The 57,671-nt window shown below is 49.5% G+C and carries 54 protein-coding genes and 1 riboswitch (1 of these 55 running past the window's edge); of the genes, 15 read left to right on the top strand and 39 right to left on the bottom strand.

From position 1 onward, the window contains the following. From gap to ACFSB2_RS05720, 6 genes are all read right to left on the bottom strand, one after another. Positions 1 to 34: the start of a type I glyceraldehyde-3-phosphate dehydrogenase gene (gene gap, locus ACFSB2_RS05745; RefSeq protein ID WP_377942079.1), read on the bottom strand. 971 nt of this gene lie to the left of the window's left edge; only the first 34 of its 1,005 coding nucleotides appear in the window; it begins with the start codon at positions 32 to 34; its stop codon lies off the left edge, out of view. 12 nt (positions 35 to 46) lie between these two features. Next, a complete protein-coding gene (locus ACFSB2_RS05740; protein WP_377942076.1) occupies positions 47 to 1,081 on the bottom strand; it encodes a sugar-binding transcriptional regulator in 1,035 nt (344 codons plus the stop codon). Between the two features lie 112 nt (positions 1,082 to 1,193). Further along, on the bottom strand, positions 1,194 to 2,159 hold the full coding sequence (coaA, locus tag ACFSB2_RS05735; protein ID WP_377942073.1) for a type I pantothenate kinase: 966 nt from the start codon (positions 2,157 to 2,159) through the stop codon (positions 1,194 to 1,196). A gap of 123 nt (positions 2,160 to 2,282) precedes the next feature. Further along, positions 2,283 to 4,085 carry an ABC transporter ATP-binding protein gene (locus tag ACFSB2_RS05730; protein WP_377942069.1) on the bottom strand — a complete coding sequence of 601 codons (1,803 nt, stop codon included), beginning with the start codon at positions 4,083 to 4,085 and terminating at the stop codon, positions 2,283 to 2,285. 19 nt (positions 4,086 to 4,104) lie between these two features. Continuing rightward, complete coding sequence (locus ACFSB2_RS05725) at positions 4,105 to 5,880, bottom strand: ABC transporter ATP-binding protein (protein ID WP_377942065.1); 1,776 nt, start codon at positions 5,878 to 5,880, stop codon at positions 4,105 to 4,107. A gap of 151 nt (positions 5,881 to 6,031) precedes the next feature. Beyond that, complete coding sequence (locus ACFSB2_RS05720; protein WP_377942062.1) at positions 6,032 to 6,853, bottom strand: helix-turn-helix transcriptional regulator; 822 nt, start codon at positions 6,851 to 6,853, stop codon at positions 6,032 to 6,034. 303 nt (positions 6,854 to 7,156) lie between these two features. On the opposite strand from ACFSB2_RS05720, the gene ACFSB2_RS05715 reads away from it, so the two are divergent. After that, complete coding sequence (locus tag ACFSB2_RS05715) at positions 7,157 to 7,630, top strand: DUF1641 domain-containing protein (RefSeq protein ID WP_377942060.1); 474 nt, start codon at positions 7,157 to 7,159, stop codon at positions 7,628 to 7,630. A 255-nt stretch (positions 7,631 to 7,885) separates the two neighbouring features. Here ACFSB2_RS05715 and ACFSB2_RS05710 read toward each other — a convergent pair whose 3' ends face one another. The 8 genes from ACFSB2_RS05710 to ACFSB2_RS05675 form a co-directional block, all read right to left on the bottom strand. Next, positions 7,886 to 8,704 (bottom strand): hypothetical protein, encoded by an 819-nt coding sequence (locus ACFSB2_RS05710; RefSeq protein WP_377942058.1) that lies wholly within the window; start codon positions 8,702 to 8,704, stop codon positions 7,886 to 7,888. Between the two features lie 416 nt (positions 8,705 to 9,120). Beyond that, positions 9,121 to 9,654 carry an Hsp20/alpha crystallin family protein gene (locus tag ACFSB2_RS05705; protein ID WP_377942056.1) on the bottom strand — a complete coding sequence of 178 codons (534 nt, stop codon included), beginning with the start codon at positions 9,652 to 9,654 and terminating at the stop codon, positions 9,121 to 9,123. A 133-nt stretch (positions 9,655 to 9,787) separates the two neighbouring features. Continuing rightward, on the bottom strand, positions 9,788 to 10,126 hold the full coding sequence (locus ACFSB2_RS05700; RefSeq protein WP_377942054.1) for a hypothetical protein: 339 nt from the start codon (positions 10,124 to 10,126) through the stop codon (positions 9,788 to 9,790). 40 nt (positions 10,127 to 10,166) lie between these two features. Further along, on the bottom strand, positions 10,167 to 10,574 hold the full coding sequence (locus ACFSB2_RS05695) for a hypothetical protein (RefSeq protein WP_377942052.1): 408 nt from the start codon (positions 10,572 to 10,574) through the stop codon (positions 10,167 to 10,169). A gap of 263 nt (positions 10,575 to 10,837) precedes the next feature. Beyond that, positions 10,838 to 11,500 carry a bifunctional 4-hydroxy-2-oxoglutarate aldolase/2-dehydro-3-deoxy-phosphogluconate aldolase gene (locus ACFSB2_RS05690; protein WP_377942050.1) on the bottom strand — a complete coding sequence of 221 codons (663 nt, stop codon included), beginning with the start codon at positions 11,498 to 11,500 and terminating at the stop codon, positions 10,838 to 10,840. Positions 11,501 to 11,531: 31 nt separating this feature from the next. Then, positions 11,532 to 12,404, bottom strand: a complete 873-nt coding sequence (locus tag ACFSB2_RS05685; protein ID WP_377942048.1) for an MBL fold metallo-hydrolase — start codon at positions 12,402 to 12,404, stop codon at positions 11,532 to 11,534. Between the two features lie 17 nt (positions 12,405 to 12,421). Next, the gene (gene dgoD / locus ACFSB2_RS05680; RefSeq protein WP_377942046.1) at positions 12,422 to 13,570 is read right to left on the bottom strand and encodes a galactonate dehydratase; all 1,149 of its coding nucleotides are present in this window, start codon (positions 13,568 to 13,570) and stop codon (positions 12,422 to 12,424) included. A 19-nt stretch (positions 13,571 to 13,589) separates the two neighbouring features. Beyond that, positions 13,590 to 14,528, bottom strand: coding sequence for a sugar kinase (locus ACFSB2_RS05675; RefSeq protein WP_377942186.1), 939 nt, complete (start codon positions 14,526 to 14,528; stop codon positions 13,590 to 13,592). A gap of 233 nt (positions 14,529 to 14,761) precedes the next feature. On the opposite strand from ACFSB2_RS05675, the gene ACFSB2_RS05670 reads away from it, so the two are divergent. After that, positions 14,762 to 15,529 carry an IclR family transcriptional regulator gene (locus ACFSB2_RS05670; RefSeq protein ID WP_377942044.1) on the top strand — a complete coding sequence of 256 codons (768 nt, stop codon included), beginning with the start codon at positions 14,762 to 14,764 and terminating at the stop codon, positions 15,527 to 15,529. Between the two features lie 28 nt (positions 15,530 to 15,557). Here the strand turns inward: ACFSB2_RS05670 and ACFSB2_RS05665 are convergent, their stop codons facing one another. Then, positions 15,558 to 15,950: a VanZ family protein gene (locus ACFSB2_RS05665; RefSeq protein WP_377942043.1), complete on the bottom strand. Its 393-nt coding sequence runs from the start codon at positions 15,948 to 15,950 to the stop codon at positions 15,558 to 15,560. 162 nt (positions 15,951 to 16,112) lie between these two features. Then, positions 16,113 to 16,199, top strand: a riboswitch (cyclic di-GMP riboswitch). A 416-nt stretch (positions 16,200 to 16,615) separates the two neighbouring features. On the opposite strand from ACFSB2_RS05665, the gene ACFSB2_RS05660 reads away from it, so the two are divergent. From ACFSB2_RS05660 to ACFSB2_RS05650, 3 genes are all read left to right on the top strand, one after another. Beyond that, the gene (locus tag ACFSB2_RS05660; protein ID WP_377942041.1) at positions 16,616 to 17,308 is read left to right on the top strand and encodes a CpsD/CapB family tyrosine-protein kinase; all 693 of its coding nucleotides are present in this window, start codon (positions 16,616 to 16,618) and stop codon (positions 17,306 to 17,308) included. Between the two features lie 26 nt (positions 17,309 to 17,334). After that, complete coding sequence (locus ACFSB2_RS05655) at positions 17,335 to 18,018, top strand: YveK family protein (RefSeq protein WP_377942040.1); 684 nt, start codon at positions 17,335 to 17,337, stop codon at positions 18,016 to 18,018. 572 nt (positions 18,019 to 18,590) lie between these two features. Next, the gene (locus ACFSB2_RS05650; RefSeq protein ID WP_377942038.1) at positions 18,591 to 19,376 is read left to right on the top strand and encodes a tyrosine-protein phosphatase; all 786 of its coding nucleotides are present in this window, start codon (positions 18,591 to 18,593) and stop codon (positions 19,374 to 19,376) included. A gap of 142 nt (positions 19,377 to 19,518) precedes the next feature. On the opposite strand, the gene ACFSB2_RS05645 is transcribed toward ACFSB2_RS05650, so the two are convergent. Together ACFSB2_RS05645 and ACFSB2_RS05640 are read right to left on the bottom strand one after the other, a co-directional pair. Further along, entirely contained in the window at positions 19,519 to 20,106 is a 588-nt protein-coding gene (locus ACFSB2_RS05645; protein ID WP_377942036.1) for a hypothetical protein, read from the bottom strand. A 275-nt stretch (positions 20,107 to 20,381) separates the two neighbouring features. Beyond that, positions 20,382 to 21,155, bottom strand: coding sequence for a sugar phosphate isomerase/epimerase family protein (locus tag ACFSB2_RS05640; protein WP_377942035.1), 774 nt, complete (start codon positions 21,153 to 21,155; stop codon positions 20,382 to 20,384). Between the two features lie 344 nt (positions 21,156 to 21,499). Between ACFSB2_RS05640 and ACFSB2_RS05635 the strand changes: the two genes are divergently transcribed. Next, positions 21,500 to 21,994, top strand: coding sequence for a hypothetical protein (locus tag ACFSB2_RS05635; RefSeq protein WP_377942033.1), 495 nt, complete (start codon positions 21,500 to 21,502; stop codon positions 21,992 to 21,994). A 105-nt stretch (positions 21,995 to 22,099) separates the two neighbouring features. Here the strand turns inward: ACFSB2_RS05635 and ACFSB2_RS05630 are convergent, their stop codons facing one another. The 6 genes from ACFSB2_RS05630 to sdaAA form a co-directional block, all read right to left on the bottom strand. Then, positions 22,100 to 23,047 (bottom strand): AEC family transporter, encoded by a 948-nt coding sequence (locus ACFSB2_RS05630; protein ID WP_377942031.1) that lies wholly within the window; start codon positions 23,045 to 23,047, stop codon positions 22,100 to 22,102. A gap of 158 nt (positions 23,048 to 23,205) precedes the next feature. Continuing rightward, entirely contained in the window at positions 23,206 to 24,411 is a 1,206-nt protein-coding gene (locus ACFSB2_RS05625; RefSeq protein WP_377942028.1) for a Ger(x)C family spore germination protein, read from the bottom strand. Next, positions 24,408 to 25,895 carry a spore germination protein gene (locus ACFSB2_RS05620; protein ID WP_377942026.1) on the bottom strand — a complete coding sequence of 496 codons (1,488 nt, stop codon included), beginning with the start codon at positions 25,893 to 25,895 and terminating at the stop codon, positions 24,408 to 24,410. The genes ACFSB2_RS05625 and ACFSB2_RS05620 overlap by 4 nt, the downstream gene beginning before the upstream one ends. A gap of 5 nt (positions 25,896 to 25,900) precedes the next feature. After that, positions 25,901 to 26,986 (bottom strand): GerAB/ArcD/ProY family transporter, encoded by a 1,086-nt coding sequence (locus ACFSB2_RS05615; RefSeq protein ID WP_377942023.1) that lies wholly within the window; start codon positions 26,984 to 26,986, stop codon positions 25,901 to 25,903. Positions 26,987 to 27,393: 407 nt separating this feature from the next. Beyond that, positions 27,394 to 28,062, bottom strand: coding sequence for an L-serine ammonia-lyase, iron-sulfur-dependent subunit beta (gene sdaAB / locus ACFSB2_RS05610; protein WP_377942022.1), 669 nt, complete (start codon positions 28,060 to 28,062; stop codon positions 27,394 to 27,396). Between the two features lie 5 nt (positions 28,063 to 28,067). Further along, positions 28,068 to 28,958, bottom strand: a complete 891-nt coding sequence (gene sdaAA / locus ACFSB2_RS05605) for an L-serine ammonia-lyase, iron-sulfur-dependent, subunit alpha (protein WP_377942019.1) — start codon at positions 28,956 to 28,958, stop codon at positions 28,068 to 28,070. A gap of 182 nt (positions 28,959 to 29,140) precedes the next feature. Between sdaAA and ACFSB2_RS05600 the strand changes: the two genes are divergently transcribed. After that, the gene (locus tag ACFSB2_RS05600; RefSeq protein WP_377942016.1) at positions 29,141 to 30,031 is read left to right on the top strand and encodes a LysR family transcriptional regulator; all 891 of its coding nucleotides are present in this window, start codon (positions 29,141 to 29,143) and stop codon (positions 30,029 to 30,031) included. Between the two features lie 170 nt (positions 30,032 to 30,201). Beyond that, complete coding sequence (locus ACFSB2_RS05595) at positions 30,202 to 31,593, top strand: sugar transferase (RefSeq protein WP_377942013.1); 1,392 nt, start codon at positions 30,202 to 30,204, stop codon at positions 31,591 to 31,593. 80 nt (positions 31,594 to 31,673) lie between these two features. Here the strand turns inward: ACFSB2_RS05595 and ACFSB2_RS05590 are convergent, their stop codons facing one another. The 4 genes from ACFSB2_RS05590 to ACFSB2_RS05575 form a co-directional block, all read right to left on the bottom strand. After that, on the bottom strand, positions 31,674 to 32,552 hold the full coding sequence (locus ACFSB2_RS05590; RefSeq protein WP_377942010.1) for a carbohydrate ABC transporter permease: 879 nt from the start codon (positions 32,550 to 32,552) through the stop codon (positions 31,674 to 31,676). A 12-nt stretch (positions 32,553 to 32,564) separates the two neighbouring features. After that, positions 32,565 to 33,527 (bottom strand): carbohydrate ABC transporter permease, encoded by a 963-nt coding sequence (locus ACFSB2_RS05585; RefSeq protein ID WP_377942008.1) that lies wholly within the window; start codon positions 33,525 to 33,527, stop codon positions 32,565 to 32,567. A gap of 158 nt (positions 33,528 to 33,685) precedes the next feature. Beyond that, the gene (locus ACFSB2_RS05580; RefSeq protein WP_377942006.1) at positions 33,686 to 34,963 is read right to left on the bottom strand and encodes an ABC transporter substrate-binding protein; all 1,278 of its coding nucleotides are present in this window, start codon (positions 34,961 to 34,963) and stop codon (positions 33,686 to 33,688) included. A gap of 18 nt (positions 34,964 to 34,981) precedes the next feature. Continuing rightward, positions 34,982 to 36,007 carry a LacI family DNA-binding transcriptional regulator gene (locus ACFSB2_RS05575; protein ID WP_377942004.1) on the bottom strand — a complete coding sequence of 342 codons (1,026 nt, stop codon included), beginning with the start codon at positions 36,005 to 36,007 and terminating at the stop codon, positions 34,982 to 34,984. A gap of 123 nt (positions 36,008 to 36,130) precedes the next feature. Between ACFSB2_RS05575 and ACFSB2_RS05570 the strand changes: the two genes are divergently transcribed. The 6 genes from ACFSB2_RS05570 (at position 36,131) to ACFSB2_RS05545 (ending at position 44,559) form a co-directional block, all read left to right on the top strand. Then, positions 36,131 to 37,708 carry an FAD-dependent oxidoreductase gene (locus ACFSB2_RS05570; RefSeq protein WP_377942185.1) on the top strand — a complete coding sequence of 526 codons (1,578 nt, stop codon included), beginning with the start codon at positions 36,131 to 36,133 and terminating at the stop codon, positions 37,706 to 37,708. A 104-nt stretch (positions 37,709 to 37,812) separates the two neighbouring features. After that, positions 37,813 to 39,942 (top strand): GMC family oxidoreductase, encoded by a 2,130-nt coding sequence (locus tag ACFSB2_RS05565; protein WP_377942002.1) that lies wholly within the window; start codon positions 37,813 to 37,815, stop codon positions 39,940 to 39,942. Between the two features lie 354 nt (positions 39,943 to 40,296). After that, a complete protein-coding gene (locus ACFSB2_RS05560) occupies positions 40,297 to 41,850 on the top strand; it encodes an MAC/perforin domain-containing protein (protein WP_377942001.1) in 1,554 nt (517 codons plus the stop codon). Positions 41,851 to 41,858: 8 nt separating this feature from the next. After that, positions 41,859 to 43,163, top strand: a complete 1,305-nt coding sequence (locus ACFSB2_RS05555) for a glycosyltransferase (RefSeq protein WP_377941998.1) — start codon at positions 41,859 to 41,861, stop codon at positions 43,161 to 43,163. Then, entirely contained in the window at positions 43,151 to 43,924 is a 774-nt protein-coding gene (locus ACFSB2_RS05550; RefSeq protein ID WP_377941996.1) for a hypothetical protein, read from the top strand. Before ACFSB2_RS05555 ends, ACFSB2_RS05550 begins: the two co-directional genes overlap by 13 nt. Before the next feature lie 20 nt (positions 43,925 to 43,944). Then, a complete protein-coding gene (locus ACFSB2_RS05545) occupies positions 43,945 to 44,559 on the top strand; it encodes a hypothetical protein (protein WP_377941993.1) in 615 nt (204 codons plus the stop codon). Positions 44,560 to 44,743: 184 nt separating this feature from the next. Here the strand turns inward: ACFSB2_RS05545 and ACFSB2_RS05540 are convergent, their stop codons facing one another. The 12 genes from ACFSB2_RS05540 to ACFSB2_RS05485 all read right to left on the bottom strand — a co-directional run bounded on the left by ACFSB2_RS05540 (position 44,744) and on the right by ACFSB2_RS05485 (position 57,037). Next, entirely contained in the window at positions 44,744 to 44,977 is a 234-nt protein-coding gene (locus tag ACFSB2_RS05540; protein ID WP_377941991.1) for an RpnC/YadD family protein, read from the bottom strand. Between the two features lie 46 nt (positions 44,978 to 45,023). Further along, positions 45,024 to 45,932 (bottom strand): Rpn family recombination-promoting nuclease/putative transposase, encoded by a 909-nt coding sequence (locus ACFSB2_RS05535; RefSeq protein WP_377941988.1) that lies wholly within the window; start codon positions 45,930 to 45,932, stop codon positions 45,024 to 45,026. Positions 45,933 to 46,306: 374 nt separating this feature from the next. Next, on the bottom strand, positions 46,307 to 47,146 hold the full coding sequence (locus ACFSB2_RS05530; protein ID WP_377941986.1) for an alpha/beta hydrolase family protein: 840 nt from the start codon (positions 47,144 to 47,146) through the stop codon (positions 46,307 to 46,309). Positions 47,147 to 47,478: 332 nt separating this feature from the next. Next, positions 47,479 to 48,780, bottom strand: coding sequence for an ABC transporter substrate-binding protein (locus tag ACFSB2_RS05525; RefSeq protein ID WP_377941983.1), 1,302 nt, complete (start codon positions 48,778 to 48,780; stop codon positions 47,479 to 47,481). Positions 48,781 to 48,853: 73 nt separating this feature from the next. After that, positions 48,854 to 49,675 (bottom strand): carbohydrate ABC transporter permease, encoded by an 822-nt coding sequence (locus ACFSB2_RS05520; protein WP_377941980.1) that lies wholly within the window; start codon positions 49,673 to 49,675, stop codon positions 48,854 to 48,856. A gap of 56 nt (positions 49,676 to 49,731) precedes the next feature. After that, a complete protein-coding gene (locus ACFSB2_RS05515) occupies positions 49,732 to 50,688 on the bottom strand; it encodes a carbohydrate ABC transporter permease (RefSeq protein WP_377941978.1) in 957 nt (318 codons plus the stop codon). A 373-nt stretch (positions 50,689 to 51,061) separates the two neighbouring features. After that, positions 51,062 to 51,964, bottom strand: a complete 903-nt coding sequence (locus ACFSB2_RS05510; RefSeq protein WP_377941974.1) for a sulfotransferase family protein — start codon at positions 51,962 to 51,964, stop codon at positions 51,062 to 51,064. 83 nt (positions 51,965 to 52,047) lie between these two features. Further along, complete coding sequence (locus ACFSB2_RS05505; RefSeq protein ID WP_377941973.1) at positions 52,048 to 52,965, bottom strand: sulfotransferase family protein; 918 nt, start codon at positions 52,963 to 52,965, stop codon at positions 52,048 to 52,050. A gap of 60 nt (positions 52,966 to 53,025) precedes the next feature. Then, positions 53,026 to 54,195 carry a UDP-galactopyranose mutase gene (gene glf / locus ACFSB2_RS05500; protein ID WP_377941969.1) on the bottom strand — a complete coding sequence of 390 codons (1,170 nt, stop codon included), beginning with the start codon at positions 54,193 to 54,195 and terminating at the stop codon, positions 53,026 to 53,028. Between the two features lie 67 nt (positions 54,196 to 54,262). After that, positions 54,263 to 55,216: a glycosyltransferase family 2 protein gene (locus tag ACFSB2_RS05495; RefSeq protein ID WP_377941966.1), complete on the bottom strand. Its 954-nt coding sequence runs from the start codon at positions 55,214 to 55,216 to the stop codon at positions 54,263 to 54,265. Positions 55,217 to 55,320: 104 nt separating this feature from the next. Further along, on the bottom strand, positions 55,321 to 56,208 hold the full coding sequence (locus ACFSB2_RS05490) for a sulfotransferase family protein (RefSeq protein ID WP_377941964.1): 888 nt from the start codon (positions 56,206 to 56,208) through the stop codon (positions 55,321 to 55,323). A 490-nt stretch (positions 56,209 to 56,698) separates the two neighbouring features. Continuing rightward, positions 56,699 to 57,037 (bottom strand): helix-turn-helix domain-containing protein, encoded by a 339-nt coding sequence (locus ACFSB2_RS05485; RefSeq protein WP_377941963.1) that lies wholly within the window; start codon positions 57,035 to 57,037, stop codon positions 56,699 to 56,701. Between the two features lie 186 nt (positions 57,038 to 57,223). Here ACFSB2_RS05485 and ACFSB2_RS05480 point away from each other — a divergent pair, with 186 nt between their 5' ends. After that, positions 57,224 to 57,490 (top strand): hypothetical protein, encoded by a 267-nt coding sequence (locus ACFSB2_RS05480; RefSeq protein WP_377942193.1) that lies wholly within the window; start codon positions 57,224 to 57,226, stop codon positions 57,488 to 57,490. Positions 57,491 to 57,671 lie beyond the last annotated feature (181 nt).

Here is a 57,671-nt window from a genome sequence, read left to right as displayed (position 1 = left end):
GACCAAATCCATTAATGCCTACTTTTACAGCCATGTTTTTCGCTCCTCACGCATGAGAATATTGTTGAACCAGGCGATTTGCCGCGCCTTCATCTGTCACAAGCGCATCAATGCGGTACGCCTTTGCTGCCGAAACAATCGCTGTCGCTTTCGCTTTCCCACCAGCGACCGCCAAAACAAAGCGCACATGACTGATATCAGACAATCTCAGACCAAGGGTCTTCATCGAATAGACAACTTGCCCGTGTTCGTCAAAGTAATAGCCGAACGCCTCTGCCACGGCTTTATCGCGCTCGAGCTGTGCCATTTCTTCGGCACTTGCCTGCCGCCTTCGCGCCATCTTCAGCGCATCACCAATCCCATGCACGACCACCGTCGAACTGCGGATGATGGGCAAGCGCTGTTGGATATAGGGATCTTCCAACAGTTGTTCGAACGCCCCTGGCGAAAGTCTATCCGGAACATGCAACATCAGCGATGTGCCACCCAGTCTATCTGCCAACATCGCTGCAATGGTGTTGGCCTGGTAAGCGACCGTTTCACCGACACCACCACGTGCAGGTACGACGCGCAGGCCGTGCCGCGCATTGCTCTCAGGCATGTTGCGCGCAAGTGCAGCGACAGTCGTTCCCCCTGTCACCGCAATGACATCATGGTCTTCTACGGCATTTTGCAGGTACTGTGCAGCCTGTAATCCCAACTGCTCTTTGACCCACGGCTCGGTATCGCTATCCCCTTCAATAATCAGCACATTCGGAATCTCGAGAATCTGGGACAACGTACGCGCCAGATCCGCGCGTCCAGCCGCTGCTGCAGCCACCGCTTCAAGTTCCGCCAACAATGCGCTACCTTCTTCAGAAAGGGACACGCCGGCCGCTGAGCTGATGAGTAAGCCCTGCTGCCGTAAGACATCCAGTTCCGCGCGCAAAGTGCGCTCAGACTGATGCATCGCCTGCGCCAGCGCCCGCCGACCAATGGGCCCCAACAAATGCACACGTTGCAAGACGCGTAAACGTCGCTGTAACACATCCATCAGTTCGGGTACGACCCTGCGGACAGCTGTCCAATGTAAGTTTTCCATGCAGGTCCCCCATTGCCAGGGACCATCGGGACATCAGACGTCCCTGGGATACTCAGATACGTCCCGTTAGACATAGTTTACCGTACAGCGCGTTGCTGTGCAACGTACAAATCTACAGCCTGCGCAGTTGAACCTGCTCGACCATGTGTTGGTCACCCTTTTTCAAAATCAATTGCGCCCGCGCTTTTGTCGGCAAGATATTTTCCTTTAAATTCTTCGCATTGATCTCTTCCCATATGCGTTCCCCCATTTCTGACGCCTCTGCAACCGTCAGTCGAGAGAAGCGGTGGAAGTAGGATTTCGCATCGCGAAACGCCGTTTCGCGCAAAGTGAGAAAGCGTTCGATATACCACTCGCGGATGAAGCGCTCTTCGGCGTCCACGTAAATCGAAAAATCGAAAAAGTCGGATACGAAGACGTTTTGCACTCTGCGCGATCCGCCCCCCGAACGAGGCGTCTGCAGTACGTTTACACCTTCAAGAATGACGATGTCCGGCTGCCGAACCACAATCTGCTCCTCTGGCACAATGTCATAGGTCAAATGCGAATAAACCGGGGCGATGACCTCCGGTTTACCAGATTTCACATCGGCGAGGAAATGGATCAATCTACGCGTGTCATAACTTTCTGGAAAGCCTTTGCGATGCATGATGCCGCGCCGTTCCAACTCGCTGTTCGGGAGAAGGAAGCCATCGGTTGTGACCAAATCCACTTTTGGATGGTTGGGCCAGCGTGACAACAACGCCTGGATAATCCGCGCCGTCGTACTTTTACCGACGGCCACGCTGCCGGCGATGCCAATGATGTAGGGCACTTTCGCCCCCAAATGGCCAAGGAATGCATGTGTGACTTTCGACAGATTCTGCGTCGCGCCGACGTATAAATTGAGCAACCTGGACAAAGGCAGGTAAATATCTTCAACTTCGGACAGTGAGAAACGTTCATTCAAACCATGGAGTTGAATCAATTCCGTTTCCGTGAGAGGCAATGGCGTGGCGGCGCGTAAATTGCGCCATTCTTCGCGCGAGAAGGTGATATAAGGAGAAAAAGACCGATTGGTATTTACTTTTTGGTGCATTGTCATTTGCCTCCAAACACGCACATAAAATCAGCCCGGATAAACCACCGGGCTGATCTGCATTATAGCACTTTTGAACCATGACACAGAAAGCAAAACATAAGACACATCCCACAAACGTGCTCAAGCCAAGAATCGGTATTGCGCTTCAACCAGACTGTAATAATATCCACCGTCTGCCATCAAGCTTTCATGCGTGCCAGCCTCGACAATTTGACCGTTGTCAAACACGAGAATCTGATCCGCGTCGCGGATGGTTGACAAGCGGTGAGCCACGACGAAAGCGGTTCGTCCCTTGAGCAACACCTGCAACCCTTTTTGAATCAGGTGCTCGGTGTACGTATCAATGCTGGCCGTCGCTTCGTCCAGGATGAGCACACGGGGATCCGCAAGGATGGCTCGTGCGAACGAAATCAACTGCCGCTCACCTTGCGACAAGCGGCTCCCCCGCTCACGCACCTCTGTTTCATAGCCGTTCTCCAACCCCTGGATAAACTCATCCGCGTAAATGGCTTTCGCAGCTGCCTTGACTTCCTCGTCCGTCGCAGCCGGATTGCCATAGCGGATGTTATCCATAATGGTGCCGGAGAAAATAAATGTTTCCTGTAGCACCATTCCCACTTGCGAACGTAAGCTGTCTAAATCGACATCGCGGATATCGTGTCCATCGATGCGAATGTGACCGCTGACGGGATCGTAAAACCGGGACAACAAATTGATCACTGTGCTCTTGCCTGCGCCAGTGTGGCCGACCAATGCGATGGTTTGCCCTGGCTGAACAGTGAAACTGACATCATTCAGCGCCCGCCGCCCTGTCTCATACTCGAAGACCACGTTTTCAAACTGCACCGTTCCCTGAATCTTCGGCAGCGGTTTGGATTGTGCCGAATCCTTGATCATCGCTTTGGTGTCAAGGTATTGGAAAATCCGTTCAGAAGACGCCATGGCGACCAGCAGTTGGTTGTAAACCTGCCCCAATTGGCCAATCGGCGTCCAGAAATTGCCGATGTAATTGGCAAATGACACAAGCAAACCGACAGTGACCAGATCTGCGCGCAACAGGTGTACACCGTAAAAGAACAGGAGTGCGCTGCCAAGGGCGCTGGTCAAATTGACCAGCGGTCCAAAAGGAATGCTCCAGCGCTGGGCAATCATGAAGCGATTCATGTAATCCTTGTTCATGCCCTCAAAAAACTGCTGGTTCTCCTCTTGACGAGTGTATGATTCCGTGACGCGCATCCCCTGAATGCCTTCGGCCAAATGCGCGTTGATTCGGCTTAAGCGCAACCGAACCTGCTGCCATGATCGGCGAATTTGCACCGTCAGACGCAGCGAGAGCAGGAACATGAACGGCACAATCACCAAGGTGATGACGGAAAGACGCCAATTGAGTGTAAACATGATAATGATGATACCAATGAGTGTAAACATGTTTGTGATGCTATTGACTACACCGTTGGTGAACAAATCTTGCAGTGAATTGACGTCGTTCATAATCCGCACCAGGATGGAACCAGCTGGCCGACTGTCAAAGAAGTCGTTCGACAATGTCTGAACGTGGCTGAACAATTCACGCCGCAACCCCTGAATGACACTTTGCCCAAGCCGATTGGTCATGTAAATGCGGAATTTAGACGCAAAAAAGTTGATGATGTACAGCACGAGCAAAATGACGCCATCCAAGAAGAGCAACCGCGGCTGATGATGGCTGATGGCCGTATCGATGGTGTGCCCCACCAGATATGGCGCTAACAACGTCACCAAGATGTTGCCGCACGTCGCGCCCAACGCGCCGAAGATGATGCCGGGATACGGTCTCATATATGCAAACAGACGACGCATCTGTCCAAGCTGGAACTTCTTTTCCAACGCTTCGTCATCCCGGTAAATAAAAGGCGCACGCAGCATTTCTTGACTTTCTTTCATCCTTTTACGCCTCCTTCCCTCAACCGCGCCATGAACCGTCTGTACCCGTCGCAACAGGAACCTTGTTCATCGACGCGAAATCTTGGAATTGCATATCGAAAATCTGACGGTACAAACCTTCACGCTGCAACAACTCATCATGTGTGCCCACATCGACGATGCGTCCACCGTCGAGCACCAGAATCTTATCGGCCCGTTTGAGCGAAGAAACGCGGTGCGCAATGATGAATGTCGTACGCCCAGCCATCACTTTTTGTAAGGACTGCTGAATTTCGTACTCGGTCTCCATATCCACAGCACTGGTCGCATCGTCCAGAATCAGGATGGACGGGTTGAGCACAATGGCGCGTGCCAAAGCCACACGCTGTTTTTGTCCACCAGACAGCCCCATACCCCGTTCGCCGACGAGTGTGTAGTACCCTTCCGGCAAGTTGTCGATAAACTCTTTCGCATCGGCAATCCCCGCTGCCTTTTCGACATCGTGTTCTGTCGCATCCGGACGTCCATAGGCAATGTTGGAGAAGATGGTGGTCGAGAACAAAAACGGTTCTTGGAACACCACGCCGATTTGCCGCCGCAATGTTTCCCTATCCCAGTCTTTTACGTTGACACCGTCAATCAAGACTTCCCCTTCGCCCGCATCGTAAAAGCGCGAAATCAGAGAAACCAGGCTCGTTTTGCCTGACCCGGTCAGTCCCAAGAGCGCGACCGTCTCACCCGGTTCAGCGACAAAGCTGACATTTTTCAGCACTTCGATCTCGCCGTACCGAATGGTGACATCCTTAAATTCGACTCTCCCTGTCAGTTTGCCTTGATACCCTTGCTTTTCTGCAGCCAATTCGTCCGGTGACTCGATAATTTCCAACAAGCGCTCACCAGCTGCGGTCGCCTGCGTCCAGTTGTTCAAAAAGAAGCCCAACTGCGACATTGGCCCGATGATATACCAGACGACACTCAAAAACGCGACCAAATCACCCAGATTCATCTGCTTGGTCATGACCAACCAGCCGCCAACCATGAGAATCAACACGACACCGATATTCCCGGTCAACTCAATCAACGGGAAGAACTTGCGCCACAATTTGGTCGCATCCATGTTGGCTGCAAAATAAAGATCATTGCGCTGGTTGAACTTGTCAATTTCAAAGCCTTCTTTTGCAAACGACTTGACCGTTCGCATCCCCATGACATTTTCCTGCACCCCAGAATTGAGTGTGCCCAATGTCCGCCTGATGCGTTGGAATGTCGGGTGAATTTGCTTGTCAAAACGAAGTGCTGTCGCGGCGAGAAAAGGCACTAAACAAGTGATGACCAATGCCAAAATCCAGTTCATCGTGAGCATCAAACCGATGCCCATCCCCACCGTGAGCACGAGACTGACCAGGTTGTTGATGCCAGATGCCAAAAACATCCGAAATGCATCTAAGTCCGCTGTCATACGAGACATCAAGTCTCCTGAGTGAACATTGTCATAATAGCGAAACGGTTGATGATTCAGCTTTTTGTAAAGCGAATTGCGTAGGTCAAAAGCCGTTTTAGCGCCAAACAGTTGACCTAGATACTGTTGGCCAAAGTTGAAGAATCCTTGGATAAAAGCCGCCAGCAGAATCGCGCCTGTCAGCCACCAAAGTTCTCCATACTGGTGTTGGAGGATCACTTGGTTCACAATCGTCTTCAAAAAGTACGGATACGCTAAACCAAGTGCCGTGGTCACCACCAGAAGCCCTAGACTCACAAATAACAAGGGCAGAAACGGGCGATAAAACTTGCCCAGACGTCGGTAGACTCCGTTCACCAGAAGTCCTCCTTTCAAATTTTGCAACACCAAGACAGCGTAAGAGTGATTTAACCATAAAGCATTCCCTAAAAGAATGACCTATATGGTTAACTATTGACGGATTTGGCTGAAACCAAAAAAAGGGCAAAAATAACGTGCACAGCCATCCTCACTGTGCACGTTCGCGAAAGGCGCGAGGGGAAATTCCATAGCGGGATCGAAAGACGCGGTAGAAGTAGGAATAACTCCGAAAGCCGCACAAATCTGCAATCTGTTCAAGGTTGAAGGTGCTAAAGCGCATCCGGTCGCATGCCATCTGCAATCGCACATTGAGCAGATACTGCACAATGGTCTCTTGATACGTATCTTTAAAAATGTGCACCGCACGCGAAACACTGATGCCCGCCGCTTCCGCGACCTCGCGGAGCGTGATGTCCTCCGGCGCATGCCGCTCGATAAACCAACGCATTCGCTCGGCGGCGAGTGGAATCGGCGCTGCCACCGCAGCATCTTGCGCCACGCGGTCGATGGTCAGACACAACGCCCGCAGCAGGTAGTCGGACAACTCACCGTCTGCGCCGCCTGGGCGACGATGTTCCTCAATCAACTGGCGCCACAAGTGTACGCACTGTTCCTGCAGGGATAACTTTACATGGGTGGAACGACTGCGCGAGTGCCACCAATTGTCCAACCAGTGTCCATCGCAAAATAGGTATAAGTCCGTGGAATAAACTGTTTGCATCTGTGGATCACGATCGACATCAATGTGCAACTCATACGACTGTCCAGGCGCAAACATCAACAAATCACCAGCTTCGGCGCAAAACACGCGGTTATCCACCACGACACGGGCAGCCCCGTCTGTCTGTAACCGAAACAAGTAGCAGTCCAAACCGGCCCCATCTACAAAATGATACGGACGTTCATGCTCTGCATACCCGGCGCCAAGCACGTTTGTTCCAAATTTCTTACAACAATGACTTGCGTCCATCACCAATCACTCCAGTGTGTGGAGATTGCGCACACTAAATCTTATCAAACTAGATCGGCAACGTATACACAAATTTTCATGGAAAAAGTGACTAACTTTTGTTCGAATTTTTGCATCAATATATTAGACAAACGTATCATGTGTCCACTATACTGTGGAGTGGAATTGTTAACACCGCACTGACCAGATAGGAGACCATCCTGGTCGTCACGGTGAATTGAATTTTATGTGTCCCGCAAGTGGAAGAAAGTACCTAGTACATGCTACTCAAAGGTGTGCAGACCGCAAGGAGGAATCGTGAACGTGGCAGAGGCAACCAACCAGACAGTAGATGTTTCTGACATCCTACTAGATCCAAATGTGCAATTGTCGCTTAACACCGTATTGGAAAAAATGCCTGAACTGGCAGAACTGATGTCAGCGCTCACCAAAAACGAAGAAACATTGCAAAGTTTGGTGAAAGTCATCGACAGCTTGCCGACATTGGCGAAACTATTGCGCTTGGTAGACCGCGTATATGGCGCTGTTGAAGATGCTGTAACAGACGGATCGACCATGGAAGGCGCCGTCAAAATGGCGCAAGGGTATGTACAGCCCGTCATTGGCACAGTTCAAAAAGGATACCGTGCATTTGAAGTGGCGAAAGAACGCTCCGAACAGGATACGACCAAGTACAACGTGTTCTCCTTGCTGAAGATGCTCAAAGATCCAAACGTGCAAAAAGCATTGCGCTTTACCCAAGCGATGTTGGACGCGCTTGGCGAAGACAAGGCGTAATCTGGTTGCCGCAAAAACCCTCTCGGCCAAATACCGAGGGGGATGTACTTTGGCTACTCTGAAAATCATAGGGCACCTTGGTGTGCGCTATTCGCGATGCCTTGATGAGCTGGAGTCGCTTCGTTCTGCTGGTGTGGGATGCATCACGCATCGCAGTCTGCATCAAAATGACATGCGCGCCATCCATCGTTCCTCGCCACATGTACAGCGACAATATAAACACCGCCGACTTAAATGAGACCGCATGCGCTTGCGCTACTGTACAGGCCACCATCCTTTTGGCATTTGCACGTCAATCGACAAATACCCTGTGACTGCAGGGTGTGTATCATCGATAGTTCGAGCCACTTCCAGTAAAAAACGGGCTGTCTCGGTATCCCCCACTTGCTCCCGTTCCGCTACATCTCCAACCAATGCTTGTACAAGTTGATTTCGTTCCCATTCTTGCAGTTGCTCGGCAGCGAACATGCGAATGTCGCGAATGACTTCATCCTGGTCCTGCCATTTACCCAAACGCGCCATCAAAATTGGCCAAATTTCTAGTCCCTCAATCGTCAACATCGGATTGTTCTCGTGAATAGATATCTGGATCTGCCGATACGCCTCTTCGAAATCTTCCACTTCAAGGAGTGTTTGAATGTAAATGCCGCGAATATAGGACGCAATGCCGACATTGGTTTCGATGGCCTCTCGCACATATACGACAGCTTCTTCAGCACTGCGGCTCCGCATCACAAACAAGCGCGTCATGTACATAAAAATGGAAACCACGACGAACGGATCGCGCGACTTGCCAAGCGCCGTATGAACTTCATGTTCAAATCCATTGGTTTCGCCTGATTGCAGATGCGCATCAGCGAGATAGAGCCGCAACGGCCAAAGCGCAGCATCCAACTCAATTTGCGCTTGGAGTTCATCTGCGGCCGCCTGCGGGTGCTTGTCACGCCGCGTCAGATACTGCTGTTCTGCTTCGTTTAGACGCGTGATCACAGCCTCATCTGCGATTCGTTCGCGCACCGTGTCAATTGCGTTTGCAACTAGATGCGTCGCAGCCAGTTCAAGTTCATTTTGCATGTATGCACCACCGTCATCCCTTCTCAGCGCTTTCCAAACGCCGCTCTCTGCGAATCCTCTGATTGACTCGTGTGTTTTTCTTTTGCGCTAGCGCTGTGCGTTGCAGACCGCGTGATATATGTCATGATTCATTTTAACGCTTCTACCTCGAAAGTTAAATCGGCGCTTTGGTGCCGCGCCATCCGCGATGCCTTGATTGACTGGCATGTACATGATTCTGCTGGTGCGGTATTCATCACGCATGGCGGTCTTTGGACACAAGTCATTTCACGGTGGAGTCGTTGCCAGAGGGGATGTTTTTTTCGAACGTTTTTGTTCGTCAGCACATCGCGACGAAACAAAGCAGCGGCGCTTTCAGACGTCAGTGAACACGCTGCTGATCACGCTAAGCGGATAAGCTTCTCCCACGGTAGGCGTCATTTTCCGCGACTGCGGGTTTGGTTGTCGCTGTCGTCCTCAAATTGAATGGTGACAAAGTTCTGCGATTCGGGATCGTCTTGTCCGTACTTTTCCAGACGGACCATCAACAGTCCATTGCGATATGTCGCATTTACCCTGTCTGCAATCACCCGTACAGGCAGCGGCACATGCCGTTCAAACGGACCATGATGCCGCTCGGAGATGATCACGTGGTCCGCGCGAAATCCCGCCTCCGCAATCGTGCCACGCACATAGATGTGATCCGAGCGCACTGACAGCGAGATATCAGATGCCCGCGCCACACCTGGAATTTCGAAGATGGCGACAATTTCCGGTCCTCGCTCGTACACGTCAACTCGAGGAAACGATTCATCATCGTCGTCCTCGTATGCAGTGCCCTGCTGGATGTTGGGAAACGGCATACCCTTAAAAAAATCATCGCCCAGCACTTTTCGCATATCACGCAAATCACCCAAGTTGCGCAGCATATCGAACGGATTAAAGGAACCACCTTGATTTTTTCCTGCCATACTTCATCCCTCACGTCTCCCCTGTAAATAAAGTCGATACCCTTGCGTACGCCATCCGTGATGCCTTGCTGACTGGTGCGTTCGTGATTCTACCGATGCGGGACGCATCACGCATGGCGATTTCCATCGTATTTCAGTGCCCGTCACGCCGCGCTTTGCGTGAATCTCCCCGCACAATCGAATCCTGGTCATCTGACTCGTCGCTCAATTTTTTTACAAAGTTCATAAACCAGTCTGGCGTCGGTTCATCTCCCAGACTCAACGTGTCTATCACATCCGAATCATTCAGCAGCGATCTGGCTTCGCGAACGGTATTGTGATCCCCGCTGACCGTCCCGAATCCTTGCGTATGCTTTTTCGTGCTGCGAAAGTTTGTCGGCCAATTGTTTCCCATATTGAGGCAGGACGCCCCTTCAATTTGCCCGATTCGAATCGTGCCAATGGCGAATGTCGGTGACAAAATCCGCTTCAAGGCCATCTCCTCGTTTCTACCTCGTAAATAATGCGACACCCTAGTGCAAGACGATGGCATAGCCACTCCCCGTCCGCTTCCAAGTTTGTCGTTCATCATCAGCGCCAGCGCCATTCGCGTCGCACTGCTCCGCAGGAATCGCCTCTGATGTGGTATCGACCGCTTTGGCATCAACTGCCTTCACCTGATGATCAGTTTGTGACGGATGCCACACTTTGGTGCCAAAATTGTTCCCTAAGTTCAAAGCGCCGCTCAACTCTTCAATGTCCAATTTGTCTAAGCGAAACATCAGTTCATCCATCTGCAGCTTTTCAACGTGAAGCTCATCAATCTGAATTTGTACGGTTTGCTTCTGTTCTTTCCCAGCTTCGTGACGCAGGAGTTCGACAAGTTGTCTCAGTTCAAGCAGCAATTGTTCTTCCCGTCGTTTTCTTCGGCGCAATAACATTGCAATCCCATCTTTGCCGTCAAGATAAGGTGAAGCACGTCCACCTATGCCCTAATTGACTGTATGCAAAGCGCAAGCGAAATAGGCCGAATTTTGCCGCAGATGCGAGGTACGGTACTGAAAGACACGATTGACCGCTTTGGTGATGCTGGACAGGAGGCATTTTCAGGAGACCGCCATGCGCGATGCATTCAGGACCAGCAGCATCATAAAACTGCCAATCAATCCGGGCATCGCACATGGCGCGGCAACAAAGCGCAGATTTAATTTTCTGGATGAGGGGACATCTGTGTAAAACGATGGTACACATCAATAAACGCCTTTGCGTTTTGCTTCATTTTGGCAAAATCACCAGCAGCCAGCGCCTGTTTGTCGAGAAGGCCGCCACCCAATCCCCAGCCAATCGCGCCGGCAGCCAAGAACGACTGCGCATTGGCAAGCGTCACGCCGCCAACCGCCAACAGGGGGATTTTATCAAACGGGCCACGGACTTCCCGCAGATAGCCTGCTCCGAGCGTACCGACTGGAAAGACCTTCACCGCACTGGCGCCGGACACATGCGCCGTGTAGATTTCAGTCGGCGTCATCGCGCCAGCCATCACCGGGATGCCCATACGCACGCCGTAGGCAATGACGTCTTGACCGACATGCGGCGTCACGAAAAACTGAGCGCCGTGCGCTTGCGCCTGACGAGCCGCTTCCTCTGTCAACACGGTTCCTGCGCCGATGCTCATCCTGTCGCCAAACGCGGCAGCCAATTGGGCAATCGACTGTAACGCGCCTTTTGTGTTGAGTGTCACTTCCAACAGTCGAACGCCGCCAGCATAAAGCGCCTCTGCCAACGTCGGCAGCACATCCCCATCGACGCCGCGGACAATCGCCACCACGCCGGTTTGACGCAAACGCGAAAGTATCAGTTCACTCATTGCTCGCAGTCCTCCAGACACATTTTGTCGATCACGGCAGATAAATAAACCGCTCACCAACGGCAAGCATGTGGAATTTTTGCTGACGTTGTTGGTGGAAGAGGTAATCTACAAAATGAGCCGGGTTGTCGCGATTGTTGGGAAACATATCATAATGGTTCGGCAGCAGCAAATCCGCCTTGATGGCCACCGCGAAATCAACAGCCTCACGCGCGCTCATGTTACCGACAATATTGCGTCTTGTCCGCTCGTAGTCACTGCCGTTCACAGGCAAAATCGCAATCTGCGGCCGCAGGGGCACAACCGTGTCCATCAACGTATCTGTCACGACCGTGTCTCCACTGTGGTAGATGGAAATTCCACTCATGTCAATCAAGTAGCCAAGATAGAGATGATCCCCTGCCTCGTCCTGCTCATAGACGGTGTGCGCAGCGGCAATCGGCAACACGCCAACGCCAGGCAGTTCGAGCTTTTCGCCTGCCCGCGCTGAGATGATAGCTTCGTCAGCCACACCCGCGTCCCGCAAGATTTCAGCGTGAGGCGCCGGCACGACAAACTTCACATGTTTGGCCGCGTGATGCAGGCGCGTGATGGTCTTCGTATCGAGATGATCCCCATGGTGATGCGTAATCAACACCGCCGTCAATTGCGCAAGCTGCTCTGGTTCAATGGGCGGATTATACTCGCGGATAAACTCATTATCGGGGTTCTCCGCTCTGTTGGTGCCGGACAAGAACGGATCGACGGCAACCATCGGGACGTTGCCAGTATCGGACGTGGGCGCACTCCCTTTGATCACGATGCCGGCCTGTCCAAGCTGCCACAGCGCAACGGCAGTATCTGGCACAACGGTTTGCTCTATCTCATTTTGCAGCGCGATTCCTTCTTTATATACGTAATTCATTTTTCTTCCCTCCAACATCACCATTCAGCTACAGTGCCATCCTCGTTGCGCCAAACCGGGTTCTTCCAATTGTGTCCTTGCGCTGCAGCTTCACGCACAAACGACTCGTTGACCTGAATGCCAAGACCAGGCGCTGTCGGCAAAGGCACAAATCCATTTTCGTAGCGGAAGACCGTGGGATCGTCCAAGTAATCGAGCAAATCATTGGTTTTGTTGTAGTGAATGCCCAAGCTCTGTTCTTGAATAAACACATTGGGGGTGCAAGCATCCAGTTGAATGCATGCGGCCAATGCAATGGGACCCAAAGGGCAATGCGGCGCGACGGCGACATCGTACGCCTCGGCCATCGCCGCAATTTTGCGCGTCTCGGAAATCCCGCCTGCATGCGACAAATCTGGTTGAATGATATCGACGTACCCATCGGTCAACAGCTTCTTGAAATCCCAGCGCGAGTACATCCGCTCCCCCGTGGCGATGGGTGTCGAGGTGTGCTGCGCGATTTCGCGCAAAGCTTCGTTGTTTTCCGGCAGCACTGGTTCTTCAATAAACATCAAATGGAACGGCGTCAGCTCCTTCGCCAACACTTTGGCCATCGCTTTGTGGATGCGGCCGTGAAAATCGACCGCAATGCCAAAGTCGCGCCCGACAGCATCGCGCACCGCTTGCACGCGCTCCAGCACCGCGTCCACTTTGGCGTGTGAATCAATATAATGCAACTCTTCAGTGGCGTTCATTTTTATCGCTGTAAACCCATGTTCCAGTTTTTCACGAGCCGAAACGCCAACGTCGGATGGCCTGTCGCCGCCAATCCAGGAGTAGACGCGCACTTTGTCGCGCACAGCGCCGCCAAAAAACGCGTACACCGGCAGTTGGTGCCGCTTGCCTTGCAAGTCCCATAGCGCTTGATCTATCCCAGCCATCGCACTCATCAACACAGGACCGCCGCGATAAAATCCAGCGCGGTACAACACCTGCCAAATGTCTTCAATCTGCCCCGGATCCCGGCCAATCAGATAATCCTCCATCTCCTTGACCGTCGCAGCAACAGCCGCGGCGTGCCCTTCGACAATCGGTTCTCCCCATCCAGCCAAACCATCGTCTGTCGTCAGTTTGAGAAAAAGCCAGCGGGGCGGAACTAAGAACAATTCCAGTTTCTCAATCTTCATGTCGCGTCGCACCTCTCATTTATCGTTTGACATCGGTCGTCTGCCCGGAGAGAAAAGCAGTCAGTTCAGCGCGCGTCGGCGATGATTCATAATCGCCAACACCACAAACCGCAATGGCGCCAAGCGCGCAAGCGCGTCGCACGGCATCCGCAACAGGCACATGCTCCAACAGGCCCGACAACAAACCAGCTGCAAATGCGTCACCAGCGCCGACTTCATCGACAAGCTTTACCGTAAAACCGTCGACGTAGCCCGATGTGTCCGCCGTCTGATAATATGCGCCCTGGCTGCCCAGCTTGACCACCACCAACTCGCACCCCTGCGCCAAAAACCAAGCCGCGATGGCTTCCGGCTTGTCGCTCCCTGTCAACAATTCTCCTTCTTCCAAGCCTGGCAGGGCGACGCTGGCATACTTCGCCATCTCGCGCAAAACCGGTATGGCGGTTTCCTGCGACCACAATTTGAAACGGATGTTGGGGTCAAATGACACCCGAATCCCTTGTGCTTTCGCCCTTTGCAAGATGGTAAGCACCGTCTGGCGATTCAAGTCACTAAGCGCAGGTGTAATCCCCGTCACGTGTAAAAATCCGATCTCTTTAAAATCAGCCAAGGGAACATCTGCTACCGCCAACTGGCTGACCGCCGAATGATTCCGATAATACTGCACATTCGTGCCATAAAGTTCCGAACGTTCCTTAAAAAACACCGCAGTCGGGCGATCGCGATCGAACTGGACATGCTGGACATCCACGCCTTCGCCGCGAAGCGTTTTCACGATATACCGACCAAAGCCATCGTCGCCTAATTTGCTGATCCAGGCGACCTGATGCCCCAAGCGCGCAAGCGCAACCGCAACATTGCCCTCTGCGCCAGCCATGCGTTTCGTAAAGTTTGTCGCTTGTTCAAGTGAAGAGCTGTCCGGCGTGAACAGCACCATGCTTTCGCCAAATGTGACCACTTCCAACAGACATGCACACTCCCGTCGTGAAAATAAAGTCAAGACCTTTGCTTGCGCCATCCTCTGCGATCACGCCTGTGTTTCCATATAAGAAACGTTGTTTCTCCTATTTCTATGCGTTACTATAAAACAGTTGAAAACGATTGACAATGGCATCCGGCGTGATCGAAAACTAGCATGCTTTATCACACTGGGATGCGAACGTTGACGGCAAGGGATGGAGCGTGGCTGATATGAAGCAAGCGCAAACCAATGCACCTTATGGGACGGCCATTCTCAAAGGTGTGGACATCATCAAATACATCGCAGACCAGCCGCATGCCAAAGGAGTCAGTGAAATTGCGCGCGACTTAGGGATGAACCGGTCGACTGTCTATAAACTACTGGACACTTTGCAACAGGTCGGCTTTGTGCACAAATCTGAGCGGAATGCGACGTACACGCTCGGCGCTGGTCTCGTGCGCCTTGCGCATCAGGCGCTGAACCAGTTGGATATCCGAACCTTCGCGCAAAACGCCTTGGCAGAATTGAATCACGCAACTCAGGAGACCATTCATCTGGGGATACTGGACGAAGACATGGTGGTTTATGTGGCCAAACTGGAAAGTAAGCAAACGGTCCGCATGCATTCGCGCGTTGGCAACACATCGCCGTTGTACTGCACTGGCATCGGTAAAGCCATCCTTTCAACTTGGAGTGAAGAACGGTTGGACGCGTATTTTGCGCGCACCAAACTGCACAAATACACGGCGCATACAGTGACAGATGAAATGGCATTGCGGCAGATGTTGCAGCAAATCGCGCAACAAGGCTATGCCATGGACGATTGTGAGCACGAGGCCGAGGTGCGGTGCATGGCTGCTCCGCTCTACAAAAACAATGTCCTGTATGGCGCGTTCAGTGTCACCGCCCCAGTCTATCGTTTCGATGACGACACCGCAGCACGCTATATTCCCTTGGTCAAGGCATGCCAAAAGGACATCCTGGCGAAACTCCCCTGAACTTCAGCCACAGGCACAGCGAGCGAACTTAACGAATACGCGATCTCGCTTGCAAAAAATAGGATAAGGCGACACCGAGTGAATCAATCACCATGTCGTACAGACGTCCATCGCGCATGAAATACAATTGAAAAATTTCAGTTGTGATGGCAAACAGCACGGTCACAATCGCCGCTGCATTGCGACGGCGAAACAGTTTGACCAACAGGGCATCCATGATCAAGAAACCGCTGAAATGACCGATTTTTTGGATCAACCAAAACGGGTGCAACGGATGAAGATCCAATTTCAGCAATGATTTGAAGTGGGGGTGCGGCTGGAAGTGAAAACCACTGATGTGCAAAGTGAATGGATCAAGTGAACAAGTGAAATAAAACAACACAAAAGCCCAGGCAACCACAAAAAACACACGCTGCTGCACTGGGAACCACCCCCGCTCAAGCTATCTTTACAAGACTGTATGAAGCGACTTGCCTCCATAAGATGACGAGCATCAGATGGCACCCTGCATGAAATATGATCATTCTACCACAACTTGCTAGACAAGCTTACTTGCCGCCGCTAAAATGAAGGCGTCACACACATACGAACGAAGCAAAAATTCTGAAAAGGGATGACGCAAAGCGATAGGGGCTCATTCAGTTTCCTGATATGCCAGCTAGTTGCCGTATTTATACCTCCGTTATGTCGTGTGCAAATAGGAGAGGTGTGTCACACAATGGTATATGTATGGATTGCATGTGCTTTTATCGTCTGTGGAAGTGCTTGCCTGTTAGCAATTGCCCTATGTGTAGTCGCCAAAAAAAATGACTCGGACGGTAAAGCGGACATGTAAAAATCGCCAGGCCCTGTAAAGCACGCGCCAGCAGGATGGTGTTTTGACCGAGACTTCAGTTGATTTTGCAATCCCATTTTCCAACATATTCAATCCTATTGCTACTGACTTCTATGTAAAGTGATACTTGCGCGCTCTTTTGCACCCCAAAATTCATAAATTTCACTCCATATTCCTTGCAGGATATTGGGTATTCATGTCGAATTTTGGGGATTAGCTGTGTCCAAAGTGACGAAGGGGTGTGTCAGATTTTGAGCATTCGCAATCGCGGTCGCAAGCCGATTGCACAAACCAACACGAGATCTCCAATTACAGAATCATATAGAAATGTAAGGACAAACATTCAATTTGCGAGTGTGGCTGATACCACAAAGGTGATACTGATTACTAGTACAGTTCCGAGCGAGGGCAAGACATCGACCTCAAGTAATTTAGCAATTGTATCAGCCCAAGCGGGGAAACGTGTTTTACTGATAGATGCAGATATGCGTAAGCCGCAGATTCACCAGGCCTTTCAAATTTCCAATCTAGCTGGCTTGACCAGCTTATTAATTAAGGAACATACTTTTGCAGAGGCTGTCATTGAATCTGAAACGCCAGGGTTGTTTATTCTGCCGAGTGGTCCGATTCCGCCGAACCCCTCTGAGATTTTATCCAGCCAACTATTTAGCGACTTCATCGAACAATGCCAAACAGAGTTTGATTTGGTTATCATCGACACGCCGCCTGTGCTGACCGTGACGGACGCTTTGGTGGCGAACCGAGTAGCCGATGGCGTGCTATTTGTCATTGATTCACAAAGAACGAACAGAGTGCACGTAAAAAAAGCCGTCCATGCATTACAACAGATAGATGCACGCATTTTAGGGGTAGTACTCAACCGAATGAAACGCTCAAAAGGCGATTTGTATTATTATCAATATTACGCTTCAAACGCCAATTAGCGTTTTGATTCGAGAAGGGGCAGAACATGGAAGAGATAGAACTAAGACAATATTGGGTGATTATTCGCAGGCGTTGGATTATGGTGGTAGCCATACCGCTCATCGCTATGATTATTAGCGCCATTTTTTCATTTTATATTATCCAACCGCAATATGTAGCCAGTACCACTTTGTTGGTCAACCAAGAACTCACCGACAATGAAGGTCTGCAATTGTCGAATATCCAAGCCAATCAAGCTTTAGTAAACACGTACAGCGCCATCATCGAAAGCAGTACAGTCGAAAGTACTGTGATTCAACAGCTTAATTTGCCCTACAGCACTGGGCAATTAAATTCGATGATTTCCGTCTCGTCACCGACTCAATCGCAGGTCATTGATTTATCGGTATACGGGCCAAATCAAGCTCAGGCAGCCCAAATTGCCAACGCGCTGGCGACTGCTTTTCAAAGCAAAGCGCAAAAACTGATGAACGTGCAAAACATACAAATTGTAGATAAGGCCGCTCCCGCAGCTTATCCAAGCCCAGTGTCGCCAAACAAAAAGTTGAATATCGCCATTGCACTGATTCTCGGTTTGCTGGTCAGTATCGGTTTGGCGTTCTTAATGGAATATCTTGATAATCGGCTGCGCAAAGAAGAAGATGTTGAACGATATTTGAATTTGCCAGTCTTGGGCACCATCCCTGACTATACCATCGAAAACAAGTAGGGTATTTTGCAAGGACGTTCATTTACATACAAAGACCCGTAGGACAAGCGCCTGACGGGTCTTTGTATGTAAAAAACAATACAGAGTGGATGATTGTTTTTTCAAAATATTAAACAGAAATTCAACGCGTTTTACGTCCATGGGCTGGGTGACTAGCATCCCATCTCTCGCGGTTCTGCTCAAGCACCACAGCAATTTCAGCGTCAAAGGTGCTATCCGCCTCCCCTATCAAACGGAATTTCCGCTTGTTTCCATGGCAGTAAGGACAACTCCTGTACCGTTCATAAGACGCCGTATCAGCTCCACATTCATCACAAAAATAATAATAGACTCTTTTTGTTTCCATAACCCTTTTCTCCCCTAATAAAGATTTTGATATACGCGCGTATTTTTTATTTGGCACATACCATTTAATCCTATTGTACAGTCAGGTGAGTTGTTTTACTATAATGAATTGCATCAAGAATCTGCCCGAAATCATTTTGAAACTGACTCGTTGCACACCCATCATGATACAATTTATTTAGGTAGCGTGGCTTCTTAGTAAATACAATACTTTCTAGGATGATTTTATGACTCATATCATTACAGATATTCATGCACACGTGCTCCCAGGTGTGGACGATGGTCCCGAGGACCTCACGGCGACGCAGGCACTTTTGGCGACATTCCATTCAACCGGTGTTCATCGAGTTTTTTGCACATCCCATTATCACAGTCCTTATTTTGATGTGAAACAAAGTGATTTAGAACAAGGATTTTCAGCTGTTACACAAGCGCGCTCCAGTCATTCTTTAGAATTGGCATTAGGTGCGGAAAATCGCATCTCTGCTGAGTTCATTGCCGATATTCAAGCAGGAACGGTTCATACATTGGGATCGACAAATTATGTATTGGTTGAATTTGAGACGCCAAAAATCACTTCACAAGCACTGGACATCGTCTACGAACTGATCGTTCGCGGTTATCGTCCAATCATGGCGCACCCTGAGCGCAACTTGGCGTTGCAGCGAAAACCAGCGCTCGCTGATACCTTACTGGACGCCGGACTCCTTTTGCAAGCGACGGCCGTTTGCTTTCAACAAGCGGAAAAACATGCACATCAATCTGCCAAATTGGCTTGGTCGCTCTTGCGCCAGGGCAAAATCAGCGTCATCGCGTCAGACGCGCACAACACCACTAGCCGCCCACCGGATTTGATGACTGCTTATGACAACATATCACTTCAACTTGGCAGCAGTGTGGCCGAGGAACTGATGTCGAACGCCAACGCAATATGGAACAATGAAATGTGTGAGCAAGTGAAAATAGAGGGCAAGGGCGCAAAACGGACAACGCGTTTATTCCGCCGTTCCTGACAGGTCAATCCTGTAGTGAGGATGGCCCCCATTGGAGCATGGCCGCGGAAAACGAAGAATATGGCCCTGCTCCACGCCCATAGATGCCATGAGGACTGAAATCATTGGTTTCCATAGAGAATCGTCGCGTTTTAAGCGCTCGTCATGGATTTTTTTGCGCAGCTGCTTCCATCGCCGCAAGCTCAGCCGGCGTAAAATGGGATAGAATTTCTTCCTTGATTTCATTTTTCTGCTGCGATGAAAGCGAGCTACGCTTTGCATACATCGCTGAGTAATGGACAATTTCCGCAGCCGTAAAGTGACTCATTGCATATTGAACAACCTGTGCCCGACTCGTAAACTGCGGGGTGGATGCAGATGACGAAGCAGTTGAAGATTCTGTCCCTGTTCCACGAGTTGACGAAGATTGCGTCCCGCCATGCGCCTGGTCCGTTGCCTGCGTCTGTATGCCCGTGGATTTTGTCGATCCACTCTCGTTTCCTTCGCCAGTTGCGGTAACGCTGCCAGTTGTATCCACCGATTTCCCCGTACTTGGCACATCTTGGCCACCGCTCTTTTGATACTGCTGAATCAACTGATTGATTTCTTGATTGGTTGATTGACCTTTCGGCTGACTCAACAGTGCCACAACTTGATTGCCCACTGCTTGTTTGACCCGATGCTCTGCATACCATCCTCCCCCACCAATCACACAGAGGATGACCACGCCCAGCCCGATCCATTTCTTCACAAAACAATATCCTTTCTAAAATAAACAAATCCGCTTTACAATGCTGTATCGTCGCATACATTGCACCTGCGCATCGATGCTGCCCCTGCCAGAAAGCGAGAGAAGCACGCCTCTCCCGCTTATGAACGACGATACATTTGACACCATTGTAAAGATGATTTGCCCTACCCTGAAAACATTTCGGCACCTTGGTGCTGCGTCAATAGGTCATTTGAAGCTCAACCTAGCGCAATTGCTATTTTTCTACCAATATTCTATCACATGCACATCGCCATTCAGGAGAATTGACTGCTGATTTGCTTCAAAAATCCAGCAGATTTTTTCATCTCCTGCACAGTGTCTTGCCAACCGCATTCCACCGACACCGGACCAACATAACCGATATCGTTTAAAATTTGAAAAAATTCCTGATATGGATATGTCCCACTGCCCGGATACAGCCGTTTTGTGTCCGCCACATGCACATAACCAATATGTTCTCTAGTCTGATACAAATCTGACAGCGGTTCAGCCTCCTCCATCAAGTGGTAGAGATCGGCAAGGATTCTGATTTTGTCATGGTTCACCCGTTGGGTGTAGCGATAAGCCTCTGTCGCGCTCGTAATCAGATTGGTCTCCTTTTGATTTAAAAACTCCACGTTCACCTGTATCGAGTACGTGTCCGCCATTTCGCTCAGCACTTGAATGAATGCGACTACTTGATCTTCAGCCTGCCCACGAGCAAACCCCTCCGGCACTTTGCGCGCACCACCGGATCCAAACGAAACATTCTTCCCGCCCAATTCAGCCATGCGGCAAAAGACAATATCGAGATAAGCGCGCAACGCATCAAGCCGCACTTCAGGCCCAACCACGGGCATGGCCCCCGGCAGCAGCACATTAAAACTTTGAATCGGCACCTGGTGCGCCAGCAGTTTCTGCCGTTCGATCCGCCACACTGCCTCTGGTTCATCAGGTAATGTCACACCGCATTTCAGTTCGGCAAAATCAAACCCACTCGTGAGGACATGTGGCAAATACGCAGCATCAATACAACATCCAAATTCCATTCTAAAATCCTCCTCGTATGAGATGTTCACCGGCATCACCACGTTTTCTTGCGGTTTTTAGAAGTAGCCGAGTGATCTCTACAGATTATCACATTTTAAATCATATATAATATATACGCCATTGCCATTTCTTTGTTTTATCAAAAATTGAAGATCGATCCGTTTTGCTGATGCCTACATCTAGTCTTTGATTGGCCTGTACATCCCTAAATAAAAGGGTGTTCTCTATCTCCAGATAGACCAAATCCGCTCAAGAATCCACCTCTGAACAGATTCGTTAAACCAACGCTCCTGCTAAAATGCGATTCATAGCAAATTCAGTCACACTGTGGAGGTTTGAAATCATGACATCATCTACTTGGATAGAAATTGGCGTGATTGCGGCGATCATTTTGTTGACGCAATTTGGACGGCGGCGCGTCAATCCGATTCGCATGGCGCTGCCTTTCATCATCCTCGCATTCGTTGGATTCAAATATTTAAAGACCATCCCGATGTCGGGAAATAACGTCCCTGTACTCTTGATCAGCGCCGCCCTTGGTATCGTCTTCGGCCTGTTGCTGCTCACCAGCATGCGAGTCGGTCGTGATGAAAATGGCAAGTTTTTCACACAATCAGGCATCTTGTATCTGATCATCTGGTTGATTGCCTTCGGCATTCGCATTGGTTTCATTGAAGTGGCAGAGCATTACCCGCAACAATTTTATCAGTTTATGACAACGCATCACCTGTCCATCTCTGTGATTGGGCCCGCTTTCATCTTCATGACCATCGCCATGTTTTTGGTGCGCATCATCGGCGTGCTCCTGCGAATGAGATCCACCGCTGTATCGCGGTGACAATCCAATATGGGCCCTCACCTCGCCTTCACAAACCGCAGTCGACGAATCGTGGCAGCGCGCGAAGCACATCTATGCGTGTTGCCACCGACCAACTTCATGATTTCATCCAAGGCGCATCAAAAGCGGCAATGTGGCAAAACTCAAAATGGTTGTGATGGCCACAGTCAATGCCACGTTCTGCTTATCACCACCATACTTTTCGACCAACACGGTCGCATTGATGGCCGCTGGCATACTCGATTCCACAAACAGAATGGACGCCAACAATCCGTGAATGCCAAGCATTCGCAGGGTCAATAGCGAAAGCAAAGGCACAATGAGCACACGCAAGCCAACTGATATCCAGATGTCATAGCGTCGCATACCTGACAATTGAATTTTGCGCAACTGAATGCCCAGAATCAAGAGAACAATGACCGGATAAGCATCCCCCGCCAACTTGAGTGTACTCTCCAGTGGCGCCGGGATATGCACTGCGAAAAAATAAAGGCCAAGCCCGATGATGGCTGCGTAAATCAACGGCGTTTGCGCAATCTTTTTGATGGCCTGGCGCGGGCTGCCGTTGGCTCGCGAGGCAATGTACAAGCCAAGCGTGTTGACGAGAATCACCTGTCCCACCACATAGGTCGCGCCCAAAGAAAACCCTTTTGTCCCGTATGCAAGCAATAAAACGGGCAGCCCGTAATTGTTGGAGTTGCTAAAGAGGGTCGTCAGGGTCATCGAAGCGCGCGTCTCTGGGCGCAGGCGACAAATCCGGCCGACAAGGACGGCGACAATCCAGCAAAGCGCCGTTTGAATGACCGTAAACCAGAGCACGGAAAGCAAGCTGCCGCCAGACACCTGCGCCCCTGCCAGCGCGGTGATCAACAAACAAGGCGCGAGGATGTACAAGCTGATATCGGCCAGACTGACCGTATCTACACGCCGCCATTGATACAACACAGCCCCAAATACGCAAATCAGAAACAGTGGCAATGTGACACTGCCCAATAAAGACCAATAACTGCCCATCGCTGTCCACCCGTCAACACCAGTTTTTTTACGAAACATGCGACAACACCGAAAGCGCTGCGTCGCTAGCGCAAGTCTCAAACACCTATTGATTCTATGGTACAGACTCTGGGCGTGGATGTCGAAGAGAAATATACTATGAAACGAATAGTTAGAATCTATCATGCCGCAGTTGAATTGAAATGCTGCACGGTCAACTAAGAATTGAAGCGGGTCGCAGGTTCAGTCGTCATGCCTGTGTCATGAACAAAGACCTGTACCTGCACATGGCGCAACGAAGATGATGTAAGAACCAAGCGCCCCTCGTTGGTTAAATCGTGATGAAATGCTTGAGGGTTTCGGCGATACAATGAATCTGCAAGTCCATAGATGTCTACACCGAGCCCCACCCCGTTCTGAAACGTATCGCGAATATCCTGCTCAATTTGTTCCGCCGCCAAGGTCTCTAACTGCTTTTCTGAAGCAAACTGTCTCATTTCCGAAACCGTTCCACCCACACTCACGTCAACATCAAACTGGAGATGGCGCTTGCCCAGTATCGGATGAATGTGTTTTTTAGGGCGGCCAAGCGTCAGCGTTGCCACAAACTTACCTTTATCGTAGAGTGCGACGATGGTTCGCCGCGTACGTGGTGTGAGCCAGCGAAAGCCCTTTAATTCATCATGGGTGAGCCGCCCCAACATTTTTCCGTCGCGAAGTAGTCCATATCCCGATATTTCAAGTTCTGGGTTCGATCCGTCTTCTTCATCCCTCCATTTTTTCTCCACAAGCGAAATCTCAGGTAGCAGATGCGGTCGCGCCGGTTCCTGGAGATTGGAGATTGCCCGATACAGCCGAAATGGCGGAATCCAGGAACTTTGGCTGGAGACATCACCGGGATCGCTCAATAAGGAATACACAGGTGAAGATTCGAGAATGGGCTCTGCAGACAACACCCTGTTCACAGAATCATTAGTACAAAATATCCAAGGTGTGTAGCGCAATTCGTTGTAGCGTGTAAACGTGTCTAGTGTCTCTTGAATCCCCTGTTGCGCCAAGGCATGCTCACCGATGACAATGCTGCTCAAATGCCCCCAATAGATTCTCCGTTGAGTCGTGCTATAGATATCATGCAACGCCAATTGCACGGTCGATCCGACGCCTGTGCCGATCCATGCGCCTGTTTGAGGACCCGCTTTTGCCGATTCCTTGGAAAGCGTCAGCGGATTGAGAATTTGAGCATAAAGCACGTATTGGCCCTTTTGATAATCCACACCAATCGCATGGATGTAAAACATGTGCTCCAATTCATGCTCATCCCAACAACCTGTTGAAAAGAGCGCACAGAGACATGTGATGCATAGCAGATGAATTCGCCGCCAACGCAACCAGTAGAGCCATGGGCATTTGTTCGCGCGCTTCATTCTCGCGTTCCATCCTTTGTATGTAAAATCGCAGGTCGTTTTCGCGGTTTGCCTAATCTGATTTTAAAGATCTTGAACAGATCTCCAGTCTGAAACGGGCTGAAGGGAGCGAGATATGGAACGCCGAAAGAGCGGATGGTAGACAGATACACCAGTACAGCAAAGGTGGATACCAAAAATCCGAACTCGCCCAAAAAAGATGAGGCAGCTAAGATAAAAAAGCGGAAAATGGTCACGACACCCGCCAGCGACTGATTGGTGATGGTGAAAGAGGCGACGCTGGACACGGCGACCATCACCAACAGCGTAGGGCTAGTCAATCCAGCATCGATGGCAGACTCACCGACCACAAGTCCCCCCACGACAGCCAAGGTTTGACCAAGCTTGCCAGGCAGACGGTTTCCTGCCTCACGAAAGAGTTCAAACATTAACAACATGCCAAACGCCTCAAGGGGTGTGGGAAAGGGTGATCCGCGCCGTGAAGTCGCAATGGTCGCCAATAAAGCCAGCGGAATTTGATCTTGGTGATAGGTTCCAATTGCAATGTAAAATCCGGGCACCAACAAGGTAATCAGCAGCCCGGCAAAACGCAACCCACGTTGCAACATCATAAATGGCGGAACCATATGCTCATCTTCAGCAGATTGAAATAAGAACGACAAGTTGGCAGGCCCCATCATGACCGTGGGTATCCCATCGAGAACGATGGCAAAGCGACCGCGCACCAAGCTCCCAACCACAAAATCCGGTCGACCTGAATAATTGAACAATGGCACGATGGATTTGGAACCCTTCAGCAGTTGTTCCAATTGCGCTGAAGCGTATACCGCGTCTATGTGGATGCTCTGAATCTGCCCCCTGATCTGCGCTAGAATCTCGGAATCAATGATGTCCTCAATATACAAAAGACAGAGCTTGGTCTGTGTCCGCACCCCAATGGTAAACGATTCTGTACATAACGTATCAGTCGGCAGACGCTTGCGAATCAGCGCAACATTGGTGTCTAATACCTCGACGAATCCATCCATGGGGCCTATCAGGGAGACCTCACTGCTTGGCTCATCAGGTTGACGCTTTGGTGGATTCGCGAGATCGACCACGTACGCCAACGCGATGCCATCCACGAAGATAATCAAATGGCCGCGCAGGATGAGCGAAGTCAGCGGATCGAAAAACTGTTCCGTAGCCTGTAAGGAAATTGGAAAGGTTTCCTCCAGCCGTTCGGCAGATATATGGCGGCCGTCCATTTGGAGAAAAAAATCGTACATGATTGGCAAGATATCGCGGTTTAAACGCTCACCATCTACCATGCCATCGCAATGGACCAGCAACACCTTGCGCGGGTGACGCACACTCCCCAACGTGACTTGCCGCCAGCGTACTTCGCCAATTTTGGCAAACACGTCTTGGAGCACGGAAAGATTCGCACGAATCTGACGCTGGACTTTCTTTTGCTTCAATTTTTCTTGCAACTGATGTTTCAATCCATTTACACCTTCTTTTGTTTAGACAGCCAAGCAAAGATGACGAGAAAAAAAGCGACTACACCTATGCTGTACAACGTTCCTGGCACAATCCATCGCTTTAATAAGTAAAAAAACGCCATATTGCTAAGCGGGAACAAAGACAACGCACAGACAACACCACACAGCGACATCAGGTACCAGACTCGTTTCTGCTGTCTATGAATACCAAAAATCTCGATCACCAAAAACAAAGCAAAACTGATGCGCACAAACGCGCCAGATAACCATTGATAGATGGCCATAAAATCGACATGTTCCACAAAATGGCCAAATGTGACCAATCGCCATTCTTCAAATGGCGAATAACGTAAATTTGCCGCTTCCACTGGGCCAAACTCCATAATCGCTCCGCACAAAGGTCCCAATGTGAGTCCCGCCAAGATAAGCACATTGAGCGCCAACATCCAATAGCGAATGTTTGTTTTCACACAATGCTGAACGAAAAGCAGCGCTATCAACTCCGAAAAACCAGAGCTCACATAAAGCGCCCCAGCAAACACCGGATGCCATCCATGCTCAAAAAGTGGGAATAACGACGGCGCATCCTTATGCGGCAAGTTGGAAGCGCCCACGAAAAAACCAAGCAGAACGACGAGAGGCAAGAGGAGCCCACTGATAATCGCGATGGATGTGATGCCAGCGTAGGCCATGTAGCAACAAACTGCTGCCAATGCAACCACCAGGACGATACTAGGCGTCGTCGGCAAAATGGAAATCTCCGCCCAGGAAACTGTGTCACGAAGCGTGACGACAGCCGTCACAAACAAAGGCAACGCCACCAAGCAAAGGAGCATGTTTGCAAACATTGGACGAGTTTGCGCTCTCAACCAAGAACCGAGATGATGCTGTTTGGAAACACGAATGATATATTGCATCACGCCCATCAACATCAGCGCAAAGAGCGATGTCAAACACACCGAAAACCAGGCATCGCGTCCCGCAACACACAGGAGAAGAGGAATTAAAATGACATGATTGTTCAAGCCAATGGCTAACATCATAATCATCGTCAATTGCGTCATTGTAATGGTGTCCTTGGAATGCTCCATAGTTCCCGCCTTGAATAAGGATGATTTTAGATAGGGGATTTAGCGACGAAAGATGATTGGCCGCATCACAATGCGATTCAAAGACATGGTCAACTATTTTGTCAGTTGAAAAAAGCGCGTTGCCCCAAGAACGGAATACATTGGAAACCATCAACCATCAAAGTGTATAATCCCCAAAGAGAAGAAGAACATGCTCAAGTGGACGGATAGAGGAAAGTGCATAAAAATAAACCGATGCATCCTTCACACCGTTTTTTAGATTAATATTCCAAATAAAAAAGGGTGATCCCTCCATTCTTGTAGAAGGAGGTTCACCCTCAAAATGCATTCATATCGCAACGTTTGCAAAAGTTTGATCACGCTCAGCACATCGACAAATTTCCCAGGGAATTTGTCGAACGCCGCCATCACACTGTGTTCACGACACGGATATCCTTGAGACAGGGAATGGCATTTTTGAGCACTTGCAACATATCTGCGGGAACTTGTTCATCCACTTCACAGACGGTCACAGCCGCGCCGCCACGCGCCCACCGCTCCAGCATCAGACGCGCAATGTTGTGGCCCTCGGCATCGAGAATTTGCGAAACACGCGCCAGAAAACCTTTTTCATCCTTGTGGTACAAAATGAGCGTCGGTTTTTCACCGGTAAATTTGAGTGGCAATCCTTCCAGTTCCTGCACTTCGACTTTGCCGCCGCCCAAGGAACTGGCGATCAACTTCGTCTGCCGCTGCGTGCCTTCCATATGAATAGCTACCGTATTCGGATGGAAAAAACCAAGATTGGCCTTTTTAAAATGATATGCCAACCCAGCTTCAACCGCTTTTTGCTGTGCGTTCGCCACATCGGGATGATCCGTCGGCAGACCTAAAACCCCGGCCAGCAACGCCAAATCCGTGCCATGCCCCTGATACGTTTCTGCAAAGGAGCCCATCAACTGGAATTCGATCCGCCGCGGTTCATCATCTAAAATCTGCCGCGCCAAGTTGCCGATGCGCACCGCGCCAGCCGTATGTGAGCTGGATGGACCGACCATAATCGGGCCGATAATCTCAAACGCTGAGTTATATTTCATGGTCTTCACCTTGCCTCGCAGGGTTTGCCAAACAATTGTTCTTTTAGCTTTTTTCCTTTCGGCGTCGCCGCAAGACCGCCCAATCCAGTCTCACGCAGTGATTCCGGCATTTCATTGCCAATCTCATACATGGCCTGAATCACCTCGTCTGGCGGAATGATGCTTTTCACGCCCGCCAACGCCATGTCCGCTGCAGCCAAAGCGGTCACCGCGTGCAATCCGTTGCGGATGATGCAGGGAATTTCAACCAAACCGCCTACCGGATCGCACACAAGACCAAGTGTATTCTTGAGCGATAACCCCACCGCATGGCCGACTTGTTCTGGTGTGCCACCAGCAATTTCCACGGCCGCGCCTGCGGCCATCGCGGTCGCAGAGCCAATTTCCGCTTGGCATCCGCCTGCTGCGCCAGAGATGGAGGCGGAGTTGGCTATGACCAACCCCAAGGCCGCTGCGGTCAACAGCGACATCACAATCTGATCACGCGTATATTTGCCAGCGTCGAGGATGGAAACCAGCACACCTGGCAGTACCCCGGCAGAACCTGCCGTCGGCGTCGCCACAATCCGCCCCATCCCAGCGTTCACCTCGTTGACCGACAGCGCGTACGCCATCGCTTTGAGTGTGCCCGCATCCAAATACGAATTGCCCCGTTGCAAATATTCGTGTACGCGATAACCATCGCCTCCGGTCAATCCGGTTCGCGACATCACCGGGGTATGGACACCCTTGCGCGCTGCTTCTTCCATGATGTCAAATTGCTTGGACATCAACGACAGGATTTCTGCTTCCGTCCGTCCCGACTGCTGTTTTTCCACGTCCAGCATCAATTGTCCAATGGATTTATGACCTTCTTCGGCAAGCCGAATCACTTCGTGCAAAGCTGTAAACGCCATCTTCATCGCCACCCTGCTGTACGAGTGTGGCCGATCCCGCTTCGCTTTTGTGCTGACGCTCGGACACGCTCTGTACGTTCTGTGTATGTACCGTTATTATAGAGCCAGCGAATAAAGATATAAAATCGATGGTTTCAATAAAAACGATTGAAAAAATTAATGGATGGCGAGGCGGCTTGTGAATGGAAATGCGGCACTTGAAAACATTTACAACGGTTGTTGAAAGTGGAGGATTTACACGTGCAGGCGCCAAGCTGGGTTACACACAATCCACCATCACCGCGCACATCCAGTCCCTTGAAGCGGAAATCGGCAGCCCGCTGTTTGACAGGCTGGGCAAACGCGTGGTTTTGACCGAAAACGGCCAACGGCTGTTACAGTATGCAAAGGAAATCTTGCGCTTGTCAGAAGAGGCCGTTATTTCATCTAGCATGGAAGGGCAGCCTTCGGGCACCATGCGCATTGGCGCAACGGAATCGCTCATGGTCTACCGATTGCCGCCTGTCCTCTACGAATTTAAAAAACGCTATCCGAATGTGCAGTTGATCCTTCAACCTAGTGAGAACTGGCAACTGCACAGCAAACTGAAATCTGGCGAAGTGGATCTCTCCGTCATCACCGATTTGGAACGGGTGGACACCGACCTTTGCGTCCACTACCTCGTCCGTGAAACGCTTTCGCTCATCGCCCCGCCCGGACATCCACTGACACAGCAATCGACCGTAGACCCCAGCGATTTGGACGGAGAGACTTTGTTGATGACCGAGCCGGGCAGTTATCGGGATCTGCTGGAACATTGGTTGAAAGCGGAACGCGTGAACACCGCCATCATCGACTTTTGGAGCATTGAAGCCATCAAACATTGTGTGATGAGCGGGCTCGGCCTGTCCTACTTGCCTAAAATCGCCGTCGAGGAAGAACTTGAACGCAGGCGACTCATCTCCTTGCCTTGGCGCCACAGCGCCGATTTTGTCACGACGCAGTTGGCGTATCACAAGGATAAATGGCTGAGTCCGGCGATGATCCAGTTCATCAAACTGATCGAAGAACACGCCCGTGGCTGGCAGGTATAGCACATCAGGCAATTGCTCTATACATACGAACATCTATCTTACCTACGAAATACAAGCTATTAAAAATAACCGTTGGAAATTAAGGTAATCAAGCGTATAATTTAGCTAAATATAGATAGGATTCACCAATTATTCAATAGGGGAATACAACTTAGGGAGGGTTGTACAGGGTGTATAGGGTCGCAGTAAACGGACGATTGATAGGTAGATTATTTGATATCGTGATCATCTTCATGTCGTTTCATCTGACGTATTTTTTGATGAATCATGTTTTGAACCGCGAGATTTTCTCGTTCACAAGCACCCATTACTACGAAACATATCTTGTTGTGGTTGGTTGCTGGGTGCTTTCCACATTTATGATTGGCGAATATCCCGTTCGCCGTCTGAATGGATTTGCGCGCGAACTGACGATTGTCCTACGCGTCAATATTGTTGCGCTTCTCGCTTTTGCATTTGTCTCTTATATTCTGAAGCTGTCGCTCAGCCGCTCTTTTCTCGCAGTCAGTTTTATTGATATTACCATATTGATGCTGTTTGTGCGCCTGGTCATCAGATTTCTGCTCGGTTTCGTTCGCGCCAAAGGCAGAGACACCAAAATCCAGTTATTGATTGGCAGCACCTCCGCTACATACGCATACTTGGATCACATGGAGGCCAATCCACAGTTGGGCTTGCGCGTGCTAGGTTACTTAGGGGAAGAAAAACACAAACTGCCCGTTCCGTACTTGGGACCCATTTCGGGGTTGCGAATGGTGCTGTCCACCCATTCCATTGATGGCGTGGTGTTGGCGCTCCCCATCTCACATCCAAGTTTTGAACAAGTCATTCGCGAGTGCGAGCTCCAAGGCGTGCAGGTAGAGTTGATGTTGGATGGCATCTCTTCCCGCATTGCGCACAGCACCTTGATACAAGGTGCAGGCGCGCCGCGGCTGGTCATGGATCAAACGCCCCACACACCAGAAGGACTCGTTTTCAAGCGTATGACTGATTTCTTCGTGAGCCTGCTGGCCGTCATCATGATGTCGCCATTGATGCTAGGCATCATGATTGCCATCAAATTGGATGATGGCGGGCCGATCTTTTTTTCACAGCTTCGCTCTGGGCGATGCGGCAAGCCATTTAAAATGCACAAATTCCGCAGTATGCGCGTTGATGCAGAGGCGCTCAAAGCACAATTGCTCCACCTCAACGAAATGGGCGGCCCTGTATTTAAAATCAAGAATGACCCGCGTGTAACACGGGTTGGGCGTTTCTTGCGCAAGACCAGTTTGGACGAACTGCCGCAGTTTCTAGATGTATTGGTCGGCAACATGAGCCTGGTGGGACCACGGCCACCGTTGCCCTCTGAAGTCAGTCAATACGACGCACACCATCGCAGGCGTCTCAGCGTCAAGCCAGGCATCACATGTCTGTGGCAAATCAGCGGCCGTAACGAGATCGACTTTGACGAATGGGTGGATCTAGATCTGCGTTACATCGACAATTGGACTTATTTTCTGGATTTAAAGATCTTGCTCCAGACAGTGCCCGCTGTGTTGCGCAAAAAGGGCGCAAGTTGAGTTTGCGGTTCATATCACGGCCAAATAGGCACACGAGCGCGTGGCAAACTGCCGCGCGCTTTTTTCATATTTCGTCATTGTCATCCTTTCACGCCTCCAATTGCAATGCCATCCAGGAAATATCTTTGCAATGCGAAGAATACGACGAACATCGGGATCGTGACAATGACACTCGACGCCAACAATCCGCCCCAATCTGATGGACCACTGCTGGGATCACCGCTCATGCTGGCCAATCCCAACTGAACTGTGAACATGTTCGAATTATTCAACACGATAAGCGGCCAAAGAAAACTGTCCCACATCCCCGTGAAAGCGAAGATGGCCACCGTAATGAGCGCCGGTCTAACCAAGGGCAACATCACGTTCGCAAAAACTTTGAATTCTCCGCATCCGTCGATCCGCGCCGCCTCTTCAATGCTTTTCGGCAAAGTGATAAAAAACTGACGCATCAAAAATATACCCAGAACAGAGAACAAGTTGGGAATGATCAATCCTCCATACGTGTCAACCAACCCGGAACCGCCTGCCCCCAACACATTGTTGCCGCCAACGAGTGGAAAGTGTTTGACGAGCAGGAACACAGGTACAAGCGTCACTTCGGCTGGCACCATCAACCCCGTGAGCAGAAAGCCAAACAGCACACTTTTCATCGGAAAGCGCAAGCGCGCAAACGCATACCCCGCCATGGCAGCAAAGATCACTTGTCCTATCGTTGAAAGGACGGAAGTGAGGACGCTATTGAAAAAATACCGCCCCCAAGGTTCTTCTTGAAAGGCCTGAATGTAATGCTGAAACGTGATATGATGCGGTACTAATGAAAATGAGGATGAAAACAGTTCATCATCTGGTTTCAAAGAGCTGATAAGCAGCCAAAGAAACGGAAAGAACATAACGATTGCAACACAAATCAGGACGAAAAAACGTCCGTATTGTCCAGCTCGTATTCTAAATGGCAAGGTACTTCCTCCTTAATAAGCGCGGTTCAAGCGCTTTTGTACGAATACCAAGTTAATCATGGACAAAGCCAGAATGACAACGAACAGGACAAACGCAATGGCGGAGCCAAAACCAAGTTGAAAAGCTTGAAATGTTTTTTGGAATAAGAGGTACACCACGGTACTGGACGTTTCAAGCGGTCCGCCCTGCGTCATGACGTAAACTTCCGTGAAGGCCTGCAACAAACTGATTGTGCCTAAGACAATGACGTACAGTGTCGTCGGGCCAAGCATCGGCCAAGTGATGGACCAAAAACGCCTGAAACGCCCCGCCCCATCTGTCTCTGCGGCTTCCAGCATTTCGGTTGGCACAGAATTCAGTCCAGCCAAGAAAATGATCATATTTGAGCCCACGCCTTTCCAGACACGCAGGAGCACCAATACTTCTAATGACCAATGCGGTTGAACCAACCAGGACTGCTGTGGTAGATGCAAATCTGCGAGAATGCTATTTAACAAACCGTAAGAAGGGTTAAATAACCATAACCACGCCACTGAAACGGCAACCATAGAAGTGATAACAGGCGTATAAAATATCGTTCTAAAAAAACCGACGCCTTTAAACTTTTTGTGAACAAGGAGCGCCAAAAACAGTGAAATGATGATATTCAAGGGCAGTACTTGAATGGCAAAGACGGCGGTATTGAGAAATGATTCCCAAAAATCCGCGCTGTGGAGAATCAAGGCGTAATTTTGAAGCCCAACCCAATGCGTGCTTGCCGAATTTAGGCTCATATCTGTAAAACTGATAAAGAAAGATTCAATCATGGGCAGGAAAGTGAAGATACAAAATAGCAATAGCGCTGGCAGCAAAAAAAGATAACCTGCAATCATCTCTCGACGACGGTGCCTCAACGTCCACGAAGCTTTCCACTCCGCAAAAAAAGTACTGTCGATCTTGGACTTTAATTCAACATCTCTTCGACGCACGCTCATATCCGTGGCCCACCTCTCGTCCTGAAAATAAAGTCGGTGAATTCAAGCACGCCATCCGCGATGCTCTGATTGACTGACACTCTGATGTTTTTCTGACAAGGGAAGCATCACGCATGGCGATGAAGATGATTTAAGCAACATGAAAGGATGTGGAAGGATTATTGTTGTTGACTCAAAACACTCTGTACACTTTGATTTGTTTTGGCCAGAACAGATTGAGCGTTTTGGCCATATAACGCTGCTTGCGCAATTTGTGCAAACGTGTTTCGAACATTGATCCATTGAGGGATGTTTGGGTTACCCTGCACCTTGGATTGACCGATGGCAGTGAACATGCTCTTCAATATGGGATCTTTCTCAATCCAAGCAGCCTGCTGATCTTTCTGTAATGGCGGGATCGCCCCGAGATCACGCGCTAAAGAACCGGAGTCGCTTAAAAATGCTTCAATCAAAAGCCAAGCATCCTTCGGGTGTTTTGATTCAGAACTAATATAAAACCCATTTGCCGCGCCATATGTGACATTGTCCTCCTTTCCCATCGGGCCGGATGGAAAAGGGGCAAATCCGATATCATTGTAAATATTCGGATAATATTGCTTGAATGATGTCATATTCGGCGCTTGGATTTCCATCGCAGCTTTTCCTGTCCCTAGCGGATCTTGACCAGCTGGTGGAACAAACTTGACACTTGCCGAACCGTTCGTGAAAAATTTCTGCAGCTCACTCATGCTCTGAACTGCTTCGGGTGTATTTACTGTAGCTTTCTGTCCAGCGGGATCGACAAAATTCCCCCCGTCTCCGTAGAGAAACTCAGAATACGTCTGTTCAAGTGAAATCCCTGAGGTGCCCAAAAACATGCCGTATCGCTTTCCCGGTATTGTGAGTTTCTTAGCATCTGTTAAGAGGGCACTCCACGTTGTCGGTGGTGACAGGTGCGCTGCCTGGAAAAAATCCTTTCTGTACTCCAACAGCATGGCAGAACCATCAACCGGGACAAACCATGAATGAGACTTGTATTTCGTCTGGTCTTCGAACCCCGGTATAATGTTCGCCACCTGGGCATCTGACGACTCGTATTTGTCCAAGGGAATAACTTCTTTGGCATCCACCAATCCGGCGGTGGCCGCCGCGCCATTGTACAACACATCCGGCCCGACGCCCCCCTTCATGGCTACGGACAGTTTTTCTGGATAGTCACTCCAAGTAAAAAACTGTGCTTTCGCCGAAATGTGTTGAGCCTTGTACTTTTGGTTGAATTGATCTATGACATGCTCATATACCTTATTTTGATCCGCACTGGATGGAATCCACACCGTCAATTGCACATCACCATTTGCTTGTCCATTTTTCGTCGATGACGTTCCACAGCCAGTCACAACTGACAGAAACAACAAAGAGCAAACAGCGAGGCTCCCATTCTTTTTCATCGTGCTCATGGTTTGTCCCCCATTTCTTTAAGTCTGTTGATAGAAGTCACAATATCGCGCGTTGATGGACTCCGCCTCTTCATCTGTCACCCGGGAAAGCAGATCCTGTGCGGCAAGTGCGCCAAGCTCCGTCCAGGAAATCCGCCACTGCGGTATAGAAATCCCCAACACGTCTTCGTAGCGCTGCATGAACGCATTTTCATAGTTGATCCCCGCGAATTGGAGGCTCCCATCTGTCGTTATGCCTCTATCTCGTAGCGCCATCACCGCGCCAAAGCTATATTCAGATGAATCCAGCACCAGTAATTCCGGCAAGGTTTCCAGTTTCGAAAAGTGCTCATAACCGTCCTCAAAAGATGACACCCCGGACACCAAAGAAAGCTGTCGCCCCTCTCCATACAACGCCATGCCGTTCTTGATCCCACGAATTCTATCCTGGACAAAACACGAAGTATCATCGATATTTAGGCCGCCGATGATGACCGAGATGGAGGTGACTTCCTTCTCGGCCGCGTACCCCACTACTTCCCGGAAAGCCCTTTCATAATTTGGCGCGACAAACGGCGCAGTGTAATCATCAAATACACGGCGGCCAATCGTGATAAAAGGGAATTTCTCTTCGCGTAAATTGAACACATCGTGCGACGATGTATGTGGTCCCATGAGAACAATGCCATCCAGCAAATTCGTCTGAACCACGCGTCTCCCGTATTCATCATTCGGTGATGGCGCCAAAAGGAGAACATCATGACCATTTTTGGCCAGTTCCATCTGCACTCCCTGCAGTACCTCTACATAGAAGCCACTCAACGGTTGACCTTGTGTGTACAACGCGATACCAATGATGCCTGTCTTTCCACCTGATAACTTTCGCGCTAAAGCGTGTGGTTTATAGTTGTACTCTTTGATGACATCCAGCACTTTCTGCCTCGTCTTCTTAGAGACATCCGGCTTGTTGTTCAAGACACGAGACACTGTCATGACGGATGTGTTCGCCAACTTGGCAATTGTGGAAATATTGATGTTGCCATCGTTCGTATTTTTCTTATCCATGTCGCCGATACGGCATTACCCCTTTCTGTTAACGGTACCGTTACCGCTTAACAAGGAAATCATATTATGCTACCATTACGGTGTCAACATTGATTTCTGAAAACATTGATAGTTCAGGAGGAGATTCAATTGACGGAGGAACATGCTGAAATCGTCATCATTGGTGGGAGCATCGGCGGTTGTGCAGCGGCCATTGCAGCTTGCACACTGGGTAAAACGGTATTGATGACAGAGGAGACGGATTGGATTGGCGGTCAACTCACAAGCCAGGCGGTACCGCCAGATGAAAATCGGTGGATCGAACTGTTTGGAGGCACTTATTTATATCAGCAGTTTAGAAAGCGCGTTCGCGACTACTATATGCGAAACTATCCGCTGACCGCAGACGCCAGGAAACAACACTACCTCAATCCAGGCAACGGCTATGTCAGTCGATTGTGCCACGAGCCACGCGTCGCGCTCGCTGTGTTACATGAAATGTTGGCGCCTTTCCATCACAGCGGCAGGCTCAAGTTATTCTTAAATCAACGCCCCACCAAAGTGGAAGTCAACGGAGATACAGTTCAGTCCGTCACCGTCAAAGACACGCTTAGCGGAAACGAACGGGTGCTCACAGGTCAGTTGTTCTTGGATGCCACAGAACTGGGCGATTTATTGCCCTTATCAGGGACAGAGTATGTGACTGGAGCCGAATCCCAGGAGGAAACGGGTGAATTGCACGCGCCGACCGGGCCAGCGCAACCGTTGAACATGCAATCATTCACATTTTGTTTTGCGCTGGATTATTTTCCTGACGAAAATCACACGATAGACCGCCCACAGACGTACACGTTTTGGCGAGATTACGTGCCAGAGGTCACCCCGACATGGACTGGGAAATTGTTTGATTGGGCACATCCCACACCAACCACGCTGGAACGGCGCCAACGAACATTGTTTGACAACGATTCACTTTGGCGATATCGACGGTTGATTGACAAGGACAACTTTGCGCCGGGTACGTATCAAAGCGACATTAGCCTGATAAACTGGCCACAGGTGGACTACCTCCTTGGGCCGATATGTGAAGTGCCAGAGGAAGAAGTCGCCCGCCATCTGGAAGGCGGCCGCCAACTGAGCCTCTCCTTCCTGTATTGGCTGCAAACGGAAGCCCCCCGCCCCGATGGAGGTCTTGGCTACCCAGGTCTGCGCCTGCGAAAGGACATCGTCGGAACAGAAGATGGACTCGCCAAATACCCATATATCCGCGAATCTCGCCGGATTAAGGCATTGTTTACCGTCTTGGAAGAACACGTGGGCCTGGAAATGCTCGGTGGTGGAAAAGCTGCTCCTTTTGCCGACAGTGTCGGAATTGGCCATTATAATATCGATCTCCACCCCAGCACGGGCAACGACAACTATATCGACGTTCCCTCTGCTCCATTCCAGATCCCTTTGGGTGCTCTGCTGCCAATTCGCATGAAAAACTTGCTGCCTGCATGCAAAAATATCGGCGTTACGCATATTACGAATGGGTGTTACAGACTTCATCCCGTCGAATGGAACATTGGCGAGTCGGTCGGATATTTAGCGGCCTATTGCTTGGATTACAAGGTCGATCCCGCTGACGTGCATGCATCCGCCCATCATCTGCAAGACTATCAACGTTTGCTTCGCACACAAGGCGTACAATTAAACTGGCCAAATATTGGCGCTGATTGAACGGCTGTAGACTATGAAAACTATCTAAAAAATCTAAAGAGGTGAATAATAAACGCTTTGAATATACAATGAATTGGAATGAATTCTGGAGGTGGTAGACCTAGATGAGCGCAGAAAATCTGAAGCACAATTTGGACGAGGTACGCCAAGTCTTGGCGGCGGTCGCTGACCGAATGATTCCGGGAGATGCGTGGCCATCCGCGACCGATGGCGGGGTTCTGGAATACGTAAAACGTCGAGTGGATGAGGATGCCGATACCTGGACGAATGTCATTGTCCCTGGACTTCGAGCACTAGATGCAGAAGCCATCGCCCGCTATGGTCAATCATTTTCGCAATTGTCGGTCGATGAACAAGATAGACTGTTACACGACATTGAGCGCGATGCTGTACAAGCGTGGCCCGTTTCAGCGAAGCGCTTTTTTACCACGCTTTTGAGTCTGGTCATCGAAGGATACTATGGAAGCCCTGATTCTGGTGGGAATCTGGAGGGCAAATCATGGGACATGATTGGCTTTCGCCCAGGGCCTGTCTCTGACAGCGATGTACCGGTTCCAGAAACGGATTTACCGCAACGAAACTTCGACCAGCTTCGGGCCCATTATGATGCTGTCGTCGTGGGTGCGGGCGCTGGTGGATCGGTCGCGGCAGCCGTGTTGGCGGAAGCGGGACTTCAGGTGCTCGTCGTCGAACGCGGCAGTTGGCTGCGGTACAGTGAGGTTGGGCGGGATCACACACGCAATCATCGCCTTAGCAAATACGGTCACAACACAGGACCAGGGCCGACAGGCAACCCCCGCACGTTTCTTTACGAGAATGGGGACGAGCGGATCACCGCGCCCTTTGAGGGAAACTACCACAACAACGCAATGACGGTAGGCGGCGGCACAAGGGTCTATGGGGCACAGGCATGGCGCTTTCATCCCGATGATTTACGGATGGCGACTCGCTATGGCATTCCAGATGGCAGTTCACTCAGCGATTGGCCGATTGCCTATGAAGATCTCGAGCCTTATTACGATAAGGTGGAGTGGGAAATCGGAGTTGCTGGCGACGGTGATGCCCATCCTGGACGTGGAAAGCGGCGGCGCCCCTACCCAATGCCACCATTTTCGAAAACGCTGGAAGTAGAACGTTTGGCGCGGGCAGCAGCGCATTTAGGATGGGAAGTGGGGCCGGTTCCTCTCCTCATTAACACAGTTCAGCGCGATGGCCGACCGGCCTGTGGGCGGTGTGGCCAATGTGTAGGATTTGCCTGTCCCACAAACAGCAAAAATGGCGGCCACAACACGATGCTCGTGAGAGCGCTTGCAACAGGGAACTGCGATTTGGTTTGCGACACGATGGTGGAGCGCATCGACACTGCGGCGGGAAAGCGCGCGACTGGCGTCCGTTTGGTGCGAGAAGTGGCAGGAGACATCCAACGCCTGCAAGTGCGAGCGGAGCACGTGGTGGTCGCAGCTGGCGCCATCGAAAGTGCGCGCTTACTCCTCAATTCGGCAAGCGATGCCGAACCAGATGGGATTGGCAATCGGAACGGACTGGTGGGAAGGAATCTTCAGGGCCATGTCTATACGGGCGCCTACGCGCTCTTTGATGAACCGATTCAAGACGGCCTTGGCCCTGGAGTCGGCATTGCCACTTGTCGTTTTGCTCATGGTTCCAACGGTATTGTCGGGGGTGGAATGCTGGCCAACGAGTTCACCCGGCTGCCGCTCATTCACTGGTATCGCGCACTTGCGCCCGATGCGGCGCGATGGGGTATAGCAGGTAAGGAAACGATGCGGGAGAGTTACTTGCGGACGGGTCAAGTTCAAGGCCCCATCCAAGATATCCCGACCCCGAACGAGCGAGTGCGGCTCTCGCCCACAGTCAAAGATCGTTTCGGCGTGCCTGTCGCTCAACTCTCGGGCAGTGTCCATCCCGAATCGCTCAGATCTGCGGCGATGTTGGCAGAACAAGCGGAGATTTGGCTGTCGGCTGCGGGCGCGCGCAAAGTTTGGCGAACGCTGCCAGGTAAAGGACTCAGTGCTGGGCAGCATCAGGCGGGAACGCTGCGCATGGGGGCTGATCCATCGACATCCGTCACTGACCCCTCCGGTCGCGTTCATGGATACGACAATCTCTGGGTGAGCGACGGCTCCGTGCACGTGACCAATGGTGGCGTAAACCCAGTGTTGACGATTCTTGCCTTAGCCTACCGCACGGCAGAGAACTTGGTGAAACAAGCGTAACGATGTTCACATCCAGAGGCTGTCCCATTGTGCGTAAAACACGTGGGACAGCCTCGTGTTGCAAAATGGTAATTGGGCATTTTGAATTCACAGATCCCAATCTCCTTATCGATCCTATTTAAATGACGCCGCCTCCATCAATTTTCAACATCCCATTGCAAAAAGTGATACGCCTCCACTCGAAAATCTGAACTCCATTTTGCGTTCAACAATCGATTGTCAAGTCAAAAATGCACTGGTTTTTGTAGATTATATCTAATTCGTGACAAGCGATTGTCACTACGCATAAATCATTTCTCCCGACAATAGATATAGGGTGCTGTAAAAATCATCAAAAAATTGGGAGGTTTTTAGATGGAAAGAACCAGCAGTTTGGAAAGCACGCCTATCCTATCACAGAGCTTCGCAGTCGGACAGGGATTTAATATTTATGGAACCCTTGATATCTCGGGTTTATTGAGACCTTTGTTCGACTTTAGCAAGGCGCCAAAGGAGACATTCACTTTTCTTGGCAAAGACTACTTGGTCCCTCAACCGATCATTGCCGTAGAAAACACACAAGGATACGTTCACGAAGGTACGTACGAATCGCGGGAAAACTTGCAGAACAGTCTGGCAGTCAACGCAGGGGTCGAAGCTTCTTATGGCGCTTTCAGCGGAGAGATTCGTTCAGACTACTCCGGGGAATTTACTCAAAATTCACAATACGTATATTCCTATAAGACCAGTTACAACCAATTGGCGTTTTTAGAGTTGAATGACACAAGTGATTACTTAAACGACGACTTTAAACATGCAGTCGCACAGCTCCCTGATGAGGTCACACCGAACAACACACAAATTTTCTTTCAGTTTTTCACCAAATATGGCGTCTACTACACACAAAAAATCGTGCTGGGTGGTTCATTAAAATTTTTAAGTTCGATTGAAAAGAAAGAGGAATTGTCGCAACAAAAATTAGATTTCTTGTTCAATGCGCAATATGAAGGATTATTCTCAAGTGGAAAAATCGATTCCAAAGTTTCCGTTTCGCAGGATTGGCAGACTTTTAGCCAGAACAGTCGGCAAAGCGTGATTGCGCAAGGTGGCACAGCAGAAGCCGTCGCTGCTTTTCAGCAGATGAACTTGGCCAATCCAAGCAATGATACGGTCAGCGCCTATAAACAATGGGCCGCCTCACTGCAAACGGATCCCGCCATCGTAGACTTTCAACTAGCAGGTATATGGCAACTCTGCGGTGATAAGGAACAGGCTGTGCTTGATGCCTGGCAGGCTTTCGGACAGGTGATGCATCCCAGATTGACGATTTATACAGCCAGCAACATTATCAGCTGGCCATATGTTGATTCGCCAGTTACGCCGACCATCACGCTTGGCGAGCAACTTGTCCCCAATGAGCCTGCTGCCACCGCCTGTGGGTATCAAGTCATTGTGCTGGACAGCGCCAAACTCAGCGACACTTCCGCCGTGTTATTCAATCGGTACTATACCCTACCCAAGGTTCAAAGTTGGGGCCAAGTTTACCCAAATATGTACAACGAGATGCTCACTGACTTGAAGAATAACAATCTCGTCAAAAATGGAAATGTGCTCGTACTTGCCAGCTTCGGTATGGACAACGATATGCCGCCAACCAATGCGATGTTCGGCTTTTTGGAGAGCGCGGGCGCAGGAGAAACGGTCGCTGACTGGATAAACAATTGTGATCCTGGGAGCCAAGTCGGCAACAATTACAGCTGGGTATCCTTCCCCGTTGTGTATGTTCTGGTCGGTATGTTCAACAGCGGGCCAGGAACAGGTGTGGAGTTTTTCGGCAACGCACACGGCGATTCCCAAATTAACGCCAATCTAGAGGTGTTCTTTTACCGCGAGTCGTACAACGGCAAGTACACAATCGGCCTTGGGTGATATACATGGTGCAAGCGAAGCCGCGCCTTCTCGTCATCGGGCAAGCTGTCAAACCTACCGGCTATGCACGAGTATTGCAAAGTGTCGTGAGTAGAATTCACCCAACTTTCGATATCCTGTATTTTGGTATGAACTACAAAGGACCTCGCCTGCAGCAGGCCGGCTGGGTTCTCGAACCGAACCGACTGCCTGGAGATATCTACGGCTACGAACAGTGTCCATCTCTGCTGGCATCTTTCCAGCCGCATTTGGTGTGGATGTGTCACGACCCCATCCTGTTCGCCATCCATCATCCGATCATTCGAAGGTTCGAGGGGACGCGGAACCCCAAAGTGGCATACTACTGCCCCGTGGAATTCCCCGTCTCCTCTGGTACGGATCCTTTCGGAATTTCCACGCTTTCTGCGGCGGATCGACTCGTGGCGTACAATCAGTTCGGCAGAAGCGAGATCGCCCACAGTATGACGGCAGATGCATCTATGAGATTTTCGACGGGTGATAACATCGAGACGATCCCGCACGGTGTCGACACAAAGCAGTTCTATCCACTCGCTGGATACCCACACAAAGCAAATTTACAGGCGAGCCGGATCGCAGCCAGACGGAAGCTGTTTCCCGGACGCCCGGACTTGCTCGATGCCTTCATCGTCCTGAATGCAAACCGGAACAGCCAGCGCAAAAGGATTGACTTGACACTCGAAGCATTCGCCAAGTTCGCGCAAAACAAAGCGGATGTGTGGCTGCATCTGCACATGAAGCCGCTGGACATGGGTGTGGATGTCCTCCAACTCGCCCATTCACTCGGGATCTCGCATCGCCTGCTCTTGACGTCGCCCGCGGACACATTGGATGTATGGCACGACGAACAACTCAACCTGATTTATAACGCGAGCGATGTAGGGATCAATACATCAACAGGTGAAGGTTGGGGGCTAGTCGCTTTTGAGCATGCGGCAACAGGGGCCGCTCAAATCGTGCCCAACCACAGCGCCTGTCGCGAACTGTGGCAGGCCCACGGCCTGCTCGTGGATACGGTATCGCAAGATGTTCGATCCGATATGAATGCCAGATTGGACCCGGGCGCAAGCCAAGCATTTGCCAAGGATAAGGGAACAGATTCAGGCGTTGTATCTGTATCCAATACTGCTAAGGCTCTGCAAAGTCTGTACGAGGATCGTCAGCTACTCGGTGATTGGTCGGAAAAAGCCTATTGCTATGCGAATGCTCCTTCATTTCATTGGGACAACATTGCAGAACAATGGAAGACATTATTTCTTGACATGTTGGCGGAGGGTGAACCATGCCAGATTTGAGAATTATCACGTGGAACAGCAAGGGCGAAAGCCAGCAAAAAGCCACGGAATTGCAAAATGAAATCAATGCGATCAACGCGCTTTATGCAGCAACCCCGGTCGATCTGATTCTTATCCAAGAGGCGAAGAATGCGGCAAATGGGGATATTTATACAGCGTTGACGCCACCGGCGCCTGCTCATATTACGGAAATGCCAAACGGCCAAAGAGCTGGTTATATCGCCAAAGTTTGTCATCCGGCGACAACCCTCGTGTCGCGGCCACTTCAGCTTCTGGATTATGACACGGATTCGGAATTTGGCGATTGGAAGAAAAAAGCTATTCCGCGGACACTTCGCCTCATCAATACACAGGCCAAAAATATGAGACCGCCCGCGAGTTTTGATTTTACACATCAGGGGGCAAGTATCCGGCTCATCACGTGGCACGCGCCATTAGAGCGCCCTTTAGTGATGGAAGGGTACACAATGGCAGGTGGCGCATGCTTGGATGCTTTCCTCTTTCTTGATAACAGCAGTCTGATTGAAGACACATCATCATTTGATTTGGTCGTGATCGCCGGTGATTTGAACGCGAAATCAAACGCGCTCGAAGAGGATTATGGAGGCTATGTGCCGCTGGATGATTTTGAAGGAGAATCAAATCACCTCGACCATATTATCGCGTATCGTCCGAAGGGTGGGCAAATCACCTTTCACGAGGCCCGCGCCACCGCGAGTTCGAGTGACCACAAAATATTCTCATGCAGAATACACTGGTGACGAAGTGAGGGAGCCATGCTATGAGCGATGGTTGGGTGCAAATCGACATTCATAACAACTTGCGCGATTCCTTTGTAGACACGCCATTGAGTCACATCATGAACTGGAGTGGTATGCGCGCAGAGGAGTTTCGAAATTATTACTTTACTGGCGCAATCAATGGCGTCTGCCAAGCCAGACCATTTATCACTGACCCGACTTTTCAACCATGGTTGAATTACAGCCCGGTTATTTTTCCATGGTTAGGGGAAAATTTTGCTCGCTCATTAACTGCAGAAAGAGACTTTTTTGTTCGCTGGACATTGCGTCCGCGCACAGCAGAGTTGGAAAGAGGAGATGCCAATTCGATTGTATCTGTGTACGACGAGGCAACTGGCAAGATTGTGCGGAACATTGTTTATAACAATGGCGGCGTCTGTGTGATAGCGGTGGACTTCGTAAGACACGGGGCAGATGCTTCTGGTCATTGGCATGTTTTGAAGCCGGGCGCATTGGAAAATCAATGGGACGAAGATGCTGCTCTGGAAAACCAACAAGATGTCGGGGAAGCTGGAGATTGGACGCTGTGTCCATGGGTTTTTCAAGCTATACCGAGTGCTTTTCAAATGGAACCTGCAGAGGAAGTCGGGCGTTAAGAAACAGTATATAAAACACCTACATGGCGTAAGGGCGGGTAACCACCGTCCTTTTTTGTACGGTGCCACCCGTTATGTCAACAGCTTAATCTGTGGCATTTTTCGGCTTTTTCTGTATGTGCGTGTCATCAGTCAATGGTCTGCAGGTTCCCGATACTACTGTGCAAATCACGACGAAATTTTATCATTCAGCCAACTGTCGCTGCAATGCGTTCACTTCGTCCACGGACAACAGGGTGTATTTGGCGACTAAATCAGCGACCAAACCTTCGCGCAACAAACAACAGGCGATATCCCGCTTTTCTTGTTGACGCCCCTCTTCGAGACCTTCCCGACGAGCTTCCTCGAGACCTTCCCGGAAACCATCATCATAGATTTCTTGCACCATTTCCCACATCTGCATCGGCTCCTTTTTCATTGACAGCCACTCCGATATGATCACACATGATATAGGATGAGTCTTATCATTTATCCAACTGCTGCTTCAATGCGTTTATTTCATCCACGGACAACTGCAAGCATTTGGCGACATAGTCAACGGCCAAACCATCGCGCAACAGCCGACGAGCGATATCCAGTTTTTCTTGTTGGCGCCCTTCCTGACGTCCCTCTTGCAGTCCCGCCTGACGTCCCTCTTGCAGTCCTGCCTGGCGTCCCTCTTGCAGTCCCACCTGATGTCCTTCTTGCAGTCCCTCTCGCCGACCATCATCATAAATCTCCTGCGCCATCTCCGACATCTTCATCATCTCCTTTTTCATTCGCAGCCACTCCGATTCACTCAGCGCGCGCTCCGTCAAGCCAATCAGGGCCGCACAGACCAAGTCCCGTTCCTCGGGTTCTGGAATCCTCTCCACCAACGCTAGTACTTTGTCGATGGCTTGCTCTTTGGTACGGCGACTAAATCGCATGTTCAACGCAAGGGACAGTTGTACTCGGTCATTGGGTGTCCACTGTCCACAAGCAATGTCCTGTTCCACTGAATCAAGTACGCCGTCGCCATCAAAATTGCCCAAATACACATTTTCCACGTGATACTGCGCTGTCCCGATATCCAGTGCTACTGGCGCATGCAGGACACCCTGGTGGTACAAAACGACCGTGCGCACGGTCGTTTTGTATTGCCAAGCCAACTTGACATCGTATGCCAAGAACCGATGCAAGGTCGATTCCCGCTTGGTCTGAAACTCCAAGTGGAACACCTCCCCCGCTGCTGTCCGCCACGCCATGTCAATTCGCCTGGATTCCACAGCGCTCAACTCAGTCGGCAGCGCTTCGGACAATTCAACACCCTCGATGCCAAATATGTGCAAAGCATCATGCGAAAATGTCTCTGTAAGTTTCTTCATGATGATGTCGTTTTGCTGATGAGGCATTTTTTCACCTCTTCCAAAATTATATCTCCCGCTATGACACGCGACAATACATCCATATCGCGCATACCGAAATCCTAACGCAAGGCTGATGGCAAATCGATGATGTCTAGATACATTGTCTACTCGTTTTGTAAAATAGAATAGGAGGCGCCAAAGTCTCTCACAATGTCCGATGTGAAATCACAGTATCGTCAAGTTTTGCATCCGAATCGAACGGGGAAGAGTTGACGTTCGTCGCCGCATTATCTGTTGTGCTTTCCAAACGATGGGGATTTAGCGTAAATTCCATAGAAGAAGCGTGGTCAACGACATACCGGGTGACAAGTTTGGATGGCACCGTTTTTTACGTGAAGGGATCGCCACATTCAAGACACTTATTGATCGAATACCACTTCCGGAAATCCGTATTTCTTAAACCAGGTGTCCGTTTGTGAAACAGCTTCATCATATGTTTTATCGTGATCTGACAGGGCATGTTGACCGCCTTTCACCAACACGAACTTCACTGTCTTATGTTCCTTTTTCATGTCCTGATCGTATTCTTGAACGCTTTGCCAGATCACACTATTGTCATCTGTCCCTTGAAGCAAAAGGACCGGTGCGTGAATGGTAGAAATGTGATCAATGGGTGACCGCGTGGTATAGGCTGCAGTCGTTAGTTTATTCCCGTATAATTTCAAAAACATTTTACTCTGTTTAGAGATTTTGGGTGACGTTTTATGCACTCCTAACCTATCAAACCATCTGATGGTTGCGTCAAACCCAACGAAAGGGCTGTCGGCGGTAACTGCCTTTACATCATCGCGCTCTGAAGCGAGTTGTAAGACCGCGCCGCCGCCCAAAGAAACCCCATATAGATAGAGACCCTTCACATGGAATCCTTTTAACGATTCGGTCGCCGTGATTGCGTTGCTGATATCGTGAACCACACCTAAAAACCCCGGGACGGTGCCACCGCTGCCATTGTAGCCACGGTATTCAGGGTATAGGTAAATCGCCTTCCCTGTATGTAAACGTAAGGTATCATATGGCCATCCCATATTCAGATGCGTATATGATCCCGGAACCGTCAAACCGCCATGACAAAGCACCATCAAAGGGTATGTGCCCGGTTTGGATGGCAACTCCACATAAGCTTGAACCTTTTCCCCCTCACTCCGGTAATCCAGCTCATATAAATCAGAGTGATTCATTCCGGCAACCATCTTTTTCATTGATAGCACAGCCCCATTGCGCAATTGAGCCTGTATATGTATTTTAGGCGCGTTCGGAGCAGAACCTTGCTCATTTTGTCTCTGTGCACAGCCACTCAAAAATAATGCGATGATGACTGCGCACATCCCTAATTTCTATTTGATCACGCCATCATCCCCCGGCGCTTCAGCGTGTATTGATTTACCCAAGTATACATTACTTGGAAACCAATAGGGAGATCTTACAGTCCACAGTCCTATCCATGGACAAAGCAGGACAAAGCAAAAAAGTGCCAGAGACGCCGTCAATGGTGTACTGGCACTTTGCATCACCTTGAGTCAATGCCCAAAAATCAATACCAACCCTGTTTGATTTCCTGGTTGATTTTATTCGAGAACGCTTTTAAATCGGTAGACGCGTTCTGTGAGGGATCACTGGTCACCTTGCTGACCAGACTGCTCATGCCGTCCCATATCTCGCCGTTCAATGGTGAATTCGGGCGTGTGTGTGTATTTGGCAGCAGTTGGGCGGCCAATTTGTCGCCCGCCGGGCTGACGACGACATGGCCCGGTGTCCCCAGGTTTGTGAGCATGGACAAACGAGTGGGATCATGCCCTGTCGCTTTATCCCATACCAGCATCTGCTTCGGAGCGATCAGCCAATTTAAGAATTCTGCCGCTGCTTGCGGATGTTTGGCGCCTTTCGGGATGACCTCGGAAATGCCGCCAGACCATGTGGTTCCCTTGCCATCCACCGTCGGCACCGCTTCAATGCCATAATGCAAATGCGGCGCATCCTGTTGCAAAGTGGCAATGTTCCATACGCCGTCGAGCGTCATCGCCTCTTTGCCGGCGTCGAACGGGCTCAAACCGGTATTTTGGAGTTGCGACGTAAAGGCGTTCAACTTGGCGGTGCCGTACTTTTTCGCGTACGATTGCTGCCATTTGAGCGATTGGATACTCTGCGGACTGGAGAAATTGATCTCGCCGTCCGACTGCTGATTAAAACTGGCCCCAAAAGCCCAGGCCCATGTCACGAATGAACCTTGGTCCCCCCACGGAATGAAACCAGCTTGCGTAATCTGGCCTTTCGCATTGTGGATGGTCAGCTTGGCGGCATCTGCATCGAGCTGCGCAATCGTCTTTGGTGGCTGATTCGGATTCAACCCTGCGGCTTTAAACAGATCTTTGTTCCAATACAAAAAACGGACGTCTGTGTCGTGTGGATACGCGTAGAGATCGCCTTGGAAGGAATTTGCCTGCCAGATGGCCGGAATGAAGTCGGACTGCTTTAATCCCTGCTGCTTCACATACTGAGACAAATCGAGAATAGCGCCTTTTTGCGCGAACTGGGGCACAAGGAAGCTGTCGAGCTCGGTGCAATCCGGCGCTTTGCCGCCTGCAATCGCCGTAATCAATTTTTGTGGCACAATCGATCCGCTCGAGGCCACGAACGTGGCATTCACATGGATGTTCTTGTGCGTGGCATTGAACTCCTGCACGAGCTTTTGATAGGTTTCTCCGCCGATGCCGCCCTGCCCATACCAAAAATTCACGGTGGTGACTTTGCCGCTGTTGCTATTCGTTCCACATCCGGTCACACTGGCGAGCAATATTATGACGCCAAGCGAGGCGGACAATGCTTTTTTGTTCATGGTCATCCTCCCCGATTCCGTTATACAAACGTTTCGCAGACATATGGCGCGCTTTGGACGAACACGCGTGCGTTTATCCTTTGATGCCGGTAAAGGTGATGCCTTCGATAAAGCGCTTTTGCACAAAGAAGTAAATGACGATAATCGGGATCGTCGTCAATAAGCCGACAACCATCAATTGTTGCATCATCACGGTGTGCTGGGTCATGAACTGCTGGATACCCAAGGATAGGGTATATGTGCTGGGCTTAAAGAGATAGATGAGCGGACCCATGAAGTCGCCCCAGGAAGCCATGAATTGAAACAAGCCAATGGTCAAGACGCCAGGCACCGCCAACGGCAACATGACTCGGAAATAAATGCCGTATTCGCTCAAACCATCGACGCGGCCTGCGTCTTCCAATTCGTTGGGCAAGCCTAAAAAGAACTGCCGGAGCAAGAAAATGTAATACGGGCTGCCGAAAAAAGAGCCTAAAATCAGAGGCCACCTGGTCCCGACCAGGCCAACGGTTTTCCATTCCACAAAGACCGGAATCATCGTAACCGTAGATGGCAGCATCATCACTGAAATGGTCAAGGCAAACGCCAAGTTTCTACCCGGCCATCTTAAGCGGGCAAAGCTGTAGGCAATCATTGGGCAGACGAGCATCGCGCCAAAGGTCGCCAGCACACTGACGAAGACCGTATTCCACAAATAAAGTGGGAACGGGATGTAAGTCACTGCTTTGAGCCAGTTCCCCCAGTCGAACGGGTGTGGAATCCAGACCGGCGGAACGAGATTGACCTGCGAATCCGTCTTTAACGTCGTGGAAATCATCCAGATGACAGGAAAAATGCTGAAAAGTCCGATGATGATCAAGATGATATAAGCCACTGTCTTCCATGTCTTGCTCATCGCGGAATATCCCCCTTTTCAAGTTTGTATTATCTCGCTGCTCACACAGTGACCTACTATCTTCCTTTGGCGCCTTGATAAAACACCCAACGGGATTGGCTTTTGAAGACAAACGCGGTGATGATCAAAATGATGATAAACATCACCCAGGCCATCGCAGACGCGTACCCCATCCGCAAATAGGAAAAGGCGGTTGAATATTGATATATACCGTAGAAAAGCAAAGAGTTGTTGGGATTGCCGTTGCCGCCGGAAATGAGATATGGCAGGTTGAACTGTTGCAAAGCGCCGATGATGCCCATAATCAACTGAAAGAAGATCACGGGCGTCAATAGCGGAAGCGTGATATGGCGCGCTTTGCGGAAAATACCAGCGCCGTCCACTTCTGCGGAATCGTACAGATCTTGGGGGACATCCTGCAATCCAGCGAGGTAAATCACCGTGGATCCGCCGATACCTGTCCACAGGCTGACGAGAACAAGCGCGGGCATCGCCCAGTGTTCATCTGTGAACCAACCGGGGCCGGAGACATGAATAAGGGATAAGAGCCAATTGACAATGCCGATTTGGGGACTGAGCAACCAATTCCACAGAATCATAATGGCGATGACCGGAACGAGACTGGGGACAAAAACGGCCGTCCGAAAGATGACTTGTCCTTTGATTTTGATGTTCAACAATAAGGAAACAGCGACGCCGCAGATAATGGTCAACGGCACAGAGACCACAGTGTAATAAAACGTCACCAACAGGCTTTTGAGAAATGTGGCGTCATGAATAAGGTGGACGTAATTGCTTAAACCGACGAAGGTTCCTGGTTTCAAAATACTATAGTTGGTAAAACTCCAATAGAGTGAGACGAAAAACGGGATGAGAAAAAAGACAATAAGCCCAATCATCCACGGCAGAAAAAGGACAATGCCCGCGTTGCGCTGGCTGCGCGTGGTGGGACTTACCTGTCGCTTTCCCTTCGGGCGAATGGGTTGCGGTTGGACCTGACTTCCGCTAGACATCATAATCTTTCCTCCTTTTGGTGTATCCCTTGTAAGCCTATACATCGCAAAAGAGGTTTATGATAACAGCGCCTTGTTGGTTTGTCTGATCCTATTTGATTTTCTTATCCAGTGTCATCGTTGATTTACTTTGTCAGTTTTTGATGTAAACGAGCGGAGTGTGAATTGATTTGTGGAGTGGTTCAGAAGAATTGCGCAGACGCTGTAATAAAATCAGATGGTGGGATGGATGTCTCGGGCTGATTCTGCATTTCGGCGAATCAGTCGGATGTGTACCTCTTCAGGGAGCTCACATCCAAAGTAGAGGCGAACTCCATCCGCTTCATCAAACTTCCTGCCAGTGCAAGTTCGTACTGACTGGAAGCAACAATGGTCACTTGTACCAATGAGACAGGTCACATTCGAGCAATTTCTCTAATTGCTGAATGTCATGAGTGAAGAATTCCCGCAGTTTGTTTTTGATTTCGGGAGAGATCTCCACCTGTTGAATATTTCGTTCCACAAATCTCTGATATGCCTTTTCCGATATCATTGCCTTCCCAATTTTCCTGATGATGGGAACTCCACTCAATAAACGCGCAATTTTAAGGGAGAAAGAAGGCACCCCGCCGATGTTGTCCTTTCTCTTACTCGTTATATCTTCATATTTAATATCAAGCCACTTTAAGAGCGAACGAATGGTTTCCTCTTGGTTGCGATTGAAGTCTTCGAGAAAAATGATCTGAACCCGTTCTCTGCCAAATACATTTAGATAATGCTTGACTTGCTCGTAATACAAACCTAGATCCTTATATCTCCACAGGACACCCCAGTTGTGCTCTATGCGCCATTCCTCAAGGGCCAAACTCTCATCGAACGGGCGTTTTTCACGACTGTCCCTAGTCAGATGCTTATAACTTGAAATGGCTCGTTGCACTGGATCCCTCAACATGATGATAATTCTTGAATCAGGGTTAAAACGGTAGATGTCCTCGGCGCAGGTGTGATAATACAAGTACTCCGTACTCGCGTCCAGCAAATAGGTCGCGTCACTGCCATCTCGATAGAGATCTAAATACTCATCTTCAGAGGAGATGTAATCCGTCTTGTCCCCGGGGCCACAGAGCGGCAGCGTCTTATATTTTGTGACGAAATAATGCGGTTCTTTTTTCACTGACATGAAGATTTGAAGATGTCTAGATAATGCGTTGGCCAGGCTCGTCGTACCGCACTTTGCCGCGCCTACAATAAAAAGGTTAGGTATCGGTCTTTGTCTTGATGTTTCACGTCGATCCACTAAAAAACTTCCTTTCTAAACTGGGCCAATGTGACTGGCAGGGATGAAAAGGATTCTAGCTCAGCATCGCACCACTTCACAGCTTACACGCCGTTCACAAGCCAATGATTCAAGTCACGACCAAGCAAATGTTCAAGTTGTTGGATATCATCTTTGAATGTCCGGGTGAGCATCTGCCGGACCTCTTCTCCCATCTCAGGCTTGCCGAAATCGCGAGATAGAATCGCTTTTCGAATCGCCGACCGGGATTTCTTTGGAACAAGCGGCTTTACCATGGATTTTAGCACGCTGCTTTGAAACAGAAAAAAACGCAAAAATCGACTGTTCGGGACGCCGGATCGATTTGGTCTCACCGACATATCAGGGACAAAAGCGGGATCGACCCCAATAAACTCAAACATGTCAGCGATGATCTCTCCGGGGCGGGACTGCAGGTCTTCGTACAAGTACACCTTGATCTGGTTTGGAGAAAACAAATGATAGTAACGGGTCAGCTGTGCTGCATAAAATCCGACATCTACATAGTTCCAAGCCCATTCCCAGTTCATGGAACGCCGCTGATGCTCTTGTGCCAACGCTTGTTCAAACGAAAGACTTTCCCGGCCATCACGAAGAAAGTGAAGATAATGCGAAAAGGCTCTCTCAATCGGGTTGCGGAGAACGCAGATCATTTTCACGTTTGGAACATCGCTTTTGATACGGTGTGGCGCCACGTCACTGTAAAGATACAGCGGCGACGCCTCGCCGATAGCAGTTTGGTTTTCCACGGTGGAAAAAAGAGCGTGATATTTAGAGCGCTCGGTTACGGAAAAAGAATTGATATATTCGTTGTCACCGGGGCCTGCAAAGTTCACTTTTTGTCCCTCAAAAGCGAAGAAATTCGTTTCCTTCAGTTGAGGCATAAAGACCTCCGGATGTTGGCGCAGGTAATGGTGTAAGGCGGTTGTCCCTGACTTGGCCGCACCTATGACCAAAAAGTTCGGCAACGTTCCAGTTGTCACTCCTGTATTCCCCTCCTGTCAATCATGTATTTTATTATTCGACAGAGATCGCAGAAATCCTTAAGTATCTTGCGGGCCACCGCATACATTCTGGCTGAATACCTTCAAGGCCTTGGACACCACAGCATCCATGTTGTAGTACTGATACTCGGCAAGCCGTCCGAGGAAAAAGACGTTCGACAACCGTCTTGCGTCCGCATGATAGAGACCGAGGAGTTCCGCATTTGCATCGTTCTTGATTGGATAATATGGCAGATTTTTTTCCCGCTCGTAAGGCTCAGGATACTCCCTCACAATGGTCGTTGACTGTGATTGTTGATGGGTCAAGTGTTTAAATTCCGTAACCCGCGTGTAGTCGTAATCACATGGATAATTTACCGTCCCCACACGTTGATAGCTGTTTGTCGCATGATTTTCAAACTCAAACCTGAGTGACCTATAAGGCAAAGGTCCGTACTTAAAGTCAAAAAAGTAGTCAAGCGGCCCTGTATATATCAACTTTCCGTCAAATGGCTGACCCAGAAAAGTGATTTCGCCTGTTTCCAAATCAACCGAAAGGACATCCTTGTAGTCCGTATTTAGCATCAGATGGATCAATTTACTGTTAAGCATGTTTTCAAACATCTGTGTATATCCATGTCGAGGCATCGCCTGGTACTTATCTTGGAAGTACCGGTCATCCCGGCTCACATACACAGGCACACGCGCCGTAACGGACGGACTCAACTCTTCAGGCGAAACACCCCATTGCTTGATGGTGTAATTTAGAAAAACCTTTTCATAGATATAATCAGCCAGGAATTGCAGTTCGGGGTCGTCGTTGTTTCGAAGTTTGAGAATAGGCACTTTGACGTTATAGCCATAGCCATCAATGAGCTTATCTTCCAGACGCATTGCCATCTTGGAAGGGAAAGCCAAGTGCAGACTGTTCAAGTTAAACGGAATGGGCATGAGTTGTCCGTCGATTGAACCCAGCACCTTATGCTCATAGGGTATCCAGTCGGTGAATTGCGACAAATAATTCCATACAACAGGTAACGTGGTGTGGAATATGTGCGGGCCATATTTGTGAATCAAGTTGCCATATTCGTCATAATAGTCGTAAGCATTTCCGCCAATGTGGTTGCGTTGCTCCAACAAAATGGTCCGTTCCCCGAGTACGGTTGATATTCTTTCCGCCATGACAATGCCAGAAAAACCGGCCCCGACAACGATATACTTAAAATCCATATCACTTACACTTCCCTCTCCTGGATTGCACCGAACTCACGTGAAATATCCGGCCATTAGCAGCTCGTTATTCAGTATCGCCTGTTATGGAACAAACCAAGCCAGATACTTTCCTGACGCGCGGCCTAAAGAAAATACCGGCTGCAATCCCCCGTAAAACAATCCAGAAAAAACGCATGCGATTGTCTTTGCGACGCAAGGTTTCAATCAAAAATTTCAAGGAATACAAAGGTATGAAAATGACGCGCTTGGAGAACGTATAGTTCACGCGCCAAAAATGCAGCTTGTTTCTCACCTCATAAAAATACTTCCACGCGCTGGCTGGCGTTCCATCAGCAATTGTTGCCGTATAGTTGCTACCCGTTTTATGATGAACTTCGCTGTCTGTAACATAAATGCCCATATATCCGCGATTTGTAATTCTAGTGGTATATTCCACATCATCCACCCAAATAAAATACTCTCGATAAGGCAAACCTACTTGCTGAATCACGGAGGCGCGAATGAGAACTGAGACGAATGTACAGCTCGTTATCGCAAAAGCATGATTGCTGAAATTAAACGGAACTCCATTTACAAACGAAGCGATGGAAGGAACATTCATTCGATGTACAGCGCCATCAGTCCAGATTGCCTTACTACACGCAAAACCGACTTGGCGATTCAACACGCCTTCAGCGTGATCGACACCGTTAACCAATTTTGACAACGCATCCGAAGCTGGAATCGTATCGTCATCCATAAGCCAGACAAAGTTCGGTGAGCATTTCATTGCCTCTTCTATGCCGACAGAGAAGCCGCCTGCTCCTCCAATATTCGTGCTTAACTGCATGTGCTTCACTGTGGTCGTCGAAAATGATAAGTTCTCTAAATATTGTGTCGTTCCGTCAGAGCTATTGTTATTGACGACGATGATCCTTGAAAGCTGAAGATCCTGTGTCAGTAGAGAAGAAATTGTATCTTTCAGCAATGCAAGGCGATTAAAAGTTACGATAACAGCAACGATACAGCGCTCTGACAATTAAAATCACACCCCATAAAACGGAATTTCATATAAAATACACGCAGGAGGAATCAACATTTTATAAATCAGGCCTTCAATACAGGGAATGAGGGTTCGTCTGATTACTGTAGCCAGGAAGATAAATCCCGTTGAGCCAATTTTTCTAGCGCCTTGACGTCCATTTTGAACTGATTTTGAAGTTCATGTCGTAATGACACCGGGAAAGACGGTTTTGACAGGTTGCGTTCGCGTACTTTCGCCGCTGTTGACTCTCTAAACTTTTGTGGAAGCATCGGTCTCACCATTTGTTTAAGAAAGCTCGATTGCGTGAGAAACTGATGAAGCTTCGGGCTTCTTGGTATGCCGGACACATTATGGCGTATGGTTGTATCAGGTATGAATGTGTCATCTACGCCGAGATAACGGAATACTTTTTGCAGTGTCGCTTGTGGATCTGAATCTAAATCCTCATGAAAGAGAATCAGCAACTGATTGGAATCAAACTGTTCTAAATAGGGTTTGAGTTGCTGGTAGTAGTATCCGCGCGAAAGATAATGCCACATCGGCGCCCAGTTTGCCTTGATTCGATTTTCTTCCTCTTGTACAGCTGTAACAAAGTCCCCAATTGGCTCACGTCCGTCTCGACGTAAATGGTTGTAGGCAGAGTAGGCTCTTTCGACTGGATCTCTCAGTATGACAATCAGTTTGACATCTGGAATGACAGTCTTAATCCGCTTTGCCACTTCAGGTTTGTATAAGTACATAGGGGATGCTTCGCCGATGGCCTTACATCCTGAAGCGTCTTGAAAGAGCGCTTGGTAATCATCGAATGATGTGATTGCATTTGGATGATCGCCAGGTCCTTGAAAATTTGGGGGAGTGTCTCGGAATGCAAAGTGATTGGTCTCCTTCACGCGACTCATAAAAATGTCTGGATGCTGTTGCAAATACTTATAGAGTGCCGTGGTGCCTGCTTTGGCGGCCCCAATAATAATGAAATTAGGTAACAATCAGTTCTCCTCCTGTATCTACAAAGTGTGATCAACCTTTACTATGATATATCATCAATTTTGAAATTTTATTGAGATTCATTCGATATGATAAATAATTTGATGAGTATCAAGGAAGTTTTACTCGTAAATTTCCAGGAGCAGGGCGTAATTGCTTAAACCGACGAATGTCCCCGGTTTTAAAATACTGCAATTGGTAAAACGCCAATAGCGGGAGGAATTGAGTTTTAAGAACAGTATCATGACTCATTAAACATTTAGAATGCCGAAAGATGGGAGATAAAAAGGAGGAGAGATGGGTAAAAAAGGTCCGGTCATCTCATCCGTCTTTAAGGGAATGCAGCGGATGAGGAGTTTCACCCTACACTCATCTATCTTTATCATACTTCATCATTAAGATCAGCGTCCTTCTTGAACGCCAAACGCACCATTCAATAGGTGGATGCCATAGACGGGGGCGGAGACAATACGGACACTTTGCAGACCGCTTTCAATTATCCGAATTTGTCTTCCGCCAAACTTGGAATTCCATGAATTTCTTAAACTCTTCCTTGTCGATACCAGATCTTTGAGCTTCTCGAACAATGTCAATCCACTCTTGATCTAGCGATTCGACTTCTTCTTGCACTTTATTTGCCTCCGCGATCACGGCAGGAACAGAGACCCCTAATACATTACAAATTTTATTCAGTATTTGAATCGAAGGATTCATCTGAATGTCTCTCTCAATATTGCTGAGATACGATTTCGCAATCCCCGCTCGCTCTGCGACCTCTGATAAGGACATTCGCCTTTCTTGGCGAATGCTCTGGAGAACCGCACCAATCATTACCTTCTCCCCATTCTATAAACTTGCAATCATTGCGCATTATGGAAGTCCCTATGCATAGTGACGCCCTGCTCATTCGAGTATACCCATTTCCAACCAGAGGAACAAACCAGCTATACACAGTCCTAAAAGGCGTCCAATTGCGCTAAAGCCCCGTTGACTCAAAAGTCATTGGTGCATCTAAGCGTGATTGAGACGCCAAATTGGATGATTTCTACCGCAATTTTGCATCAACAAGCCATTCAATTATTCTACAGCAACAGTCGCGAACTTTCTATAACGTTTTTAAAAACAAATAAAAAACCATTAAAACATAGCAGCATCCGCTTTCAACACGATGCGTGCACAAATGTGCACGCCAAAGAACGATTTCATTATATCACTTGGAATCAACTTTCTCTTTGGAACTGGAGCGAATTTGATGAAGAAAGTCCCGTATTTCTTCTGGTTTGATGCCGAGCTCCTTCGCTTTTAAAATCAACATCAACCATTCTGGATCAATATAATGGTTATCTACTGCCCCTTTACTGTTTAATAGCCTCTCGGCATTTGGTTTTCATTGAACCACCAACGGTTCTGTGCCCGAGGTCTGTTCGCTTGCCCCCATGTTGCTGAGCCCGACTTGACAAATCAA

The sequence above is a fragment of the Alicyclobacillus fodiniaquatilis genome (assembly GCF_042678105.1).
Classification (GTDB): domain Bacteria; phylum Bacillota; class Bacilli; order Alicyclobacillales; family Alicyclobacillaceae; genus Alicyclobacillus; species Alicyclobacillus fodiniaquatilis.
The sequence above is the reverse complement of the archived record's forward strand: the minus strand, read 5'-3'. Positions and strand labels throughout refer to the sequence as shown.

What these genes read in the sequence shown, in the direction of transcription:
- ACFSB2_RS05740 (WP_377942076.1), bottom strand. Translation starts at nt 1,081, where the DNA reads ATGGAAAACTTACATTGGACAGCTGTCCGCAGGGTCGTACCCGAACTG.
- coaA (WP_377942073.1), bottom strand. Translation starts at nt 2,159, where the DNA reads ATGCACCAAAAAGTAAATACCAATCGGTCTTTTTCTCCTTATATCACC.
- ACFSB2_RS05730 (WP_377942069.1), bottom strand. Translation starts at nt 4,085, where the DNA reads ATGAAAGAAAGTCAAGAAATGCTGCGTGCGCCTTTTATTTACCGGGAT.
- ACFSB2_RS05720 (WP_377942062.1), bottom strand. Translation starts at nt 6,853, where the DNA reads ATGGACGCAAGTCATTGTTGTAAGAAATTTGGAACAAACGTGCTTGGC.
- ACFSB2_RS05710 (WP_377942058.1), bottom strand. Translation starts at nt 8,704, where the DNA reads ATGCAAAATGAACTTGAACTGGCTGCGACGCATCTAGTTGCAAACGCA.
- ACFSB2_RS05705 (WP_377942056.1), bottom strand. Translation starts at nt 9,654, where the DNA reads ATGGCAGGAAAAAATCAAGGTGGTTCCTTTAATCCGTTCGATATGCTG.
- ACFSB2_RS05695 (WP_377942052.1), bottom strand. Translation starts at nt 10,574, where the DNA reads ATGTTATTGCGCCGAAGAAAACGACGGGAAGAACAATTGCTGCTTGAA.
- ACFSB2_RS05690 (WP_377942050.1), bottom strand. Translation starts at nt 11,500, where the DNA reads ATGAGTGAACTGATACTTTCGCGTTTGCGTCAAACCGGCGTGGTGGCG.
- ACFSB2_RS05685 (WP_377942048.1), bottom strand. Translation starts at nt 12,404, where the DNA reads ATGAATTACGTATATAAAGAAGGAATCGCGCTGCAAAATGAGATAGAG.
- dgoD (WP_377942046.1), bottom strand. Translation starts at nt 13,570, where the DNA reads ATGAAGATTGAGAAACTGGAATTGTTCTTAGTTCCGCCCCGCTGGCTT.
- ACFSB2_RS05670 (WP_377942044.1), top strand. Translation starts at nt 14,762, where the DNA reads ATGAAGCAAGCGCAAACCAATGCACCTTATGGGACGGCCATTCTCAAA.
- ACFSB2_RS05655 (WP_377942040.1), top strand. Translation starts at nt 17,335, where the DNA reads ATGGAAGAGATAGAACTAAGACAATATTGGGTGATTATTCGCAGGCGT.
- ACFSB2_RS05650 (WP_377942038.1), top strand. Translation starts at nt 18,591, where the DNA reads ATGACTCATATCATTACAGATATTCATGCACACGTGCTCCCAGGTGTG.
- ACFSB2_RS05640 (WP_377942035.1), bottom strand. Translation starts at nt 21,155, where the DNA reads ATGGAATTTGGATGTTGTATTGATGCTGCGTATTTGCCACATGTCCTC.
- ACFSB2_RS05635 (WP_377942033.1), top strand. Translation starts at nt 21,500, where the DNA reads ATGACATCATCTACTTGGATAGAAATTGGCGTGATTGCGGCGATCATT.
- ACFSB2_RS05630 (WP_377942031.1), bottom strand. Translation starts at nt 23,047, where the DNA reads ATGTTTCGTAAAAAAACTGGTGTTGACGGGTGGACAGCGATGGGCAGT.
- ACFSB2_RS05625 (WP_377942028.1), bottom strand. Translation starts at nt 24,411, where the DNA reads ATGAAGCGCGCGAACAAATGCCCATGGCTCTACTGGTTGCGTTGGCGG.
- ACFSB2_RS05615 (WP_377942023.1), bottom strand. Translation starts at nt 26,986, where the DNA reads ATGGAGCATTCCAAGGACACCATTACAATGACGCAATTGACGATGATT.
- sdaAB (WP_377942022.1), bottom strand. Translation starts at nt 28,062, where the DNA reads ATGAAATATAACTCAGCGTTTGAGATTATCGGCCCGATTATGGTCGGT.
- sdaAA (WP_377942019.1), bottom strand. Translation starts at nt 28,958, where the DNA reads ATGGCGTTTACAGCTTTGCACGAAGTGATTCGGCTTGCCGAAGAAGGT.
- ACFSB2_RS05600 (WP_377942016.1), top strand. Translation starts at nt 29,141, where the DNA reads ATGGAAATGCGGCACTTGAAAACATTTACAACGGTTGTTGAAAGTGGA.
- ACFSB2_RS05585 (WP_377942008.1), bottom strand. Translation starts at nt 33,527, where the DNA reads ATGAGCGTGCGTCGAAGAGATGTTGAATTAAAGTCCAAGATCGACAGT.
- ACFSB2_RS05580 (WP_377942006.1), bottom strand. Translation starts at nt 34,963, where the DNA reads ATGAGCACGATGAAAAAGAATGGGAGCCTCGCTGTTTGCTCTTTGTTG.
- ACFSB2_RS05575 (WP_377942004.1), bottom strand. Translation starts at nt 36,007, where the DNA reads ATGGATAAGAAAAATACGAACGATGGCAACATCAATATTTCCACAATT.
- ACFSB2_RS05565 (WP_377942002.1), top strand. Translation starts at nt 37,813, where the DNA reads ATGAGCGCAGAAAATCTGAAGCACAATTTGGACGAGGTACGCCAAGTC.
- ACFSB2_RS05560 (WP_377942001.1), top strand. Translation starts at nt 40,297, where the DNA reads ATGGAAAGAACCAGCAGTTTGGAAAGCACGCCTATCCTATCACAGAGC.
- ACFSB2_RS05550 (WP_377941996.1), top strand. Translation starts at nt 43,151, where the DNA reads ATGCCAGATTTGAGAATTATCACGTGGAACAGCAAGGGCGAAAGCCAG.
- ACFSB2_RS05545 (WP_377941993.1), top strand. Translation starts at nt 43,945, where the DNA reads ATGAGCGATGGTTGGGTGCAAATCGACATTCATAACAACTTGCGCGAT.
- ACFSB2_RS05540 (WP_377941991.1), bottom strand. Translation starts at nt 44,977, where the DNA reads ATGAAAAAGGAGCCGATGCAGATGTGGGAAATGGTGCAAGAAATCTAT.
- ACFSB2_RS05535 (WP_377941988.1), bottom strand. Translation starts at nt 45,932, where the DNA reads ATGCCTCATCAGCAAAACGACATCATCATGAAGAAACTTACAGAGACA.
- ACFSB2_RS05530 (WP_377941986.1), bottom strand. Translation starts at nt 47,146, where the DNA reads ATGAAAAAGATGGTTGCCGGAATGAATCACTCTGATTTATATGAGCTG.
- ACFSB2_RS05525 (WP_377941983.1), bottom strand. Translation starts at nt 48,780, where the DNA reads ATGAACAAAAAAGCATTGTCCGCCTCGCTTGGCGTCATAATATTGCTC.
- ACFSB2_RS05520 (WP_377941980.1), bottom strand. Translation starts at nt 49,675, where the DNA reads ATGAGCAAGACATGGAAGACAGTGGCTTATATCATCTTGATCATCATC.
- ACFSB2_RS05515 (WP_377941978.1), bottom strand. Translation starts at nt 50,688, where the DNA reads ATGTCTAGCGGAAGTCAGGTCCAACCGCAACCCATTCGCCCGAAGGGA.
- glf (WP_377941969.1), bottom strand. Translation starts at nt 54,195, where the DNA reads ATGGATTTTAAGTATATCGTTGTCGGGGCCGGTTTTTCTGGCATTGTC.
- ACFSB2_RS05485 (WP_377941963.1), bottom strand. Translation starts at nt 57,037, where the DNA reads ATGATTGGTGCGGTTCTCCAGAGCATTCGCCAAGAAAGGCGAATGTCC.